Annotated in this window: 46 protein-coding genes; 36 read left to right on the forward strand and 10 right to left on the reverse strand. The window is 41.5% G+C overall.

What is annotated here, in order from left to right:
- Positions 1-222: 222 nt before the first annotated feature.
- A complete protein-coding gene (locus BKL49_RS01525; protein WP_077422878.1) occupies positions 223-1,122 on the reverse strand; it encodes a LysR family transcriptional regulator in 900 nt (299 codons plus the stop codon).
- Between the two features lie 316 nt (positions 1,123-1,438).
- On the opposite strand from BKL49_RS01525, the gene atoD reads away from it, so the two are divergent.
- From atoD to rplA, 8 genes are all read left to right on the forward strand, one after another.
- Positions 1,439-2,089 carry an acetate CoA-transferase subunit alpha gene (gene atoD, locus BKL49_RS01530; protein ID WP_077422879.1) on the forward strand — a complete coding sequence of 217 codons (651 nt, stop codon included), beginning with the start codon at positions 1,439-1,441 and terminating at the stop codon, positions 2,087-2,089.
- Positions 2,090-2,097: 8 nt separating this feature from the next.
- On the forward strand, positions 2,098-2,769 hold the full coding sequence (locus BKL49_RS01535; protein ID WP_077422880.1) for a 3-oxoacid CoA-transferase subunit B: 672 nt from the start codon (positions 2,098-2,100) through the stop codon (positions 2,767-2,769).
- The gene (locus BKL49_RS01540) at positions 2,766-4,109 is read left to right on the forward strand and encodes a TIGR00366 family protein (protein ID WP_077422881.1); all 1,344 of its coding nucleotides are present in this window, start codon (positions 2,766-2,768) and stop codon (positions 4,107-4,109) included. Before BKL49_RS01535 ends, BKL49_RS01540 begins: the two co-directional genes overlap by 4 nt.
- Before the next feature lie 19 nt (positions 4,110-4,128).
- Positions 4,129-5,310 (forward strand): acetyl-CoA C-acetyltransferase, encoded by a 1,182-nt coding sequence (locus BKL49_RS01545; protein ID WP_077422882.1) that lies wholly within the window; start codon positions 4,129-4,131, stop codon positions 5,308-5,310.
- A 24-nt stretch (positions 5,311-5,334) separates the two neighbouring features.
- Positions 5,335-6,096 (forward strand): 3-hydroxybutyrate dehydrogenase, encoded by a 762-nt coding sequence (locus tag BKL49_RS01550; RefSeq protein WP_077422883.1) that lies wholly within the window; start codon positions 5,335-5,337, stop codon positions 6,094-6,096.
- 80 nt (positions 6,097-6,176) lie between these two features.
- On the forward strand, positions 6,177-7,505 hold the full coding sequence (locus BKL49_RS01555) for a GntP family permease (RefSeq protein ID WP_077422884.1): 1,329 nt from the start codon (positions 6,177-6,179) through the stop codon (positions 7,503-7,505).
- 202 nt (positions 7,506-7,707) lie between these two features.
- Positions 7,708-8,136, forward strand: a complete 429-nt coding sequence (gene rplK, locus BKL49_RS01560; RefSeq protein WP_005542594.1) for a 50S ribosomal protein L11 — start codon at positions 7,708-7,710, stop codon at positions 8,134-8,136.
- A gap of 4 nt (positions 8,137-8,140) precedes the next feature.
- Positions 8,141-8,830, forward strand: a complete 690-nt coding sequence (rplA, locus tag BKL49_RS01565) for a 50S ribosomal protein L1 (protein WP_005599212.1) — start codon at positions 8,141-8,143, stop codon at positions 8,828-8,830.
- 134 nt (positions 8,831-8,964) lie between these two features.
- On the opposite strand, the gene aspA is transcribed toward rplA, so the two are convergent.
- Positions 8,965-10,383, reverse strand: a complete 1,419-nt coding sequence (gene aspA / locus BKL49_RS01570) for an aspartate ammonia-lyase (protein WP_077422885.1) — start codon at positions 10,381-10,383, stop codon at positions 8,965-8,967.
- 217 nt (positions 10,384-10,600) lie between these two features.
- Here aspA and BKL49_RS01575 point away from each other — a divergent pair, with 217 nt between their 5' ends.
- From BKL49_RS01575 to galU, 8 genes are all read left to right on the forward strand, one after another.
- The gene (locus BKL49_RS01575; RefSeq protein WP_077422886.1) at positions 10,601-10,891 is read left to right on the forward strand and encodes a co-chaperone GroES; all 291 of its coding nucleotides are present in this window, start codon (positions 10,601-10,603) and stop codon (positions 10,889-10,891) included.
- A gap of 85 nt (positions 10,892-10,976) precedes the next feature.
- Positions 10,977-12,620: a chaperonin GroEL gene (gene groL, locus BKL49_RS01580; RefSeq protein WP_077422887.1), complete on the forward strand. Its 1,644-nt coding sequence runs from the start codon at positions 10,977-10,979 to the stop codon at positions 12,618-12,620.
- A 115-nt stretch (positions 12,621-12,735) separates the two neighbouring features.
- Entirely contained in the window at positions 12,736-13,281 is a 546-nt protein-coding gene (locus tag BKL49_RS01585) for a YecA/YgfB family protein (protein WP_143530790.1), read from the forward strand.
- A gap of 17 nt (positions 13,282-13,298) precedes the next feature.
- Entirely contained in the window at positions 13,299-14,597 is a 1,299-nt protein-coding gene (gene pepP / locus BKL49_RS01590; protein ID WP_077422889.1) for a Xaa-Pro aminopeptidase, read from the forward strand.
- 97 nt (positions 14,598-14,694) lie between these two features.
- Positions 14,695-15,120 (forward strand): universal stress protein UspA, encoded by a 426-nt coding sequence (gene uspA, locus BKL49_RS01595; RefSeq protein WP_077422890.1) that lies wholly within the window; start codon positions 14,695-14,697, stop codon positions 15,118-15,120.
- A 248-nt stretch (positions 15,121-15,368) separates the two neighbouring features.
- Positions 15,369-17,993: an alanine--tRNA ligase gene (gene alaS / locus BKL49_RS01600; RefSeq protein WP_077422891.1), complete on the forward strand. Its 2,625-nt coding sequence runs from the start codon at positions 15,369-15,371 to the stop codon at positions 17,991-17,993.
- A 79-nt stretch (positions 17,994-18,072) separates the two neighbouring features.
- Complete coding sequence (gene csrA / locus BKL49_RS01605) at positions 18,073-18,264, forward strand: carbon storage regulator CsrA (RefSeq protein WP_077422892.1); 192 nt, start codon at positions 18,073-18,075, stop codon at positions 18,262-18,264.
- A gap of 27 nt (positions 18,265-18,291) precedes the next feature.
- Positions 18,292-19,179, forward strand: coding sequence for a UTP--glucose-1-phosphate uridylyltransferase GalU (gene galU / locus BKL49_RS01610; RefSeq protein ID WP_077422893.1), 888 nt, complete (start codon positions 18,292-18,294; stop codon positions 19,177-19,179).
- A gap of 80 nt (positions 19,180-19,259) precedes the next feature.
- Here the strand turns inward: galU and fis are convergent, their stop codons facing one another.
- From fis to efp, 7 genes are all read right to left on the reverse strand, one after another.
- Positions 19,260-19,559 carry a DNA-binding transcriptional regulator Fis gene (fis, locus tag BKL49_RS01615; protein WP_077422894.1) on the reverse strand — a complete coding sequence of 100 codons (300 nt, stop codon included), beginning with the start codon at positions 19,557-19,559 and terminating at the stop codon, positions 19,260-19,262.
- A complete protein-coding gene (gene dusB / locus BKL49_RS01620; RefSeq protein ID WP_167367104.1) occupies positions 19,553-20,533 on the reverse strand; it encodes a tRNA dihydrouridine synthase DusB in 981 nt (326 codons plus the stop codon). Before dusB ends, fis begins: the two co-directional genes overlap by 7 nt.
- A 147-nt stretch (positions 20,534-20,680) precedes the next feature.
- A complete protein-coding gene (gene prmA, locus BKL49_RS01625) occupies positions 20,681-21,568 on the reverse strand; it encodes a 50S ribosomal protein L11 methyltransferase (protein WP_077422895.1) in 888 nt (295 codons plus the stop codon).
- A 33-nt stretch (positions 21,569-21,601) separates the two neighbouring features.
- On the reverse strand, positions 21,602-22,474 hold the full coding sequence (locus BKL49_RS01630; RefSeq protein WP_077422896.1) for a DMT family transporter: 873 nt from the start codon (positions 22,472-22,474) through the stop codon (positions 21,602-21,604).
- A 310-nt stretch (positions 22,475-22,784) separates the two neighbouring features.
- Positions 22,785-24,227: a sodium/pantothenate symporter gene (gene panF, locus BKL49_RS01635; RefSeq protein WP_077422897.1), complete on the reverse strand. Its 1,443-nt coding sequence runs from the start codon at positions 24,225-24,227 to the stop codon at positions 22,785-22,787.
- Positions 24,224-24,481 carry a YhdT family protein gene (locus BKL49_RS01640; protein ID WP_077422898.1) on the reverse strand — a complete coding sequence of 86 codons (258 nt, stop codon included), beginning with the start codon at positions 24,479-24,481 and terminating at the stop codon, positions 24,224-24,226. Before BKL49_RS01640 ends, panF begins: the two co-directional genes overlap by 4 nt.
- A 98-nt stretch (positions 24,482-24,579) precedes the next feature.
- A complete protein-coding gene (gene efp, locus BKL49_RS01645) occupies positions 24,580-25,146 on the reverse strand; it encodes an elongation factor P (protein WP_077422899.1) in 567 nt (188 codons plus the stop codon).
- A 37-nt stretch (positions 25,147-25,183) separates the two neighbouring features.
- Here efp and epmB point away from each other — a divergent pair, with 37 nt between their 5' ends.
- The 7 genes from epmB (at position 25,184) to BKL49_RS01680 (ending at position 32,857) form a co-directional block, all read left to right on the forward strand.
- Positions 25,184-26,200 (forward strand): EF-P beta-lysylation protein EpmB, encoded by a 1,017-nt coding sequence (epmB, locus tag BKL49_RS01650; RefSeq protein WP_077422900.1) that lies wholly within the window; start codon positions 25,184-25,186, stop codon positions 26,198-26,200.
- Positions 26,201-26,301: 101 nt separating this feature from the next.
- Entirely contained in the window at positions 26,302-27,705 is a 1,404-nt protein-coding gene (gene oapA, locus BKL49_RS01655) for an opacity-associated protein OapA (protein WP_077422920.1), read from the forward strand.
- A 39-nt stretch (positions 27,706-27,744) separates the two neighbouring features.
- Complete coding sequence (locus BKL49_RS01660) at positions 27,745-28,146, forward strand: MliC family protein (RefSeq protein WP_077422901.1); 402 nt, start codon at positions 27,745-27,747, stop codon at positions 28,144-28,146.
- 3 nt (positions 28,147-28,149) lie between these two features.
- Positions 28,150-28,860, forward strand: coding sequence for a DNA repair protein RecO (recO, locus tag BKL49_RS01665; RefSeq protein ID WP_077422902.1), 711 nt, complete (start codon positions 28,150-28,152; stop codon positions 28,858-28,860).
- On the forward strand, positions 28,860-30,176 hold the full coding sequence (rlmD, locus tag BKL49_RS01670; protein ID WP_077422903.1) for a 23S rRNA (uracil(1939)-C(5))-methyltransferase RlmD: 1,317 nt from the start codon (positions 28,860-28,862) through the stop codon (positions 30,174-30,176). Before recO ends, rlmD begins: the two co-directional genes overlap by 1 nt.
- Positions 30,177-30,252: 76 nt before the next feature.
- On the forward strand, positions 30,253-32,487 hold the full coding sequence (gene relA, locus BKL49_RS01675) for a GTP diphosphokinase (RefSeq protein WP_077422904.1): 2,235 nt from the start codon (positions 30,253-30,255) through the stop codon (positions 32,485-32,487).
- 13 nt (positions 32,488-32,500) lie between these two features.
- Positions 32,501-32,857 carry a diacylglycerol kinase gene (locus BKL49_RS01680; RefSeq protein WP_077422905.1) on the forward strand — a complete coding sequence of 119 codons (357 nt, stop codon included), beginning with the start codon at positions 32,501-32,503 and terminating at the stop codon, positions 32,855-32,857.
- A gap of 58 nt (positions 32,858-32,915) precedes the next feature.
- Here BKL49_RS01680 and BKL49_RS01685 read toward each other — a convergent pair whose 3' ends face one another.
- Complete coding sequence (locus BKL49_RS01685; RefSeq protein WP_077422906.1) at positions 32,916-33,674, reverse strand: DeoR/GlpR family DNA-binding transcription regulator; 759 nt, start codon at positions 33,672-33,674, stop codon at positions 32,916-32,918.
- A gap of 178 nt (positions 33,675-33,852) precedes the next feature.
- Here BKL49_RS01685 and ltnD point away from each other — a divergent pair, with 178 nt between their 5' ends.
- The 13 genes from ltnD to BKL49_RS01750 all read left to right on the forward strand — a co-directional run bounded on the left by ltnD (position 33,853) and on the right by BKL49_RS01750 (position 49,361).
- A complete protein-coding gene (gene ltnD / locus BKL49_RS01690; protein ID WP_077422907.1) occupies positions 33,853-34,761 on the forward strand; it encodes an L-threonate dehydrogenase in 909 nt (302 codons plus the stop codon).
- On the forward strand, positions 34,761-36,005 hold the full coding sequence (otnK, locus tag BKL49_RS01695) for a 3-oxo-tetronate kinase (RefSeq protein WP_077422908.1): 1,245 nt from the start codon (positions 34,761-34,763) through the stop codon (positions 36,003-36,005). Before ltnD ends, otnK begins: the two co-directional genes overlap by 1 nt.
- Positions 36,002-36,634, forward strand: a complete 633-nt coding sequence (gene otnC, locus BKL49_RS01700) for a 3-oxo-tetronate 4-phosphate decarboxylase (protein ID WP_077422909.1) — start codon at positions 36,002-36,004, stop codon at positions 36,632-36,634. Before otnK ends, otnC begins: the two co-directional genes overlap by 4 nt.
- A 2-nt stretch (positions 36,635-36,636) precedes the next feature.
- Positions 36,637-37,413 (forward strand): 2-oxo-tetronate isomerase, encoded by a 777-nt coding sequence (gene otnI, locus BKL49_RS01705; RefSeq protein ID WP_077422910.1) that lies wholly within the window; start codon positions 36,637-36,639, stop codon positions 37,411-37,413.
- 86 nt (positions 37,414-37,499) lie between these two features.
- A complete protein-coding gene (locus BKL49_RS01710; protein ID WP_077422911.1) occupies positions 37,500-38,852 on the forward strand; it encodes a GntT/GntP/DsdX family permease in 1,353 nt (450 codons plus the stop codon).
- A gap of 44 nt (positions 38,853-38,896) precedes the next feature.
- Entirely contained in the window at positions 38,897-40,243 is a 1,347-nt protein-coding gene (locus BKL49_RS01715) for an alpha/beta hydrolase-fold protein (protein ID WP_077422912.1), read from the forward strand.
- Between the two features lie 381 nt (positions 40,244-40,624).
- Positions 40,625-41,572, forward strand: a complete 948-nt coding sequence (denD, locus tag BKL49_RS01720; RefSeq protein WP_077422913.1) for a D-erythronate dehydrogenase — start codon at positions 40,625-40,627, stop codon at positions 41,570-41,572.
- Between the two features lie 37 nt (positions 41,573-41,609).
- A complete protein-coding gene (locus BKL49_RS01725) occupies positions 41,610-43,076 on the forward strand; it encodes a GntT/GntP/DsdX family permease (protein WP_077422914.1) in 1,467 nt (488 codons plus the stop codon).
- Between the two features lie 51 nt (positions 43,077-43,127).
- The gene (locus tag BKL49_RS01730; protein ID WP_077422915.1) at positions 43,128-43,820 is read left to right on the forward strand and encodes a cyclase family protein; all 693 of its coding nucleotides are present in this window, start codon (positions 43,128-43,130) and stop codon (positions 43,818-43,820) included.
- 44 nt (positions 43,821-43,864) lie between these two features.
- The gene (locus BKL49_RS01735; protein WP_077422916.1) at positions 43,865-45,661 is read left to right on the forward strand and encodes an alpha/beta hydrolase; all 1,797 of its coding nucleotides are present in this window, start codon (positions 43,865-43,867) and stop codon (positions 45,659-45,661) included.
- 66 nt (positions 45,662-45,727) lie between these two features.
- The gene (locus BKL49_RS01740; protein WP_077422917.1) at positions 45,728-46,834 is read left to right on the forward strand and encodes a PucR family transcriptional regulator; all 1,107 of its coding nucleotides are present in this window, start codon (positions 45,728-45,730) and stop codon (positions 46,832-46,834) included.
- 119 nt (positions 46,835-46,953) lie between these two features.
- Positions 46,954-48,216, forward strand: a complete 1,263-nt coding sequence (locus BKL49_RS01745; RefSeq protein ID WP_077422918.1) for a GntP family permease — start codon at positions 46,954-46,956, stop codon at positions 48,214-48,216.
- A 14-nt stretch (positions 48,217-48,230) separates the two neighbouring features.
- A complete protein-coding gene (locus tag BKL49_RS01750; RefSeq protein WP_077422919.1) occupies positions 48,231-49,361 on the forward strand; it encodes a glycerate kinase in 1,131 nt (376 codons plus the stop codon).
- Positions 49,362-49,600: the final 239 nt, after the last annotated feature.

The raw sequence follows: 49,600 nt of genomic DNA on the forward strand, positions 1-49,600 counted from the left end.
GTAAGGGCTTTTGTTATGTATTAAAAAATACTTGTCTCCTTAATTGAACAGACAGAATGCTTATCCATTTTAAGAGGATTGATAATCTCCGAGAGGATTGATAATCTCCGAAAGGATTTGGCTATTTAACATAAGCGTTTAATTCAGTTATCTCTCTTCATACTGAAAGAATCTGAACCATAATGTAGCAAGAATAGCAAGAATTTTTCCAAAGCTTGTATGTCATTTCACATTAAACCACTTTAACAATGAATCGAAGACATAATTCTCTACGCAGGAATAATTCTTTTTCTTTAAGCGACAAAGCGTTACCCGCCATAAAATAGGATTGTTCATCTTCCGATAGACAAGATCTGTTGAAGGGTACTGCTCAGCCATTGGATAAGGAAGAATGGTGAGCAATTCCGGATTTAATTTCACTGAATTAAGCATAAAGTCCCAAGAACTGGATTCAATAATGATATTCGGATGAATATTATGTCGTTCAAAATTTTCTTTTAGTTGATGAGAAATCATAAAACTTTTATCAAAAATCGCCATTTTTTGTTTATTAAGATCTCGCCAGTCAATCCTTTCTTGCTGTGCTAACGGATGATTGGGTGAGAGAAAAACAGATAATTCGGAATGGTGAATTTCAAAGGAATCAATAATATTTTTGGAAATGCCTTCCGGATAAAGCAATACTGCCAAATCAACTTGTTCTAAAAGTAATGCACTTTTTAATGCGAATGCCCCCTGTTCTTGAGTAATAAAACGAATTGAAGGGTTAGCCAATATTATTTTAGGCATCGCTTCTGAAAAAACGACTGAAAGAATTAAAGGTGGAATACCGATTGAAATTTTCCCACTTATATCCTGATGTTCTTTATGCAAATTTTGGTACATTTTATTGTATTGCTTAATTACATTTTTGGCATCAAAGTAATATTTTTCACCAACGTAGGTTAATCCGACAATTTTGCTATTTGAACGTTTAAATAGCTGAATCCCTTCTTTATCTTCAAATTCGCTAATCATCATACTCAATGCAGGTTGAGAAATATAAATATTTTGAGCGGTTTTGCTCAAATTAAAGTGATTTTCAACAATAGCAATAAAGTAGCGTAAATGGCGGATATCCATTTTTCCCCTCCACAATTAAAGGTGGTTCATATCTATAAATAAAATTTATATATATCTAAAAAATCAATATTTCTTTTCTTTTTTCTCTCTTGCTATTCTTTTTAGAAATATGATGAATAAAACCGCACTTTGAGGTAAATCAATCAATTTACTATAAGAATACGAACAAATTATACAAGCTAATTCGTTAGTTTTATAGGGCTATAAACGCACTTCCTTAATAAATCATTGTTCGATTTTTCTCGATAAAATCGGATGTGTTGTGTTTTTGTTATAAAAAAAAATGATAGTTAATAATCTATATTTGGAGGACGCTATGTCAAAAATTATTTCGCTAAGCGAATTAAAAACACATTTCTTTGATGGAATGACAATAATGTCGGGCGGTTTTATGGGCGTTGGTACGCCAGAAAAAATTGTACAGGCAATTTTAGAGACGCCAGTTAAAGATATCACTTTAATCTCTAGTGATACTGCACAGGTTCACAATGGTGTAGGGCCGTTGATTGTCAACAATCAAGTCAAAAAAGTGTACGCCTCCCATATCGGTACGAACCCTGAAACCGGTAAAAAAATGATTTCGGGTGATATTGAAGTTGAACTGATTCCTCAAGGTACATTTGCCGAGCGTGTTCGTGCCGGTGGTGCAGGGTTAGGTGGTTTTTTAACGCCAACGGGGGTAGGCACTGTCGTTGAACACGGCAAGCAAAAAATAGCGTTGGACGGCGTTGAATACTTGTTGGAATTGCCCCTTAAAGCTGATTTAGCCATTCTTAAAGCCGCAATTGCCGATGAAGACGGCAACCTTATCTATGATGGCGCTGCCCGCAATTTCAATCCGTTAATGGCATTGGCAGCTAAAACCGTGATTGTGGAAGCGGACAAAATCGTCAAATCCGGCACTCTCGATCCTAATCAAATTATGACACCGGCAATGTTGGTGAACTACATTATTTCTAATTCGTAGGAGGAACTATGAACGCAAAAGAACTTATCGCACGTCGTATTGCAATGGAATTAAAGAATGGAGATGTGGTTAATTTAGGGATTGGTTTGCCGACTTTGGTTGCAAATTATTTGCCGGATGAGGTGGATATCACTTTACAGTCAGAGAATGGTTTTCTAGGTCTAACGGCGTTTGATCCGGAAAATGATAATCCGAATATTGTTAATGCCGGCGGGCAGTCTTGTGGCATTAAATCGGGCGGTGCTTTCTTTGATAGTGCGGTTTCTTTCGCTTTAATTCGTGGCGGGCACGTTGATGCTTGTGTACTGGGCGGTTTGGAAGTTGACCAACAAGGTAATCTGGCGAACTGGATGGTACCGGGCAAAATGGTACCGGGAATGGGCGGCGCAATGGATCTCGTTACCGGTGCCCAAAAAGTGATTATTGGTATGGAACATTGTGCGAAATCGGGTTCGTCCAAAATTCTAAAACAATGTACCTTACCGCTCACTGCTCGCAATAAAGTGAAATTGGTTGTGACGGAATTAGCGGTATTTAGCGTTGAAAATGGACAATTAATTCTAAAAGAACATGCCCCTAATGTGGATTTGGATACGATCAAAGCCAAAACGGAAGCAGATTTCATCATTGCTGAAGATTTTAAAGAAATGAAAATCAGCCAAAAAGGAATGCCGTTATGATTAGCCGAGTTTCCCGCTTTATGACGGCAGTTGTCAGCAAGTATTTACCTGACCCTCTCATTTTCGCCGTCTTACTGACTTTCATTACCTTTATTTGTGCGTGGGGATTAACCGATAGTACCCCTGTTGATCTAGTGAATATGTGGGGAAACGGTTTTTGGAATTTGCTTGGCTTTGGTATGCAAATGGCATTGATTGTGGTAACCGGTAATGCCTTAGCGACCTCGCCACAAATAAAAGCCTTTTTAAACCGTGCTGCCTCGATCGCTAAAACACCGGCACAGGGAGTAATGCTTGTCACCTTTATGGGCGGCTTAGCCTGTATTATTAACTGGGGTTTTGGCTTAGTCGTTGGTGCAATGTTTGCCAAAGAAGTTGCCCGCCGGATTAAAGGTACGGATTACGCCTTACTGATTGCCTGTGCCTATATCGGCTTTATGACCTGGGGCGGAGGATTTTCTGGCTCAATGCCGTTGTTAGCCGCCACACCGAATAACCCTGTCGCCCACTTTATGATGACCGCAGACAATCCGCAGGGGATCATTCCAACAAGCCAGACCATCTTCTCTAATTATAATCTCTTCATTACCTTAGCCCTGCTGTTTATCCTGCCGTTAATTACCTTGATGATGACACCGAAAGCCTCCGAAGCAAAAAGTGTTGATCCTGCCCTTCTTGCGCCCGATCCGTCTTTTACCAAGAAATTAGACGAAAAGGCGACTGTGGCAGAGAAAATGGAAGAAAGCCGTTTTATTGCCTACCTAATTGGTCTGCTAGGTTACAGCTATCTTGCAATGCACTTCTATAAACAGGGATTTAATCTCACCATCAACAACGTCAACCTTATTTTCTTACTCACGGGATTAGTACTACACGGTTCACCAATGGCATATATGCGGGCGATTATAAATGCTACACGTAGCACTGCCGGTATCTTAATCCAATTTCCGTTCTATGCTGGTGTTCAGTTGATGATGGAACATTCAGGGTTAGGCGGTATGTTGACCGAATTTTTCATCAATGTCTCTAACAAAGACACCTTTCCACTAATGACTTTCTTTAGTTCTGCATTTATTAATTTTGCTGTGCCAAGCGGTGGCGGACATTGGGTGATTCAGGGGCCTTTCGTTATCCCCGCAGCACAGGCTTTAGGGGCGGATTTAGGTAAATCGGCAATGGCGATAGCCTATGGTGAACAATGGATGAATATGGCACAACCATTTTGGGCATTGCCGGCATTGGGGATTGCAGGTTTAGGTGTGCGGGACATTATGGGCTACTGTATGACCGCCCTGATTTTCACTGCCCCGATTTTTATCATTGGTCTTTATTTCTTATAAATCAAACAAGGAGAGAAAAATGAAAAATATTGTGATTGTAAGTGCGGCTCGCACCGCTATCGGTACATTTGGCGGTGGATTATCCACAGTAAGTGCGGTTGATTTAGGGGCTGTTGTGATTCAAGAGGCTTTAAAGCGAGCCAATGTATCAACACAACAGGTTGATGAAGTCATTATGGGCAATGTGTTACAGGCGGGATTAGGGCAAAACCCTGCTCGTCAAGCTGCATTAAAAGCAGGGATTGGTGAAGAGGTTTCTTCTTTTACACTTAATAAAGTGTGCGGTTCAGGCCTCAAAGCCGTTGTGCTTGGTGCTCAAGCGATTGCCAGCGGTGATGCTGAGGTTGTGGTTGTCGGTGGAATGGAGAATATGAGCCAAGCACCTTATGTGCTTGATGGTAAAGTGCGTAGTGGCGCGAAAATGGGCAATTTAACCCTAAAAGATACAATGGTGGAAGATGGCTTAACCTGTGCGATCAATCATTACCATATGGGGATCACCGCAGAAAATATCGCTCAAAAACACGGTTTTAGCCGTGAAGAACAGGATCAGTTTGCCTTATCTTCCCAGCAAAAGGCAAAACAAGCGGTCGAATCCGGTGCATTTTTGGCAGAAATCGTACCGGTAGTGGTTAAAACCCGTCAAGGCGAAAGCCTTTTCCAACAAGACGAACACCCTAAATCCAACACTACCGAAGAAAGTCTCGCCAAACTACGCCCTGCCTTTATCAAAGATGGCACGGTTACTGCAGGCAATGCTTCCGGTTTAAATGACGGTGCGGCGGCTTTAGTGCTAATGAGCGAAAGCAAGGCAAACTCTCTCGGCTTAAAACCGCTTGCCCGTATTCGTAGTTATGCCGCGAGCGGTAATGATCCAAAAGTAATGGGATTAGGACCTGTGCCGGCAGTACAAAAAGCATTGGCAAAAGCGGATTTAACCCTTGAACAAATTGATCTAATTGAAGCTAATGAAGCCTTTGCCGCTCAAGCTCTCGGCGTGGCAAAAGAGTTACAACTGGATTTACGCAAAACCAATATCAATGGCGGCGCTATCGCACTTGGACACCCTATCGGTGCAAGCGGTGCGAGAATTTTGGTGACCCTACTTCACAGCTTACAAGCACAACATAAACAACTTGGGCTTGCGACGCTTTGCATTGGCGGCGGTCAGGGTATTGCGATGATTGTTGAGCGGATATAACCCCTTTATTACAGGAGAACTGCGATGTTAAATCAAAAAATTGCGATTGTAACAGGCGCCGCCAGTGGCATCGGATTAGCGATTAGTCAAAGTCTTACTCAAACCGGCGTGAAAGTCGTTATGGCAGATATTAATGAAACCTTATTGAAACAACGCGCCGAAGAACTACAGGCAAGTTATGTGGTGACTGATCTCTCTAAACAAGCGGATTGTAAAGCGTTGGTGGATTATGCGGTGGAACAATTTGGCTCGGTGGATATTCTTGTCAATGTCGCTGGTATTCAAACCGTCTCGCCGATTGAAGATTTTCCAGAAGATCGTTGGTATTTAATGATGAATTTAATGTTGAACTCCCCATTTTTATTAACAAAATATGTTTGGCCTTATATGAAGCAAAATGGTTGGGGGCGAATCGTCAACTTAAATTCCATTCACGGCTTGGTCGCTTCGGAATTTAAATCTGCCTATGTTTCCGCTAAACACGGCTTATCGGGATTAACCAAAACGGCGGCATTAGAGGGCGGTGCTTACGGTATTACGGTCAATTCCATTTGCCCTGCTTATGTGAGAACCCCCTTGGTGGATAAACAAATCGCGGATCAAGCCGTCCATCATCAAATTTCCGAACAAGATGTGATCAGTCAAATTATGCTGCAAAAAGCCGCAGTTAAACGCTTGATTGAGCCGAACGAAATTGGTGAATTGGTTAAATTTCTCTGTTCCGATGCGGCAGCATCCATCTCAGGGGCTTGTTTATCAATGGACGGCGGTTGGACTGCCGGTTAGTCACCTAAAATGCATCGTTGATTAATTCGGCGATGCATTTTTTTATGCAACAAATTTAAAAGCCTATCAAGGAGAAACTTATGTTAAGTTTAGTCGGTATTTTTATCGGGCTAACGTTACTGATGTTTTTAGCATTTAGGGGATATTCGATTGTTTGGATTGCCCCCCTATGTGCATCAATTGTGGCACTAACGGGAGGATTAGATATTCTTGACGCCTATTTAGGTAGCTATATGAATGGATTAGTGGGCTTCGTTAAAGCTTGGTTCCCTGCCTTCTTATTGAGTGCGATTTTTGGTAATTTGATGGATGTCAGCGGCGGTGCAAAATCCATCGCCGTTTGGCTTACTAAAATGGTGGGAGCAAAAAGTGCGATTGCTTCCATTGTGTTAGGCTGTGCGTTATTAACCTATGGTGGTGTGAGTTTATTCGTTGTGGTTTTTGCGGTTTACCCAATTGCGTTGGCAGTCTTTAAACAAGCCAATATTACCCGCCGATTAATTCCCGGTACGATTGCCTGTGGTGCCTTTACGTTCACGATGACTGCCTTACCCGGTTCGCCACAAATCCAAAATTTAATTCCAACGCAATATTTTGGCACAGATGCGATGGCTGCCCCTATTATGGGACTCACTGCCTCTGCAGTGCTTTTTTTCGGTGGTGTGGCTTATTTAGAAATGCGACGGAAAAAATATGCGAAAAACGGCGAGTTCTTTATTGAACCAGAAACATCTATAGCCACGGGCAACAATGATAGCCGCTTACCTCATCCGCTCTTCGCTCTTTTACCGTTAATTACGGTGATTATCGTGTTAAATTTTATCCCTGAATTAATCGGTTTGAAAAACGGCGATCCCAAAAATATTGTATTGGCTTTGCTGGCTGGTATTGCCTTAGTCATCTTGCTCAATTTGGATAAAAAATCTACCTTTATTCCCGCAATCGGAAAAGGGGCAAACGGTGCAGTAGGGGCGATTATTAACACTGCGGCGGCGGTGGGGTTTGGTAGCGTAGTCAGAATGGCGCCGGGGTTTGAGCATTTAACCGCAATGATTTTAAATATTCCGGGAAGTCCTTTGATTTCCTTATCAGTTGCTGTGAATATTTTAGCGGGAGCGACGGGTTCAGCTTCAGGCGGAATGGGGATCGCATTAGAAGCCCTTGGCGAGAAATATCTCACGCTTGCCAAACAGATGAGCATACCTCCGGAAGCCTTTCATCGTGTCGCATCGTTATCTTCAGGTGGGTTAGATACGATGCCGCATAATGGTGCAGTATTGACCTTATTGAGCAATACCGGAATGACGCACAAAGAATCCTATTGGGAAATTGCGGTAACGTCTTTCATTATGCCGATTATTGCCACGATGGTTGTGATTCTATTATCTGGTTTATTTGGTATTTATTAAAATTGGTGGTGGATGATAAAACGGTAAGTGCGGTAGATTTTTGATGATTTTTATTAAGTTAAAGTAGTGAAAACCGCTTGAAATTTATCCGCACTTTTTGTAAAATTCACGCTCTATTTACGAACGCAATTTTGCGTTCGTATTTTTGTGTAAATCGGGGAGCTAGTAATAGCGTTATCACCCACTTAGAGGAAACTTAAAAATGGCAAAAAAAGTCCAAGCATACGTTAAGTTGCAAGTTGCAGCTGGTATGGCTAACCCGTCACCACCGGTTGGTCCTGCATTAGGTCAACAAGGTGTTAACATCATGGAATTCTGTAAAGCGTTCAACGCTCGTACTGAGAGCTTAGAAAAAGGTTTACCAATCCCTGTTGTTATTACAGTTTATGCAGATCGTTCATTCACTTTTGTAACTAAAACCCCTCCGGCTGCAGTTTTATTGAAAAAAGCGGCAGGTATCAAATCAGGTTCAGGTAAACCGAATAAAGATAAAGTGGGTAAAGTGACCTTAGATCAAATCCGTCAAATTGCTGAAACTAAAGCAGCAGATATGACTGGCGCGACTATCGAAACGAAAATGAAATCAATCGCCGGTACTGCTCGTTCAATGGGCTTAGTGGTGGAGGAATAATACGATGGCTAAATTGACTAAAAAAATGAAAGCAATCAAAGCTGGCGTAGATTCTACTAAAGCTTACGAAATCAACGAAGCGATCGCAGTTTTAAAACAATTCGCAACAGCTAAATTCGTTGAAAGCGTAGACGTAGCGGTGAACTTAGGTATCGACCCTCGTAAATCAGACCAAAACGTACGTGGTGCAACCGTATTACCACATGGTACAGGTCGTACAGCTCGCGTAGCAGTATTTACACAAGGCGCAAACGCAGAAGCAGCTAAAGCAGCAGGTGCTGATTTAGTAGGTATGGAAGATTTAGCAGAGCAAATTAAGAAAGGCGAAATGAACTTTGACGTTGTTATCGCTTCTCCGGATGCAATGCGTGTTGTAGGTCAATTAGGTCAAGTATTAGGTCCACGTGGCTTAATGCCAAACCCGAAAGTTGGTACTGTAACGCCAAACGTTGCTGAAGCAGTGAAAAATGCAAAATCAGGTCAGATCCGTTACCGTAACGACAAAAATGGTATTATCCATACAACGATCGGTAAAGCAGATTTCGCACCTGAACAATTAAAAGACAACTTAGTTGCATTGTTAGCGGCGTTAAACAAAGCTAAACCAACAACCGCTAAAGGTATTTTCATCAAAAAAGTAAGCATCTCTACCACAATGGGGGCTGGTGTTGCTGTTGATCAAGCATCTTTATAATTTAAAGCATCACTAAAATTTAAACCGCACTTTGTTATGGCAAAGTGCGGTTTTTTCTTATTTTATGAATCAAAAAAGTGCGGTCAAAATTTACAGAGAATTTTGACCGCACTTGTACGTTCTGATTGGGCGAATTATTTATTTAATTTCGCTTTGTAAGTCGGGTTCATTAAGTTTTCAACAGAAAGAATATCGTCTAATTGTTCTTCTGTTAATAAGCCTTTTTCTAACACCACTTCACGTACGCCTTTACCGGTTTCGGCACAGATTTTACCCACTAAGTCGCCGTTATGGTGACCAATGAATGGATTTAAATAAGTCACAATACCGATTGAATTGAAGACGTAGTTTTCACAAATTTCTTTGTTTACGGTAATGCCGTCTACACATTTATCGCGTAAGTTTACGCAGGCATTGGTTAAAATGTCGATAGATTCAAACATTGCTTGACCAATCACCGGTTCCATTACGTTTAATTGTAATTGACCCGCTTCTGACGCAAAGGTCACTGCCGTGTCATTACCGATCACTTTAAAGCAAACTTGGTTCACTACTTCAGGCACAACTGGATTGACTTTTGCCGGCATAATGGAAGAACCTGCTTGTAATTCAGGTAGATTAATTTCTTTTAAGCCTGCCCGAGGACCTGAGGAAAGCAAACGTAAGTCATTACATACTTTAGAAAGTTTTACGGCGGTACGTTTTAATGCACCGTGAACCATTACATAGGCACCACAGTCTGATGTGGCTTCAATTAAGTTTTCTGCAGGCACGCAAGGCAAGCCTGTTACTTCGGCAAGATGTTTTACCACTAATTGCGTGTAACCTTGTGGTGTGTTTAATCCGGTACCGATTGCGGTTGCCCCTAAGTTTACTTCAAGGAGTAATTCTGCAGTACGTTTTAAATTACGTACTTCTTCTTCCAGTAATACGGCGAATGCTTTAAATTCCTGACCAACCGTCATTGGCACTGCATCTTGTAATTGGGTGCGACCCATTTTTAAAATATTGGCAAATTCGGTTGCTTTGGCATCAAAACCATCACGCAGGTATTGGATTTTATCGATTAATTTTAAGATGCTGTTATAAACCGCGATACGGAAACCGGTCGGATAAGCATCGTTAGTGGATTGGCTGGCGTTTACGTGATCCATCGGATTAATCACATTATATTCACCTTTTTTATGACCGATTTTTTCAAGAGCAAGGTTTGCCACTACCTCATTAGTATTCATATTTACAGAAGTACCTGCACCGCCTTGATATACATCGGAAGGGAATTGATCCAAGCATTTACCGGTGGTTAAGATTTCATCGCAAGCAGCAACGATTGCTTTGGCAATATCAGCCGGAATTGCACCCAATTCACCATTGGCAAGTGCAGTGGCTTTTTTTACCATTACCATACCACGTACAAATTCGGGTACATCCGAAATGGTGACGTTAGAAATATTGAAATTTTCAACTGCTCTTAATGTATGGATACCCCAGTAAGCATCAGTCGGTACATCACGTTCACCAAGTAAATCTACTTCTTTTCTAAATTGAGTCATCTTAGTCACCTATTGGGTTAAATTAACTTGTCGCCATTATAGAAATTTTCCGAACAAAAAAATTGATAGAGATCACATTTTCAGAACCGCTTTCAAGACATATTTTCATTTTTCGGATTAGTTTTTTTAGGGGAAATTTTTTTGATTTTTCTCTTGAAAGCAAAATTTTCTGCCCTATATAGGGAAAGCATTTTAATTTTTAGAAGGAAACTAACAAATGAATATTCGTCCATTACATGATCGTGTGATCATTAAACGTGAAGAAGTGGAAACGCTTTCTGCCGGTGGTATCGTATTAACCGGTTCAGCCGCCACTAAATCAACCCGTGCAAAAGTGTTGGCAGTGGGAAAAGGTCGCATTTTAGAAAATGGCACGGTTCAACCTTTAGATGTGAAAGTGGGCGATACCGTGATTTTTAATGACGGTTATGGCGTGAAAAGCGAAAAAATTGACGGTGAAGAAGTATTAATTATTTCTGAATCCGATATTTTGGCGATTGTAGAATAGTGATAATAAGGCTTGTTTGCCTCAATCAGTTTGCCTCAATCCGTAAGGGGCGAAGAATAAATCAAAAACATTAAGGAAATTTAAAATGGCAGCAAAAGACGTAAAATTTGGTAATGACGCGCGTGTAAAAATGTTAAACGGTGTGAACGTATTGGCAGATGCGGTAAAAGTCACCCTTGGGCCAAAAGGTCGTAACGTGATTTTAGATAAATCATTCGGTGCGCCAACTATTACTAAAGACGGGGTATCCGTTGCACGTGAAATTGAATTGGAAGATAAATTTGAAAATATGGGCGCACAAATGGTGAAAGAGGTTGCCTCTAAAGCCAATGATGCGGCAGGTGATGGTACGACTACCGCAACCGTTTTGGCACAAGCCATTGTGAATGAAGGTTTGAAAGCCGTTGCCGCAGGTATGAACCCAATGGATTTAAAACGTGGTATCGATAAAGCGGTAAGTGCGGTCGTTTCCGAGCTTAAAAATTTATCCAAACCTTGTGAAACCTCAAAAGAAATCGAACAGGTTGGTACTATTTCTGCTAATTCCGACAGCGTTGTGGGTCAATTAATTGCCCAAGCAATGGAAAAAGTGGGTAAAGAAGGTGTGATTACCGTAGAAGACGGCACAGGCTTAGAAGATGAGTTAGCGGTGGTGGAAGGTATGCAATTCGATCGCGGTTATCTTTCCCCTTATTTCATCAACAAACCTGAAGCGGCAACCGTTGAGTTAGACAATCCCTATATTTTGTTAGTGGATAAAAAAATCTCTAACATTCGTGAATTATTGCCTGTGTTAGAAGGTGTGGCGAAAGCCGGTAAACCGTTGTTAATCATTGCTGAAGATGTGGAAGGCGAAGCCTTAGCAACATTAGTGGTGAACACAATGCGTGGCATTGTGAAGGTGGCGGCAGTGAAAGCGCCGGGCTTTGGCGATCGCCGTAAAGCAATGTTGCAAGATATTGCGATTTTAACGGCAGGTACGGTGATTTCTGAAGAAATCGGAATGGAACTTGAAAAAGCAACCCTTGAAGATTTAGGTCAGGCAAAACGTGTGGTGATCAATAAAGACAATACCACCATCATTGACGGTATTGGTGATCAAGCACAAATCAATGCACGTGTGGCACAAATTCGTCAACAAATTGAAGAATCCACTTCCGATTATGACAAAGAAAAACTTCAAGAACGTGTGGCAAAATTAGCCGGTGGTGTGGCGGTTATTAAAGTTGGTGCGGCAACCGAAGTTGAAATGAAAGAGAAAAAAGACCGTGTGGATGATGCATTGCACGCCACCCGCGCGGCAGTGGAAGAAGGGATTGTTGCCGGTGGTGGTGTCGCCTTAGTGCGTGCAGCATCAAAAGTCGCCGCAAGCGTGAAGGGTGATAACGAAGAGCAAAATGTAGGGATCAAACTTGCATTACGTGCAATGGAAGCGCCATTACGCCAAATCGTGACCAATGCAGGCGAAGAAGCCTCTGTGGTGGCAAGTGCGGTGAAAGCCGGTGAAGGCAACTTTGGTTACAATGCAAGCACCGAACAATACGGCGATATGTTAGAAATGGGGATCTTAGATCCAACTAAAGTAACCCGTTCTGCATTACAATTTGCCGCCTCCGTAGCCGGTTTAATGATTACCACAGAATGTATGGTTACCGAACTTCCAAAAGATGAAAAAGCAGATCTCGGTGCCGGAATGGGCGGTATGGGAGGAATGGGCGGAATGATGTAATTCCCTCTCTGCGATGTGATAAAAGTGCGGTCGTTTTTCCGAATGGAAAAGCGATCGCTTTTTTATTTCCAAAGGGGTACACTGCAAACGAATTTTATTATGGAAACCAATCACAATGCATTTTCAAACAGAATTAAACCCACAACTTAAAACTGCCGGTATCGGCATAAATGCCACGGAACTGCACGGCTTTTTAAGCGGCTTAATTTGCGGCGGTGTGAACGATCAAAGCTGGCAACCGTTACTTTATCAATTCACCAACGATAATCACGACTATCCGACCGCACTTTTAGCCAAAGTAACCGAACTTCATCAAGCCATTTCTACCACATTAGCCGATGTTGAAAGTTTTTCTTTTGAGTTGGGATTGGTGGAAGACGAGGATGTTTTTGTGCGGGCAGACAGTCTTTCGGAATGGGCGAATCATTTCTTGTTAGGTTTAGGATTAGCACAACCGCATTTAGACAAAGAAAAAGGCGAAATTGGCGAAGCGGTGGAGGATTTACACGACATTTGCCAACTGGGTTATGATGAAGAAGATGATAAAGAAGAAATGAGCGAAGCCCTTGAAGAAATCATCGAATACGTGCGAACGATTGCAACCTTGTTTTACACGCATTTTAATCACGCACCGACCGCCGAAAAACCGGTATTACATTAATTGACGGAGGGATAAAAATGGATCTTGCGTATATGGCAGAATTGCCAAAAGAAGAATTTGCTCAACGCCGTCAGCGGGTTTTGGCACAAATGCAACCAAATTCTGCTTTATTACTTTTTTCAGAAATTGAAAAACGCCGTAATAATGATTGCGAATTTCCTTTCCGACAAGACAGTTATTTTTGGTATTTAACCGGTTTTAATGAACCCAATGCCGCATTGCTTTTAGTGAAAACGGAGCAGGCGGAAAAAGCGATCATTTTTCTTCGTGATCGTGATCCATTATTAGAAACCTGGAACGGTCGCCGTTTAGGTGTGGAACGCGCACCGCAAAAATTGAATGTGGATGAGGCTTATTCCATTCATTCTTTGACAGAGATGTTGCCAAAAATTACCCAAAATTTAACCGCACTTTATTACGTGCCGGAATGGCATTTGTGGGCGGATAAATTGCTGGCGGAAAGTGCGGTCAATTTTGATGATGTTTTAGATTGGCGTCCGATCCTCAGTGAAATGCGTTTGATTAAATCACCCAATGAAATTCGTCTAATGCAACAAGCAGGGCAAATCTCGGCTTTAGCCCACATTAAAGCAATGCAAGAAACCCGCCCAAATCGTTTTGAGTATGAAATTGAAAGTGAAATTTTGCACGAATTTAATCGCCACGGTGCGCGTTTTGCTTCCTATAATTCCATCATTGCCGGTGGGGATAATGCCTGTATTTTGCATTACACGGAAAATGATCGGCCATTGAAAGAGGGCGATCTTGTTCTCATCGATGCAGGCTGTGAATTTGCAATGTATGCAGGCGATATTACCCGCACTTTTCCCGTCAATGGAAGATTTACCCAAGCACAACGCGAAATTTATGAATTGGTTTTGAAAGCACAAAAACGGGCGATTGAATTATTAGTGCCGGGAAGCTCCATTAAAAAAGCGAATGATGAAGTGATCCGCATTAAAGTGCAAGGATTGGTGGAACTTGGCATTTTACAAGGGGATGTGGATCAACTGATTGAACAAAAAGCCTATCGCCAATTTTATATGCACGGTTTGGGGCATTGGCTCGGGCTTGATGTACACGATGTGGGCGAATATGGCGAAGAACGTGATCGCACCTTAGAAATTGGAATGGTGATCACGGTTGAACCGGGATTGTATATTTCGGAAGAGGCAGATGTGCCGGCACAATATAAAAGCATTGGCGTGCGTATTGAAGATAATTTATTAATGACGGAATATGGTAATAAAAATCTCACCGCTGCCGTGCCAAAAGAAATTGATGAAATCGAAAATTTAATGGGAAAAATTAAGTGATTTATCAAAATGTGATCTACTGCAAGTTTTTTTAAATTTTGCGGTGTTACTATATTTTTAAGAAAAAGATAAAACCAATCAGAATAAGGAGTCGATTATGTATAAACATATTTTAGTCGCAGTGGATCTTTCCGATGAAAGTGAATTCTTGGTAAAAAAAGCCGTTGCGGTGGCAAAACGCCACGAAGCGAAACTTTCCATTATCCACGTAGATGTAAATTTTTCGGATCTTTATACCGGATTGATTGATGTGAATATGTCCTCGATGCAGGATCGCATTTCAAGTGAAACCCAAAAAGCATTGTTGGATTTAGCCGAAAGAGCCGATTATCCGATTCAGGAAAAATTAAGCGGTAGCGGTGATTTAGGTCAAGTGCTTACGGACGCCATTGAACAATATGATGTGGATTTATTAGTCACCGGACATCACCAAGATTTTTGGAGTAAATTAATGTCTTCAACACGCCAAGTGATGAACACGATTAAAATTGATATGTTGGTTGTTCCGTTACGTGATGAATAAATTCGATTATTGACGTTCATAAAAAATGAAGGAATTTTAACCGCACTTTGAAAACTTGATTCAAGTGCGGTTTTTTTCATCGCCGGTCTTCTTTAATAAAGAAAGATTTTATAAGAAAAGAACGTTTAAATAATAAACAAAGATAGGCATTTATTCGGAAAAAGGTTTTTTCTAATTTAGAAAAATATGCAAAAATAGTGCGATTTTTTCGTTTTAATTTTTAGTTAATTTTAATAAACAGGTTTATGATGAAAACAACAGCGGAAATTAGACAATCATTCCTTGATTTCTTTCATAGCAAAGGTCATCAGGTGGTCGCAAGTAGCTCACTTGTGCCGGAAAATGATCCAACGCTTCTTTTCACCAATGCAGGGATGAATCAATTTAAAGATGTCTTCCTCGGCTTGGATAAACGCCCTTATTCACGTGCCACGACCGCACAACGTTGCGTGCGTGCTGGCGGTAAACACAATGACTTAGAAAATGTAGGCTATACGGCACGTCACCATACTTTCTTTGAAATGCTGGGTAACTTCAGTTTTGGCGATTATTTCAAACAGGACGCGATCAATTTTGCGTGGGAATATTTAACTTCGCCACAATGGCTTGGTCTGCCAAAAGAAAAATTATGGGTTACCGTATATGAGACGGATAACGAAGCCTACGATATTTGGCATAAAGAAGTGGGTGTACCGGCTGAACGTATTATTCGCATTGGTGACAACAAAGGCGCGCCTTATGCTTCAGATAATTTCTGGGCGATGGGAGATACCGGCCCTTGCGGCCCCTGTACCGAAATTTTCTACGATCACGGCGATCACATTTGGGGCGGCCCACCGGGATCACCGGAAGAAGACGGCGACCGCTATATTGAAATTTGGAATGTCGTCTTTATGCAATATAACCGCTTGGCAGACGGCACAATGGAAAAACTCCCTCGCCCGTCTGTGGATACCGGTATGGGCTTAGAACGTATTTCAGCCGTCTTGCAACACGTGAATTCAAATTACGATATTGATATTTTTAAAACACTTATTGCAAAAACCGCAGAAATTGTCGGTACAACGGATTTAAACAATAAATCATTACGTGTAATCGCCGATCATATTCGTTCTTGCGCTTATTTGATCGCAGACGGCGTGATTCCGTCAAACGAAGGCAGAGGCTATGTATTACGCCGTATTATTCGTCGTGCAGTGCGCCACGGGCATTTATTAGGTGCGAAAGAAACCTTCTTCTACAAATTAGTACCAACCTTAATTGAAGTCATGGCAGAAGCCGGTAAAGATGTAAAAGCGAAACAAGCCAATGTTGAAAAACTTTTACGTTTGGAAGAAGAACAATTTGCCCGCACACTAGAACGTGGATTAACCCTGTTAGATGAAGCCTTGTCTGACGTGAAAGACGGCGTACTTTCCGGTGAAGTCGCATTTAAACTTTATGATACTTACGGTTTCCCATTGGATTTAACCGCCGATGTATGTCGTGAACGCAATATTACCATTGATGAAGAAGGCTTTGAGCGTGAAATGGAAGCGCAACGTTTGCGCGCGCAGGCAGCAAGCCAATTCGGCCTAGATTATAACAACGTGATTCGTGTTGAAGGTGAAACCAAATTTGAAGGCTATACCGAATCAGAATCTTTGGCAAAAATAACCGCACTTTTCTATGACGGCAAGCCGGTTGAACAAATTTCGGCAGGTCAAAGTGCGGTGGTGGTATTAGAAAATACCCCATTCTATGCAGAATCGGGCGGTCAAATTGGTGATAGCGGTCATCTCGCCGCACAGGGCGTCACCTTTAGCGTGAAAGATACACAAAAATATGGTCAAGTGTTTGGTCATATTGGTGAATTAGAGCAAGGCACACTTTCTGTCGGACAAACCGTGAATGCCGTGGTGGATGTCGAACGCCGCCAACAAACCTCATTGAATCACTCTGCAACCCACTTATTACACGCAGCATTACGTCAATTATTGGGAACGCACGTTGTACAAAAAGGTTCATTGGTTTCAGATAGTGCATTGCGTTTTGACTTTGCACATCCTGAAGCGATTAGCAAAGCCCAACTTGAAGATATTGAACGCCTTGTCAACCAAAAAGTGCGTGCCAATTTCCCCATTCAAACAGAAATTATGGACATTGAAGCGGCGAAAGCAAAAGGTGCAATGGCACTTTTTGGTGAAAAATACGGCGATCAGGTTCGTGTTTTAACAATGGGTGATTTTTCTATTGAACTTTGTGGTGGTATTCACGCCAAACGTACCGGTGATATTGGTCTATTTAAAATTACCACAGAAACGGCTGTTGCTGCCGGTGTTCGCCGTATTGAAGCGGTAACCGGTGAAACGGCAATGAATTGGATCATCAACCAACAGCGTATTTTGAACCAAAGTGCAGAACTCTTAAAATCGGATGCGAACACGGTTGCGGATAAAATTCAGCAACTTCAAGAAAAAGCGAAGAAAGCAGAAAAAGAGCTACAAGGCTTAAAAGAAAAAGCGGCAATGCAAGCCGGTTCTGATCTGGTGAAAAGTGCGGTCAAAATTAAAGGTATTTCAGTGATTGCACATCAACTGGACGGGATTGAAATAAAATCCTTGAGAGTAATGGTTGATGATTTGAAAAATCAGCTTGGCTCGGGTGTTATCGTATTTGCATCGGTTTTAGGCGAAAAAGTGAATCTCGTTGTTGGTGTAACAAATGATTTAACGACAAAAATCAAAGCTGGTGAACTTGTGAATTTAATGGCACAACAAGTTGGTGGTAAAGGCGGTGGCCGTCCCGATATGGCAATGGCGGGCGGTTCTCAGCCGGAAAATGTTGCACAGGCAGTGAGTGCGGCACAAAATTGGTTAAATGATCATCTATAGTACAAGCCTTGGTTGATAGGAGGTCAGCCATTCCTTGGTTAATAGATATCTAATAGAATGTAAACTAAGGATATAGAGAATGCTAATCTTAACTCGTAAAGCTGGCGAAAGTGTACTTATTGGGGGGGATATTTCTATCACGGTTTTGAGTGTACGTGGAAACCAAATCAAACTCGGTGTGGAAGCACCTAAAGAAGTTTCTGTTTACCGAGAAGAAGTTTACCAACGAATTAAACAACTACAGGATGAATCTTCAAACGGTTCAGTCTAATTAACTAAATAAACGGATATTTAAAATATGAAAGCAATTATCCCTGTTGCAGGTTTAGGCACCCGAATGTTGCCTGCCACAAAAGCAATTCCAAAAGAAATGCTAACTTTGGTTGATAAGCCATTAATTCAATATGTGGTAAACGAATGTGTTGCTGCTGGCATTAAAGAAATTGTGCTAGTGACCCATTCTTCAAAAAATGCTATCGAAAACCATTTTGATACTTCTTTTGAGCTTGAAACAATGTTGGAAAAACGGGTAAAACGCCAGCTTTTAGAAGAAGTGCGTTCTATCTGCCCGAAAGATGTCACGCTTATTCACGTTCGTCAAGGTAACGCAAAAGGCTTAGGACACGCAGTATTGTGTGGTCGTCCGGCTGTTGGTAACGAACCTTTTGTGGTGGTATTGCCGGATGTATTGTTGGCTGATTTTAGTGCCGATCAGAAAAAAGAAAATCTATCGGCAATGATCAAACGTTTTAACGAAACCCAAGCCAGCCAAATTATGGTTGCCCCAGTGGCAAAAGAAGAAGTGAGCAGCTACGGTATTGCCGATTGTGCAGGTGTTGCCCTAAAAGGTGGTGAAAGTGCAAAAATTGAAAGCATTGTTGAAAAACCTGCAGTAGAGCAAGCACCTTCTAATCTTGCTGTTGTCGGTCGTTATGTTTTCTCTGCGGCAATTTGGGATTTATTGGAAAAAACACCGGTTGGCGTTGGTGACGAAATTCAATTAACCGATGCAATTGATATGCTAATTGAAAAGGAAACAGTGGAAGCATTTCATATGACAGGTAAATCATTCGACTGCGGCGATAAAATCGGTTATATGGAAGCCTTTGTTGAATATGGTATTCGCCACGAAAAATTAGGGAAAACCTTTAAAGCGTTTATTAAAGACCTTGCTAAAACTTTATAAGTAAATAAAAAGAGCGGTTGAGTAAGAAAAAAGGCGGACATTTATGTGTCCGCCTTTTTATTTATTGTGCTAATCAGGGATTAACCCATGCCATATTTTTTCAATTTTTTACGCAATGTACCACGGTTGATACCAAGCATATTTGCCGCACGGGTTTGATTACCGCGGGTATATTGCATAACCATATCTAACATTGGGTGTTCAACTTCCGCTAATACTAATTCGTAAAGATCATTCACATCTTGACCATCCAATTGCGATAAATAATTGCGTAACGCTTGTTTTACCGAATCGCGTAATGGTTTGTTGGTTACTTGTGATTGAGAGTTTAAAACCGAAACGGTTAATGCCTCGGCCGGACTACGTTGTTGTTCTAACATTTTTCTTTATCCAAAATTGAATTTAAAAAATTTTCCAACACAATAAGTTGTTCCTGCGGATCACTAATTGCGTTAAAAGTCTGTCTAAAAACGGAATCGGGTTGAATTCCCTGTAAATACCAAGCCACGTGTTTACGGGCAATGCGATAACCTTTTTGCTCGCCATAGAATTGGTGTAATTCTTGAATATGACGCAAAATTTGACCGCACTTTTCACTTAAACTTGGCGTTTGAGTTATCGAATCACGCTCAATTAAGCCTTCCACCGATTGAAATAACCAAGGATTACCTAATGCGGCACGACCGATCATTATTGCATCGGCACCTGTGTAATCAAGCACCGTTTTTGCTTTCGCGGCGGAATCAATATCGCCATTTGCAATTACCGGAATTGAAATAGCCTGTTTGACTGCGCGAATGTTGTCGTATTCCGCTTCCCCTTCAAAAAGACATTCTCTCGTCCGTCCGTGAATGGTCAAAGCCTGAATACCGGATTGTTCTGCAATTTTGCCGATTTGCACACAATTTCGATTGGATTTATCCCAGCCGGTACGGATTTTTAAGGTTACCGGCACATCAACAGCATTGACCACTTCCCGTAGAATTTTCTCTACCAGATCAGGGAATTGTAACAAGGCAGATCCTGCCAATTTACGATTCACTTTTTTTGCGGGGCAACCCATATTAATGTCGATAATTTCCGCACCATAGGCGACATTTACCGCAGCAGCCTGCGCCATTTCCAAAGGATCGGAACCGGCAATTTGTACCGCATTAATACCTAAATCTTCACTATGTGCTAAACGTAGTTTGGATTTTTCTGTGTGCCAAACTTGGGGATTGGTTGACATCATTTCTGAAAAAGTCAAACCTGCACCATAATGCACACAAAGACGGCGAAAGGGTTTATCGGTAATGCCTGCCATGGGTGCAAGTAAAATACGATTTTTTAATTGGTACGAACCGATTCGCATTTTACTTTAACCACCTTACACAAGCCTAAATCCAACTATTGTCGAACAGGGCGACAATCGACAAGGCGTGCTATGATACGCATTTTGGCTTGCTTTGCAAGGTGATTTTTGTTCAAAAAATACACTTTTTTGATTGACAAAAAGAAATTAAAGCGTTTTTAATTGACCCGTAATTCTGCACCATTCTTCACGAACGGCGACAGGTGCGAGGTTAAACGTTTGCGCATAAGCATCGCATACCGATTTCGCTTGGTTTTCTAAAATACCGGATAATCCCAACTCACCATTTTCTTTTACCAACCGACTAATTACCGGATAAAGTTCTTTCAACGGGCCGGCAAGAATATTGGCCACCACGACATCCGCTTTGAGATCGGCAGGTTTTTCATCGGAAAGGAATAACTGTAAACGATCGGCAACGCCGTTTTGCTCTGCATTGTTGCGACTGGCAAGAATTGCTTGCGGATCAATATCAATGCCAATGGCACTTTTCGCACCTAATTTTAAAGCGGCAATGGCTAAAATACCGGAACCACAACCGAAATCAATCACGGTTTTACCGGTCAAATCCAATCCATCCAACCATTCCAAACAAAGTGCGGTTGTCGGATGAGTGCCTGTTCCGAAAGCCAAACCGGGATCGAGCATTACATTTACCGCATTTTCATCCGGCACTTCACGCCAACTTGGGCAAATCCACAAGCGTTTACCGAATTGCATTGGATGAAAATTATCCATCCATTCACGCTCCCAATCCTTATCTTCAATTTGTTCGATTTTATAAGCCGTGTTCTCATCTAAATGCCCGGCTTGTTTGAGCAACGCCACGATTTCCGCCATATCCGTTTCCGCATCAAATAAGGCGATAACGTCCGTATTTCCCCAAAGGCGGGTCTCCCCCGGTAGGGGTTCAAAAATTGGGGTGTCTTGGCTGTCCATAAATGTTACGGAAACCGAGCCGATTTCCTCTAAAAAATCACTGATATTTTCTGCTTTTTCATTGGTGCTATTTAAGCGAATTTGAATCCAAGCCATATGTTTTCCTTCATTTCATAAAAGTGGTGAATATTATACTGACTTTTTTAAAAATTTTGGCAGTAATGTCGAGCCTAATGTCGCAAGCATAATGATGGTGATGCCAAGTGCGGTAGAAAATGAGAGCATTTCGCCAAGCAATAGTACAGCGAATAAAATCCCAAATAGCGGTTCAAGTGAAACCAGAATGCCGGAAAGATTTGCATCGACACTATTTAAACCTTTATTCCAGAGCCAATAAGCCAGCCAGCTACATCCGATAGCAAGATAAAATAGCCCGGTAATGCCATAGCCATTTAAATCAATATTCCAGTTTTCGGTTAGAAGTAATGTGAAAGGAAGTGTGGTTATTGAACCTAATACAATGGTAGTTGCGGTATAGGCTTCGGTGGAAACGTTGGCGATCACCGATTGTGTCCAACGCAATACACAGGCAAATATCACACCGGCAGCCAGTACCAACAGGCAACCGAGTAGGCTGATTTCATTAATGCCTTCGTGGTGTTGTCCGCCATTAATCATTACCGCAACCCCCAAAAATGCCATTGCGCCGAACAACCAGTGAAACCATTTCGCCCTATCTTTGAAAAAGAAATGACCAATAAATACGACGAGCAATGGTTCAAGCCCTATCATCGTTACTGCACTAGAGGCGGAGGTGTATTTTAACCCAATGAATTGCAATAAAAACACGGCTGTGTAATTGAAAAAGGCAAGCCACCACAGTTGTTTACGCATTGGTTTATTAATTTTTTTCCAACGGCGTAAAAATAATGGCATTACCAATATCATTGCAATGAATAACCGTGCCTGAACCACCAGAACAGGATCCATCATTGAATAGGTAAATTTGGCAGCGATTAATGAGCTACTCCAAAGAAGAAGGGCAATAACTTGGTAGATCATAGTAATTCCATTATTGTGTTCATCTTACTTCCCGTCATCCATAAATAAGGGAATATACTAAAAGTGAAATTGTCGAAACGACATACCGGTGTTGGCAATATTAACTCATAAGAATTGTTTATTTGGGTTGCATTATTAAAAAATACGCCAAATTTTGACCGCACTTTTTTGTAAAATCCAAAATATAGAGACACTACACCGGCGTCTTTATATTAACTATTGAACTTTTGATACAGATGCAAAGCATCACATTCTTACTGATAGCGATGTTGGTTTTGTGTGTTTACGGCATAATACCTTAAAAGTGCGGTCATTTTTTCTCAATTTTTTCGAGTCGGCGTTCGCCCCATTTATTACCGATTAAAAACGCCATTAAGCCGAATACCAATGCCGGTACGATCTGGTGAAATCCGAGTAATTTCACACCCAATTGAGTGAGTAAAATATAGCTCCCTAACCCGATAATCATTGAACTTAACGCACCATAGGCATTGGCTTTGTCCCAATAAATGCCCAATACAATCACCCAAAGAAAGGCGGCTTCCAATCCACCAAAAGCAAACAGGTTTAACCAAATGATCATCTCGGGCGGATTGAGGGCAGCGATGATTAACAGAGCAGTCAAAATCAAGGTGATGAGGGAAGAAATATAGCTGATTTTTTTCTCGTTTTTTGCTGCATCCGGTTTGGCGGAAAGGTATAAGTCTTTCACGAAAATGGAGGAAGATTGAATGAGTTGCGCATCAATGGTGGACATAATGGCAGACATCGGTGCGGCTAAGAAAATCCCTGCAACAATTGGTGGAAGTACCTGTAACATTAATGTTGGGATCACCTGATCGGCAATGGTTAAATCAGGAATAATGGCACGTCCTAATGCGCCGGAGAGGTGCATTCCGAACATAATCAGCGAAAGTACGATAGTCCCGATTAACATCCCCCGATGAAGGGCTTTGCTGTCTTTAAATGCCATACAACGCACCGCTGTATGCGGTAAACCCACCACACCGAAACACACCAGCACCCAAAATGAAGCCATAAATTGAAAACCAAGCATATCGTTCGGGCCGTAAGGACTGACTAACGCAGGATCAATTTCAGTTAATTTATTGACCGCACTTTCCACACCGCCAAGGGCATAAATGGTGCCACCAAGTAAAATCAACGTGCCGAAAATCATTACGGTGCCTTGAATGGTATCCGTCAATACCACCGCACGAAAACCGCCGATAAAGGTATAAATTCCCACGGTTAGGGCAAAAAGCAAGAGGGCTTGTGTATAGGAAATACCGATTGTGGTTTCCAGTAAACGCGCGCCACCGATAAATTGCACCGTCATCGCTGCAAAAAAGGCGAGCAATAAGGCAAGACTTGCGATCCAAACCAAGTATTTGTTTTTGTAACGATAAAGAAAGAGATCGTTAATCGTAAGTGCATTGGTTTCACGGGATAGTAAGGCGAATTTTTTACCGAGTGCGCCTAGGGCAAGCCATACCGCCGGTACTTGAATCATCGCTAGCAATACCCAGCCCAATCCATATTTATAAGCCGCTCCCGGCCCTCCCACAAATGAGCTAGCACTGGCGTAAGTAGAAGCAGTTGTCATCGCAAGGACAAAACCGGTCATTGAGCGATTACCCATATAGTATTCGGTTAAAAAATCACCTTTTGTGCGTTTAATATAAGCATAAATTGCCGCGCCAAAAACAAAGGTGAGATAGATAATTAAGGGCAGAATAATACCGAGATTCATTGGTTATCCTCCCGATCTTTTACTTCAAGAGAAATATCTTGATATACGATTTTGATTATCCAATACCCAATGACAATAAATAAAATCGGCAGATAAATGCAGGAAAGCTCAAACCAAAGTGGAAAACCGATCGGGCCCACAGTCTCTTTTGGTAAATAAGCACATAAGCACCAACCAATGACATATAGGACGGTTAAACCCAATGCCCATCGTGCTTCTTTGGCGGCTTGTTTGTATCGTTGTGTTAACGTCATAATGTTCCTAGAATATTTTGTTTGTTTTCTTACAAAAATGCGGTCAAAAATTCATAAGATTTTTTGACCGCACTTTGTCGCTTTGTTCCTTAACGAAATTATTTTACACGAGCCACATATTCACCGGAGCGGGTATCAACACGGATCACTTCACCAATTTGAACGAAGAGTGGTACTTTCACCACGGCACCGGTACTTAAAGTTGCCGGTTTTCCGCCGGTACCTGCCGTATCCCCTTTTAAGCCCGGATCGGTATCCACGATTTCTAATTCTACAAAGTTTGGTGGTGTGACGGTGATTGGTGCGCCATTCCATAAGGTGACGATACAATCTGCTTGGTCTAATAACCATTTTTCTGCATCACCCACGGCTTTGGCATCTGCCGAATATTGCTCGAAGGTTTCAGGGTGCATAAAGTACCAGAACGCATCGTCTTTGTATGAATAGGTTAAGTTAAGATCCATTACATCCGCCGCTTCAACGGAAGTACCGGATTTGAAGTTTACATCTAATACTTTGCCTGAAATTAATTTACGAATACGGGTGCGGGTGAATGCTTGACCTTTCCCCGGTTTAACAAATTCGTTTTCAACGATGACGCAAGGTTCACCGTCTTGCATAAATTTTAGACCCGGTTTGAAATCACTGGTAGTATATGTAGCCATATTTAAAATATCCTAAAAAATAGAGATGGTTTGAAAAGTGCGTATTTTAACCCAAGATCCCGCCGTTAGAGAAGAACAAAATTGGCTTGATATTCTGAAAAATGCGATTTCTGATCCGAAATTGTTGCTAAAAACCTTAAATTTACCGGAACAAGATTTTAAACAGGCATTAAATGCCCGCAAACTGTTTGCCCTTCGTGTGCCGCAGCCTTTTGTGGCGAAAATGGAAAAAGGTAATCCCAATGATCCGCTTTTTTTGCAAGTGATGTGTTCTGAACAGGAATTTGTGCAAACGGAAGGGTTTACCACCGATCCTTTGCAGGAACAAAATGCCAATACCGTTCCCAATATTTTGCATAAATATCAAAACCGTCTGCTTTTTATGCTGAAAGGTGGCTGTGCGGTGAATTGTCGCTACTGTTTCCGCCGCCATTTCCCTTACGATGAAAATCCGGGGAACAAAAAAAGTTGGCAGCTGGCGTTGGATTATATTGCCGCACATCCTGAAATCGAAGAAGTGATTTTTTCCGGCGGCGATCCCTTAATGGCGAAAGATGAGGAATTGGAATGGCTGATAAAACGCCTTGAAAATCTACCGCACTTGCAACGTTTACGCATTCACACCCGTTTACCGGTGGTGATCCCTCAACGCATTACCGATAAATTTTGCAGGCTATTGGCAGAAAGTCGTTTCAATACGGTGTTGGTGAGCCACATTAATCATCCGAATGAAATAGATGAAAACTTTGCACAGGCAATGCAAAAACTTAAAACCGCAAATGTGACGCTACTTAATCAATCTGTCCTGTTGAAAGGCGTGAATAATAATGCAAGGGTGCTGAAAACCTTGAGCGATAAATTATTTCAAATTGGCATTTTGCCTTATTACCTGCATTTGTTTGATAAAGTGCAGGGCGCGAGCCATTTCTTTATTGATGATAAACAGGCATTGATTTTGTATAAAGAACTGCAATCGATCACCTCCGGTTATTTAGTGCCAAAACTGGCACGGGAAATCGCCGGTGAACCAAATAAGACTTTATACGCCGAATAAGATCCGATAAAATACGCGCGATTTTTTCACCGCACTTTTGTGCTTGGCGATAAGAACAAAAACTGCCAATTATTATTAACTGAGGTAATTCTGTGAATTCTATGAATAACAATCAATCAAACGAAAATAAATCTCAAAATGAGCTGGATCTTGGTCTTAACCAAACGGATTCGGTCATTCCTCGAAAAGTGGTTCAGCACAGCGAATCTTTCTTGGATAAAGCAAAAGGCTTGACCGGTTTATTCGGCCGTAAAACGCAACCCGAAACCCAATTCCACGTACGTAAAGAGCCGACTTTTGGCGAAAATACGGTGGCACAAGAACCACTTCAACCAACCCAGCAACCGACTTTTATTAGCGAACCAAAATCAACGGTAGAAAACATTGCACAAGAAGTGGAAGAAGCCGTTGTTTCCACTGCCGAAAGCGTGGAAAACAAAGTAGAAGAAAACGTAGAACAAGTGGCAGAAACTGCCTCTTCCGTGACTGAACAGGCAAAAGAAACCTTGGCGGCAGGCGCAACGGCAGCGACTGCGTCATTAAAACGACCTGAAAAATGGAAAATTCTCCAAATTTTACCGGAAAAACATCGCCGCTTATTTATTGCCATTTTGGCATTGGTGTTGTTATTAATTATTTTCTTTGCGTTAAAACCAAACTCCGATACAGTGGAATCCTTTGAGTTGCAAAACAGCAATGAAATTCCGGTGCAATTCCAATCGTTAGATCAATCACAACCGGTTGAAACCACCGTGTTGGATAATATTGCGGCACAACAGGATAGCCCACCGGTTGCCGAGCAACCTGTTCAAACGGAATCTGTATCCTCCGAGCCGGCTAAAATGGAATATTTAGGTGACGGGCAAAAAGATGAGGCGAAAGCCCCTGAAATGCCTGCCGCACCGGTTCAAACCGTACAACAAGAAGCTGCCCCGCAACCAATGCCGGTTGCACCTGCGCCGGTTCGTCAAGAATCCGTGAGAAAGGCTGCAGTTACACAAGAAACGGTAAAACCTGCGCCACCTGTGGTTGAACGCCGTCAGGATAAAGTGAAAACCGTAAGCCAAGAACACAAAGTGCAAAAAGTGGTGCAAAAAACAGCCCCTGTTGCGAAAACAACCAAAGCGGAAGCTGCACCAAAAGTATCTGCCCAAGAAGCAAAAGCGGTCGCGAAAAATGAACGTAAAGTTCAAATTGTGGAAGCCAAACCGGCAGGAAGTAGCAAAGCGGTAACCTCTTCTACTTCATCAGCAGGGACAAGTAAAACTTTAACTGTGCCGCAAGGTGTGTCTTTAATGCAGGTGTTCCGTGATAATCAGTTAAATATTTCGGATGTAAATGCAATGACAAAAGCAAATGGTGCAGGAAATACCTTGAGCAATTTCAAACCGGGTGATAAAGTTCAGGTTTCTGTGAATGCACAAGGACGTGTAAGCGAACTCCGTCTGTCAAACGGTGCAAAATTTGTCCGTCAGGCTGATGGTTCGTATCAATTCAGAAAATAATTTAAGGGCGATTTTTCGCCCTTTTTATCATTTAAAACTATGCTAAAAAAAACATTGCTTATTTCAACCGCACTTTTGATAGGCGGTTGTTCGCAAAATGCCTTATTAGAAAAGCCACAACCGCAAAAAATGACGGTAGAAAAAGTGGATAAAGCCTCGCAAAAAGGGGCGGCGAAGTTGTATCTCTGCAAAGACGATAAAAAAGTTAGCGTGGTACATAGTACACAAAAGAAAAATAAGAAAACCCTCAAACGTGTTACCGTTACTTTTAATGAAGTGACGGAACGACTAACTATGGTGATTTCCGAACGGGGGAATAACTATGGCAATATCCGTTGGACGTGGCAGGAACGTGAGGATCTCAGCACCTTAAAAACCAGTGTGGGCGTGATTTTAGCGGAACAGTGCGTGCTGAAAGAGTCCGAGTTATTGGAAAAATAATCCGTGCAAACCGAACTGCAACGTGGCTTTGTGTTACATCGCCGTCCTTACAGCGAAACCAGTCTATTAGTGGATTTGTTCACTGAAGAAAGCGGTCGTTTGACTGTGATTGCCAAGGGGGCGCGTGCTAAACGCTCGGCGTGGAAATCGGTATTGCAACCTTTCACTCCCCTCTTATTGCGTTGGAGCGGTAAAAGCAGCCTAAAAACCCTCACGAAAGCCGAACCTGCCGCCATCACCTTGCCTTTGCAACAAATTGCCCTTTACAGCGGTTTTTATGTGAATGAATTGATTACAAGGGTGATTGAACCGGAAACCACAAACCCGCAATTATTTCAACATTATTTAAAATGTTTAACCGGACTGGCGACCGAACCCAATGTAGAACCTAGCTTGCGTTTGTTTGAATTTAATTTGCTGCAAATATTGGGCTATGGGGTGGATTTTTTACATTGTGCCGGCTCAGGCGAACCGGTGGATGCGGCAATGACTTATCGTTATCGCGAAGAAAAAGGCTTTATCGCCTCATTGGTGAAAGATAACTTCACCTTTTATGGGCGTGATCTGATCGCCTTTGAAGCCCTCGATTTTTCCGATGAAGCCGTCCGTCAGGCGGCAAAGCGTTTTACCCGTATTGCATTAAAACCCTATCTTGGCGATAAACCGCTGAAAAGTCGGGAATTATTTACTCAAAATATCTTATTTCTTAAATAATGGCACTTCTTTACACTCAACAGAAAAAAACAAAAGCCCCACAAAAAATAATAGCCGACATTCAAGCATTGGATTATCAAGGGCTGGGTGTGGCGAAAATAAAGGGCAAAACTTGGTTTATCGAAAACGCCTTGCCACAAGAAACGGTGGAATGTTCCGTCATTGAAGACAAAAGCCGATATGGCAGGGCGATTGCTAAAAAATGGTTAAACCGAAGCGAACAACGTGTTGAACCGCATTGTATTTATTATGCTCAGTGTGGCGGTTGTCAGGCACAGCACATCCCAATTGAAATGCAACGGGAAGCCAAGCAAACCGCCTTGTTTAAACGGCTAAGCAAACTTCAAACCGAAGCGATTGATTTTCAGCCGATGATTTGTGGTGAACCTTGGGGCTATCGCCGCCGAGTGCGATTGAGCTTAGGGTTTAATCTGAAAACCAAAGAGCTTGAAATGGGCTTTCGGCGGAAAAATTCTAACGAGCTTATTGCCATTCAATCTTGTGACGTGGCAGAACCCGTCATCAATCATTTGTTGCCAAAATTGACCACACTTTTGCGTGATTATTCCACCCCAAAACAACTGGGGCATATTGAATTGGTTATGGCTGATAATGGCGTGGCGATGTTGTTACGTTATAAAGGAAATTTGAGCGAAACCGACCGCACTTTGTTGCTCAATTTTGCCGAACAGGAAGAGATAATGCTCTTTTTGCAAAGTGATGAGGAAATTGAACAATGTTCTGCACAAACGCCTTATTATCAATTCAAGAATGGCATAAGGCTACATTTTGATATTCGGGATTTTATTCAGGTTAATCGCCGGCTTAACGAAAAAATGGTGGAAACCGCATTAGATTGGCTGGATTTGCAACCAACGGATCACATATTAGATCTTTTCTGTGGAATGGGGAATTTTACCTTACCGCTCGCCAAACGGGTAAAAAGTGCGGTCGGCATTGAAGGTGTTTTTGAAATGGTGCAAAAAGCCAAGCAAAATGCCGAAGGAAATTGCCTCAATAATATTGAATTTTTCCAAGCAAATCTTGACCAATCTTTTGTCGATCAAGTTTGGGCGAAACAGTCTTTCAACAAAATCTTACTCGACCCACCACGCAGTGGAGCGGCTTTCGCGCTGAACGCCTTGTGCGCATTAAAAGCGGAAAAGATTTTGTATATTTCCTGTAATCCGGCAACCTTAGCGCGTGATGCGGAAATTTTACGGGACTTTGGTTACCGCATTGAAAAGACTGCCGCGATTGATATGTTTCCTCATACAGGGCATTTAGAATCGATCACCTTATTTTCTGCAAAATAAATCGGCTATTCTGTTACAATAGCGGGTCTAAAGAGCGACCGGATGTCGCTCTTATTTTCATTAACCGGGAGGTATTATGGTTGCTGTTCGTGGTTCTCATTTGTTAAATCCGCAAGATTTTGTGATTGAACAATGGTGCGAGGGATTAAAACTGGCGGAACAGACGGAGAAAAGTCTGATTAATGCTTGGTATTATGCCCGTAAACAGATTGAAGCCCATCCCGAAGTGATGAAAAACGCCACCTTAACCCTGCAATCCGGTGTGGAAATGGTGGAAATTCTCCACGACTTGAATATGGATGCGGAAAGCCTGATTACGGCAATGCTGTTCCCTATTGTGGCGAATCATTTGGTAGATTGGGAAGCGTTAAAAGAAGAATTTGGTGGCAAAATTACCAAATTGCTGAAAGGCGTGGAAGAAATGGACAATATTCGTCAGCTCAACGCCAGCCATTCTGCCAATGCCCTGCAAGTGGATAATGTCCGCCGTATGTTGCTTGCAATGGTGGATGATTTCCGCTGTGTCATTATTAAACTAGCCGAACGTATTACCTTTCTACGAGATGCGGAAAATCGCTGTTCTGAAGAAGAAAAAGTGCTTGCTGCCAAAGAATGTTCCAACATTTATGCCCCCCTTGCCAACCGTTTAGGAATTGGTCAGCTCAAATGGGAGCTGGAAGATTACTGTTTCCGCTATTTGCACCCTGAACAATACCGTGCCATCGCCAAACTTTTACAAGAACGCCGTCTTGATCGTGAACAATACATCGCCGATTTTGTGGCAGAATTGAGCGGTTATTTGCGTGAAAATATTGAACAGGTTGAAGTGTATGGTCGTCCAAAACACATTTACAGCATTTGGCGTAAAATGCAGAAAAAGCATTTGGAATTTAGTGGTTTGTACGATGTAAGAGCGGTCAGAATTATTGTACAAAAATTGCAGGATTGTTATACCGCACTGGGGATTGTGCATACCCATTTTAAACATCTACCAAAAGAATTTGACGATTATGTTGCCAATCCAAAACCGAATGGGTATCAATCGATTCACACGGTGGTATTAGGGAAAGGCGGCAAGCCGATTGAAGTACAAATCCGCACCCAACAAATGCACGATGATGCCGAATTAGGGGTTGCCGCACATTGGAAATACAAAGAAGGCAATACCGGCAGCCTTTCCGCTTATGAAGAAAAAATTGCGTGGTTGCGTAAATTGTTAGCGTGGCAGGATGATATTACCGATTCCGGCGAAGTGATGGCGGAATTACGTAGTCAAGTATTTGATGATCGAGTGTATGTCTTCACGCCAAAAGGCGAAGTGGTGGATTTACCCACCGGCTCGACCCCCCTTGATTTCGCCTATGCTATTCATAGTGAAATTGGACATCGTTGCATTGGGGCGAAAGTTGGCGGGCGAATTGTTCCTTTCACTTATCAATTACAAATGGGCGATCAAATTGACATCATCACCCAGAAAAATCCCAACCCGAGCCGTGATTGGCTTAACCCGAATTTAGGTTTTACCCACACGGCAAAATCCCGTGCCAAAATTCAGGCGTGGTTCAAAAAACAGGATCGCGATAAAAACGTGCCGGCAGGTAAAGAACTGCTGGATAACGAACTGGCACGTTTAAATTTGAGTTTAAAACAGGTTGAGCAACACGCACTGCCCCGTTATAACCTAAAAAATATGGAAGATCTCTATGCTGGGATCGGAAGTGGAGATATTCGCCTGAATCAGCTTGTCAATTTCTTGCAAAATAAATTGATTAAAATCACCGCAGAAGAAGCGGATCAAGAAATTTTACGCCACGTGGCGAATAAGAGTGCCAACAATAATGCCCAACAAAAAGCGGCGGCGAAAAACGGTTATGTGATTGTGGAAGGGGTGGGGAATTTAATGCACCATATGGCACGTTGCTGCCAGCCCATTCCGGGTGATGCGATTGTGGGTTACATCACAATGGGGCGGGGGATTTCCATTCATCGTAGCGATTGCGAACAATTTTTAGATTTACAAGCCGCTCATCCGGAGCGGGTGGTGGAATCCATTTGGGGCGAAAATTATACCAGTGGTTTCCGCATTAATATTCGTGTTGTGGCAAGCGATCGTAACGGTTTGTTGCGCGACATCACGACTGTGTTGGCGAATGAAAAAATCAGTGTGTTGGGCGTTGCAAGCCGTACCGATACTAAAAAACAACTGGCAACCATTGATATGGAAATTGAACTGCATAACGTGGAAAGCCTGAGTAAAATTTTGGCACGATTGGCAAAATTAGATGATGTGATTGAAGCAAAACGTTTATAAAAGTAGGTATTTTATGTATAAAACCACGGGGCTTACCCATTTAATCAATTCAACAAAATATTCCCTTCAAGGCTTAAAAAGTGCATTCAAAAATGAAACCGCTTTCCGCCACGAATGTTTCTTAGCCTGTATTTTGATTCCACTGGCGGTTTGGTTGGGGGAAACCAAAATTGAAATTGCGTTAATGATTGCTTCCGTGTTACTTGTGATGGCGGTGGAATTGTTAAACAGTGCCGTTGAGGCGGTGGTGGATCGCATTGGCACTGAACACCACGAGCTTTCGGGGAGGGCAAAAGATCAAGGCTCCGCCGCCGTTTTTATTGCCCTTTGTATTGTTGTGGTTGTTTGGGGAAGTATTTTATTCTTCTAAAGTGCGGTCAATTTGAAGCAAGATTTTGGCTTATGTTTTAGCATAAGCCATTTCTATTTTACACCGCAGTGAAATCAATATTCAGTTCTTTAATGGCATTTTGTGCGGATTCAACCAAATTTTTATCGCAAATGATGTGATCAAACCGGGTGAGGGAGCAAATATGGAAGGTGGCAACTTTGCCGTATTTTGAAGAATCGGAAACCAAAATACGTTGATTGCTTGAATCCAACAAGGCTTTTTTCACAGGCAGTTTGGTTTCATCGGGGGTGGTTAAGCCTTTTAACGTCCACGATGAAGTGGAAACAAATGCCATATCAATGGAGAGTTGACGCAAGAATTGCCCGGCAAGTTCCCCAACAGAAGAATGATTCAATTTATTTACCGTGCCACCGATATGAATTAACTCGCATTGTCCGTTTGTCATCAAAAAATGCGCGATAGAAAAATCATTCGTAATCACTAATAAATCATCCCGTTCAATTAAACGATAAGCCATTTCCAATGTGGTTGTTCCCGCATCAAGATAGATTGTCGTATTGGTTGGAATAAGTTGAACGGCTGTCTCACCAATTTGTTCTTTTTGAGGGTGAAAAAGTAAGGATTTATCTTGGTGGGTTGGCTCAAAAGAAAGATGTTCTTGTATGGTTACGCCACCGGAAACAGAAAGCACTTTTCCCATTTCTTCTAATTTCTGAATATCACGGCGAATTGTCATATGTGAAACATTCAGCGAATCAACTAATTGTGCAATGCTAACAATGCCTTTTTGGCTAATTAAATTGAGTAATAGTTTTTGTCGTTCTGCCGGAATCATAAGCACTCCCTAAAAATTGTCGCATTATATCTTTTTTTCTTTATCCTATCTATTTTTCACACTTAATAACAAAATATAACATCAATGTTAAATTTTGTGATCTCTATCACGTTTTTTTACATTGCTCTATGGCAGAATGCATTTCATCAATTAATGAACTTACTGTTTGGAGGATGTAATGTCGAAGGAATCATATTCAGTTGCCGTTGTGGGTTTAGGTGCAATGGGAATGGGGGCGGCTCAATCTTGTATAAAAGCGGGATTGACCACTTATGGCGTAGATCTTAACCCACAAGCGCTGGCAAAACTAAAAGCAGACGGAGCCTATGCGGTGGGGCAAAGTGCGGTCGATTTTGCCGATAAATTAGATGCCGTAGTATTGCTTGTGGTGAATGCAGCACAAGTCAATGCCGTGCTATTTAGTGAAAATGGCTTGGCAGAAAAGCTGAAGAAAGGCACGGCGGTGATGGTGTCTTCCACCATTTCTGCACAAGATGCCAAAGAGATTTCACAAAAATTAACAAATTTAGGCTTGGTGATGTTAGATGCGCCGGTGTCAGGTGGCGCAGCGAAGGCGGCATTAGGGCAAATGACCGTGATGGCATCGGGTTCGACACAAGCCTTTGAAAAATTACAACCGGTGCTTAATGCGGTTGCCGGCAAGGTTTATAACATTGGCGAAGAAATCGGTTTGGGCGCAACGGTAAAAATTATTCACCAGTTACTTGCCGGCGTGCATATCGCAGCCGGTGCAGAAGCAATGGCACTTGCCGCCAAAGCAGGCATTCCCCTTGATTTAATGTATGACGTGGTGACGAACGCCGCCGGTAATTCTTGGATGTTTGAAAATCGTATGAAACACGTGGTGGAAGGTGATTATTCACCACTTTCTATGGTGGATATTTTTGTGAAAGATCTAGGGTTGGTGAATGATACGGCGAAATCCTTGCATTTTCCACTTCACCTTGCGAGTACGGCATATTCTATGTTTACCGAGGCAAGCAATGCCGGTTATGGCAAAGAAGATGACAGTGCCGTGATCAAAATTTTTAGCGGAATCGAATTACCGAAAAAAGGAGTGCAATGATGTTAGGTGTTATAGCAGATGATTTTACCGGTGCAAGCGATATTGCCAGTTTCTTAGTGGAGAATGGTTTGCATACGGTACAAATGAATGGCGTACCTAATGCCCCTTTGAGTGAAAAAGTGGATGCCATTGTGATTAGCTTAAAATCCCGTTCCAATCCGGTGAATGAAGCCATTGAGCAATCATTGAATGCGCTTGAATGGTTGCAAAAGTGCGGTTGTTCTCAGTTCTATTTTAAATATTGTTCCACCTTTGACAGCACAGAGAAAGGCAATATAGGGCCGGTGACTGATGCTTTATTAGATGCTCTTAATGACGATTTCACTGTGATCACCCCAGCTTTACCGGTGAATGGTAGAACCATTTTTAACGGCTATTTATTTGTCGGTGATGTACTGCTCAACGAATCCGGTATGCGCGATCACCCGATTACGCCAATGAAAGAGGCGAATCTTATGCGTTTAATGGATGCCCAAGCCAGAGGGAAAACCGGTTTAGTGAGTTATGCCGATGTGATGCAAGGGGCAGAATACGTGAAATCTTGTTTTGTTAAGTTGAAGCAAAATGGTTTCCGTTATGCCGTGGTGGATGCGGTGGATAATCGCCAACTTGCTGTGCTTGCGGAAGCGGTCAGTGATTTGAAATTGGTAACCGGTGGCTCCGGTTTAGGCGCATATATGGCGGCAAGATTAAGCGGCGACAAAAAAGCAACAGATGCTTTCACGCCGAAAAAAGGCAGAAGCGTGATTCTTTCCGGTTCTTGCTCTGTGATGACAAATAAACAAGTGAATGCTTACAAAGAAAAAGCGACAGGTATTTATCTCGATGTCGAGAAAGCCATTGCAGACAACAATTATGCACAAACCTTGTTTGAACAAGTTTTACCACATCTTGATGAACCTCTCGCTCCAATGGTTTATGCCACTGTACCACCGGATCAACTGAAACAAATTCAACATCAATTTGGAGGCGATCAAGCAAGTCACGCCATTGAGCAAACTTTTGCACAATTAGCACAGTTATTAAAAAGCAATGCTCATGTTGAAAACTTTATTACCGCAGGTGGCGAAACCTCTAGCATTGTAGTGCAACAACTTGGTTTTACCGGCTTCCAAATCGGTAAACAAATTGCCCCGGGTGTGCCGTGGTTAAAAGTATTAGGCGAATCGACCGCACTTGCTTTGAAATCGGGCAATTTTGGCAAAGAAAGTTTCTTTACTGATGCGCAAGGAATGATGTTATGACAGAAGCAGAACTAAAGACATTAATGGTACAGCTTGGACGTTCCTTTTATGAACGTGGTTATACTGTCGGTGGTGCTGGAAATCTTTCCGTACGCTTGGATAAAAATCGAATTTTAGTTACCCCTACCGGAAGTTCTCTTGGGCGATTGCAAGAAGCACGTCTTTCCGTATTAGATATGGAAGGCAATGTGTTGGAAGGTGATAAACCCTCAAAAGAATCGGTATTTCATTTGGCAATGTATCGGAAAAATCCGGAATGTGGGGCAATTGTGCATTTGCATTCCAGTTACTTAACCGCGCTTTCTTGCTTAGAAAATCTCGATCCGCAAAATGCCATGAAAGCCTTCACGCCTTATTATGTTATGCGAGTTGGACGTTTGCCGGTTATTCCTTATTACCGCCCGGGTTCACCGAAAATTGCAGAGGAACTTGAAGCCCGAGCTTTATCTGGAAAGGCGTTTTTGCTTGCCAATCACGGTGTGGTTGTGACAGGGAAAGATTTGCTGGATGCCGCCGATAATACAGAAGAACTGGAAGAAACCGCGAAACTGTTCTTCCTATTACAAGGGCAAAAAGTTCGTTATCTCACTGATGATGAAGTCAATGATTTAAAAAACAGAGGAAAGTAACTATGCCAAAATTTGCTGCGAATTTAACAATGATGTTTAACGAGGTGCCATTTATTGAACGCTTTGAAGCGGCTGCAAGGGCCGGTTTTAAATATGTTGAATTTCTCTGGCCTTATGATTATTCCGTTGAAACGATCAAACAAGAATTAAATAAACATGGTCTACAAGTAGTGTTATTTAACACACCAGCAGGCGATGTCACCCAAGGTGAATGGGGCGTTTCTGCCATTCCGGGACGTGAAGCCCAAAGCCATCAACATATTGATCTTGCCTTGGAATATGCCGTTGGATTGGGTTGCCCGAATGTGCATATTATGGCGGCAGTCGTACCGGAAGGGATGAACAAAGTCGAATACCAAGAAACGTTCATTCGTAATATTCGCTATGCGGCAGAGAAATTTAAACCTCACGGTGTGAATATTTTACTTGAAGCACTAAGTCCGGAAGTTAAACCGAACTATTTGCTCAAAAGCCAATATGACACCTTAGATATCGTAGAACGGGTGGCACGCGATAATGTATTTGTGCAGTTGGATTATTTCCATGCTCAAAATGTGGACGGCAATTTAGCCCGTTTAACCGATAAATTAAACGGCAAATTTGCCCATGTACAAATCGCTTCTGTGCCGGATCGGCATGAACCGGATGAGGGCGAAATTAACTATGAATATATTTTCAACAAGCTCGATGAAATTGGTTATCAAGGCTTTGTCGGTTGCGAATATAAACCACGGGGCGAAACCACAAGTGGCTTAGGCTGGTTTGTGAAATATAAATAGGTAAGAAAGTGCGGTTGTTTTTTGAGTAGTTTTAAAACGTCATAAAAAATGACCGCTCTTTTTATATCCGTGACTAAGGAGTATTTATGTCTAATGAAATGCTGATTCTGATTGGTTTAGCGAGTGTTGCAGCATTGTTAACCATTATGATTAAAGGGAAAGTTCATCCTTTTATTGCCCTCGGGCTTGTGAGTATTGCCGTTGCACTGAGTGCAGGTATTCCAATGAACAAAGTCATTCCAACATTGGTAAGTGGAATGGGCGGTACATTAGGAAGCGTTGCTTTAATCGTTGGGTTAGGGGCAATGCTTGGAAAAATTATTGAAAAATCCAATGGGGCGGATGTGTTGGCAGCTTGGCTACTGGATAAATTCGGAGAAAAACGTGCTGCTTTTGCTTTAGGGGCAACAGGATTTATTTTTGGAATTCCTGTATTTGTAGATGTGGGCTTTATCGTATTACTACCGATTATTTTTAGTGTGGCGCGAAGACTAGGCGGTAATATGCTCGTTTATGCGTTACCTATTGGTCTCTCAATGCTCATGGTACATGTAATGTTACCACCACATCCGGGCGTTGTTGCCGGGGCGCAAGTTTTAAGTGCTGATATTGGCTTTGTTTTAGGAATTGGTTTATGTGCAGCATTGCCGGCTTATTTACTTGGTCAGTTATTTATCCCATTTTTTACGAACCGCACATTTATTCATGTGCCTACTTCAACCGATTTAATTGAATATCAAAAACAATTGGCACATGATGTTTCAGGGTTACCTAAATTTGGCACGGTGTTAAGTATGATTGCTTTCCCATTGATATTAATCATGCTAGGGACAATCACTGCCGTTACCTTACCAAAAGAACATATTGTTCGTGAAATCTTCAGTATGGTAGGAAGTTCACCATTTGCCTTATTACTTGCTGTTTGTGTGTCATCTTATGTATTAGGTTTACGCCGTGGCTGGAATAAAGAGAAATTAGAAGAAATTCTTAATTCATCTTTGGCACCTATTGCCGGCATTATTTTAATTACAGGTGCCGGAGGAATGTTTGGTAAAGTTTTAGATGCGAGCGGGGTTGGTAAAGCATTGGCTGATGTATTGTCCGGTACCGGATTGCATATTCTTGCATTGGGATTTGTTCTTGCCGCTTTGTTGCGTGCTGCACAAGGTTCGGCAACGGTGGCGATTATTACCACCGCAACAATTTTATCGCCTGTTATTACCACGGCGGGATATAGTGGCGTTCAAATCGCATTGATTACTGCGGCTATGGGGGCAGGCTCAATGACATTATCTCACGTGAATGACAGCTTATTCTGGGTGTGGACTAAATTCTTCGGTATCTCGGTTGCCGATGGATTAAAAACTTGGAGCATTCTTACCACAATCTACGGAACGATTGCGTTCATAATAATCGGTTTAATGTGGTTCTTTGTGTAACGATAAAAAGGTTCGCGACAGGTTGCTTTATGTAAGGGGGAACTATGTTTAAAAAAATGTTTATTGCGACTTCTCTATTTTTTCTATCAAACGGGATCTTGGCTCAAGATGACATTCCCAAATTGGGAAAAACGATTCGGGCTACATTGCTTGCAGAGGTGACGCCATTGGGTCAAAAGATAACGGCTTTAGCGTTAGAGTATGAGGATAATGTTCTGGCAAATAGTGATTTGCGATCTGCATACAAAGTATTTACACAATTGGAGGAAAAAGAAAAATTACCCCGCTCTATCATTCGTGCCTATGTCAATGATTTACCTGAGCGGGCTGTGCAAGCAAAGTCCGGAAGGTTTGTAATTCTTGAATTAGATGAGCGGGATCCTAATGCTGCGTTCTATTCTTTAAGATTGGATAATCAACAACCGATGAAGTTTCGTGCAAAGGATAACTCAGGTCATATTATTGAAATTGAAAAGGTACAAAGCATAAAGATCCCACAATATTACGGTAGTAAATTAGCTTATCAAATTCAACAAAGCGGATATATAAAACTTTCTAATGGAAAAACGATTGAAAGAAATGAAATAGTTCAATATGCAGAAAAAAGTCATGTTAAAACGTTGTTCATTGATGATTTTACCGAACACCAGGTCTCACTGAGTGAAAATAATAGTTTGAAGTACCGTTTTTATCGCCCTGATGTGGTTAAAGACAAGAAATATCCTCTTACGATTTTTTTACATGGTTCAGGTCAAGTCGGTTCGGATAATATTGCACATATTGTTTCAAATAAAGGGGCTATATCAACATTGCAATATGAGCAAGGATTTGTGCTTGCTCCTCAATATGAGTCGGTATTTGATCCTTTTGATAATCAAGAAAAAGGACAAAAAGGGGGCATCCATTGGCAAACTCAAAATCGAGCTAATTTGGTACTAAAAATGATAGACAATGTTGTAAAAGAAAATCCGGCTATTGATAGAAATCGTATTTACTTGGTTGGTTTGTCTCGTGGTGCTGAGGGTGCAATGAATCTTTTGTTAACTCGCCCAAACTTTTTTGCGGGGGCTTTATTGGCTAGTGGTAGAGAGGCTTATACAACAGAATGGGTTGATGGCAATGCCAATAAAAATAATTTAACCCCAATTAAAGATATGCCTATATGGTTTTTCCATAGCAAGGAAGATAAGGTTTCTCCGGTAAAAGGCTCTAGAATCAATTATCAAATTCTTGTTAATGAGCTAGGCGCAAAGCACGTTAGATATACTGAATTTAGCATGGAAAAGGAAGGAGATAATGGAATTTTAAATAATAGTGCACATAACACTTGGGATGTTGTATTTAATAGCCCGGAGGTGTTGGGGTGGTTATTACAACAAAAACGTAAGTAAATTTAAGGAGAATATCTATAAATCTATTCCCCCCTTATCAATCTCAAAGATTTGGTTGAAGGAGCATTAAACAAGTTATCGGGAGTAGGTGAACTAAATACATATATTACAATAGCGATGGTATCTGAAGGAGAGGATAAAGTGGAATATCAACAAATCTTTATCCGTAGTATTTTCTACATTTCAGGAAAATTTAAACCCTGCGACATAAAGTAGTAATGTCCTAAGTAAAACTGAATTCTCACTTCTAGGATAGTTTGAGCAGTGTAAATAAGTGACGAAGTGCGGTTGTTTTTTTGAGTAGTTTTAAAACGTCATAAAAAATGATCGCTCTTTTTATACCCTAAATTTGTCTTTTTAAAGATTGAAGGAGCGTTTTTTATGAAAATTGTTATTACTGGTGGACAAGGGTTTTTAGGCCAACGTCTTGCTAAAACATTACTTAATCAAAATCAAATTATGGTCGATGAGTTGACACTAATCGATGTTGTTAAACCAAGTGCACCAAATAATGATCCTCGTGTGAAATGTTTTGAAATGGATCTACGTTATCCTCAAGGCTTGGAAAATATTATTACATCGGAAACTGATGCCGTTTTCCACCTTGCGGCGATCGTGAGTAGCCATGCCGAGCAAGAGCCGGATCTTGGATATGAAATTAATTTTTTAGCTACAAGAAACTTACTTGAAGTTTGTCGCCATAATAATCCTAAAGTCCGTTTTGTTTTTTCCAGTTCACTTGCGGTGTTTGGCGGAGAGTTACCGACGGTTATTCAAAATAATACTGCGGTTACCCCACAATCTACTTATGGAACTCAAAAGGCAATGAGTGAATTACTCATCAACGACTATACAAGAAAAGGTTTTGTTGATGGTTTATGTGTTCGTCTCCCTACAATTTGTATTCGTCCGGGAAAACCAAATAAAGCCGCTTCTTCTTTTGTAAGTAGCATTATTCGTGAACCATTGTATGGTGAAAAAGCCATTTGTCCGGTTTCACAAGATTTATTACTTTGGTTATCCAGTCCGAATACGATTATAGAAAACTTTATCCATACACTAACCTTGCCATCTTTACCGTTGCGTAGTTGGCATGTCATTAATCTCCCGGGGTTTACAGTCAGCGTGAAACAAATGCTTTCAGATTTAGCTGAAGTAAAAGGTGAGCAAATTTTACAAAATGTGAAGTTTGAATTTGATGAAGGGATTAATAACATCGTGGCAAGTTGGCCGGCTGAAATAAATTGTTCACAAGCATTAAATTTAGGTTTTATGGTGGATAGTAATTTCAAAGAGGTCATTCAGCAATTTATTCAATTTGATATGTAAAGTAATAACAATTCCGGTGTGGAATTAAGGAACATTTATGTTTGGACTACCTATGCCAATTATTGGCTTAATTATTGCTGTATTTATTCTTATTGTTTTAGTGTTAAGAACACGTGTTCACGCGTTTATTGCAATGCTTATTGCAGCATCTGTAGCCGGTCTGGTTGGTGGGATGAGTGTTAATGATACTTTAGGTGCAATCACTAAAGGCTTTGGCGGTACGCTCGGTGGAATCGGTATTGTTATCGGTTTAGGGGTTATGATGGGAAGCGTCTTGGAGGTTTCGGGTGCTGCAGAGAAAATGGCATTTAGTTTCATTAAATTCCTTGGTAAAAAGAAGGAAGAGTGGGCATTAGCCATTACTGGTTATGTTGTTAGTATCCCTATTTTTGTAGATTCAGCTTTTGTGATTTTATATCCGGTTGCAAAAGCACTTGCAAAAAATGGTAAACGTTCATTACTTACCCTCGGCGTTGCGCTTGCAGGCGGTTTAGTTGTAACGCACCACACAGTTCCCCCAACACCGGGACCATTAGGCGTTGCGGGCTTGTTTGGTGTTGATATTGGGGCAATGCTACTTGTTGGTATGTCATTTGCAGTACTTCCTGTAGTAGGTATCGTTCTCTATGCTAAATGGTTAGATAAAAAGTATCCGACATTTAATCAAGAGGCATTTTCTACTGAGGAATTAAAACAAAAATATGATGATTATATTGAAAAACACGAGAAGAAAGATCTTCCAAGTTTAGGGCTATCTTTACTTCCTATCGTACTACCGATCCTACTTATCTTTATTAAAGCAATTCTTGATTTGGCGATTAAAAGTGATCCTACTATTGCAGAGATGAAAATCTATCATTTATTTGCTTTTATAGGGCATCCAATGATTGCACTTGCCTTAAGCGTGATAATTTCTGTTTACACACTTTTGCCAAAAGTAGATAAAAATTCGACCGCACTTCATTTGGAAGAAGGAGTAAAAACCGCAGGGATTATTCTTCTTGTGACAGGTGCCGGCGGTGCGTTAGGGGCTGTATTAAGAGATAGTGGAGCCGGTATGGTATTGGCTGAACAGATAGCAAAACTTCCAATTTCACCGATCTTAGTTCCGTTTATCATTGCAACCTTAGTGAGATTTATTCAAGGTTCCGGCACGGTAGCAATGATTACTGCAGCTTCAATCTCCGCTCCAATTTTAGCACAAATGCCAAATGTTAATATGTTGCTAGCGGCACAGGCTGCCACTATGGGATCGCTATTCTTTGGGTATTTTAATGATAGCTTGTTCTGGGTTGTAAATCGAATGATGGGCATTAATGATGTAAAAAAACAGATGATTGTTTGGTCTGTACCGACAACAATTGCATGGGCTATTGGGGGAAGCTTAGTCATTATTGCAAACTTGATTTGGGGCAATGATGGTTCTGTAACCGATTTGATTTTCCCATTAGGTATCTTGGCGTTAATTATGGGATATGTTCAAGTTCAGAATAAAAAATTATAGCGTTGAGTTAATTATCAGTAACTTATGGAATAATTAACAAGGAGAATAATTATGTTTATGTATCTATCACATCCTCTCGATCCTAAAGACTTGGTTTGGCCGGGAGAGCCAACAGTGAAAGTAACCCGTTGTACAGATGTCGTTAGTGATGATGCGCCGTTTAGTAGTTTTATGACGGAATTACCGAATCATTGCGGAACGCACATGGATGCCCCACGCCACTTTGTAAAAGATGGGCTAAGTATTAATGAATTACCGATTGGATATTTCTGCCATAAAAAAGCCGCTTTACTTGAAATTCCAAAAAGTGATGCAGAAGGTATTACGCAGGAGGACTTAGAACCTTATGCTGATATTTTAAAAAATGTTTCCTTTGCTTTTCTAAGAACCGGATTTGAAAGATATCGTAAGGAAGATCCTATTCGTTATCAAAATGAAGGTCCTTATATCGCAACAAGTGCGGGCAGATATTTGTCTGAAAATTTTCCTAATTTAAAAGGGGTTGGTATTGATTTTTTAGCGTTAGGATCGCCTTCGACAAAAGTACCGGAAGAAGAAAATCCTAGAAATTGTCATCGAGCAATTTTAGGTTATTACACGGGGAAATTTACCACGGTGATTGAAGATATGCATTTATCAGAATTGCCACAAAATGCCAACATTAAACAATTCTTTAATGCTCCATTAAGAATTGTCGGTTTGGATTCAAGCCAAGTAACTTGTATTGTTGAATTTTCCGAATAAAAGTATCAGAAATTTATTCGATATTAGATTAAGAGGTTAATAATATGACGAGAAAGAATTTTGCTTGGGGTGGTTTGTTTTTAGTTCTCACTCTTATCTGCACTTACATCGCATCTTTAATCGAACGAGATTTTGGTCGACTTGAGGTTTCTACCGTAACGTTTATGACAGAAGAAAAACAACCGATGGTTGCAAAATTGTATCGGCCATATTCCGCTACGGATAAAACGCCCAAACCCGGATTGTTAGCATTACATGGTTATCAGAGCGATAAAGAAGCAACAAATACTTTTGGGGCGCTGGAGCTAGCGAAACGTGGTTTCGTTGTTCTTGCGATTGATCATTTTGGGCATGGCTATTCAACGAAGTTACCGGCATCAAATAAAAATATGAGCGGTGCTAATAACGGTTATCAATATTTAAAATCTTTATCTTTTGTAGATAGTCAGCGGTTAGGTATTTTTGGTCATTCTACAGGCGCTTTAAATGCGATTCGTGTCGCTAAATTGAATCCAGATCACAAAGCGGTAAATGGTCAAAGTAGTAATGGTGGAGATCCTAGCCTACATAATTATTTACTTACGCAAGGATTGTATGAAGAAATAGGAGGATATCGTGAAAAATCTTTCCCTGTTAAAGACTTGGTTAAAAATGGTAATCGGTTGGAGGCGTTCTCATTAGCGGGAAATGATCGTTTACAATGGGATCATACGTATGGGAGTTTTACTGATGGTTCGGCAAGACGGGCCGCTTTAGTGGATGGAACGCATTTAGGCGTGATGATTTCGTCACATACCAATAAAGAAGCAATTTTATGGTTTAATCAAGCTTTACAACAGGGACAAAGAGACGCTGATTGGATTGCTCCTGAACAGCAGACATACTGGTATAAAGAATTCGCGGGATTGTTTGCATTATCTTTTGCTTTCATTTCTTCACTCTTTCTTGCTGCAGGATTATTACATCATCCTTATTTCTCTATAGTAACGCAATTGCCTTCAAGAAAAATTGAATTATCTTCAAGTAAATGGTTTAATTTTGCTCTATGCAATATCATAACAACCGTAATATTGTATCCACTATTTACTCAATGGGGCGGTGCTAATGAACCTATTGCATCGATAATTTCTTTTATGCCATTGGAAATGGGAAACGGGATCATATTATGGTTAACTATGAGTGCCGTTGTTAATTACATATTCTTCTTTATATGGTCTCGTAAAAAACATATTTCTTGGCAGAAATTAGGTATTTTAACTAACACATCTCGTATAACGACATCTCAATTAATTATACGTTATTGGATTTTAGCGGTTATATTAGTCGGTTATTTGTACTGTATTGCCTATCTCGCTCACTTTTGTTGGCAAGTCGAATTACGTTTTTTATGGCCGATATTTAAACCGCTTACGCAAGAGCGCTTTGTTTTATTCCCTATTTATTGGTTAATAATCCTATGCTTTTTCTATTCATTTAATGGATTGATTATAAATGTACAAATGCGTATGAAACATGCAAAAAATTTTACAATGAGCTTGATAAATTGGACGATAAAAACGAGCTTTTTCGCTGTCGGTGGATTGGTCATTTTATGGTTATTTCATTTTATACCTGATTTTATGCAATTCGGACCGGGATTTGATCTTGTTGGGCTTCCTCAATTTGGTGGCCGTTGGATGATGATGTTGTCTGTTATTATTCCACAATTTGTAGTATTAATTTTAATTAATCATTGGTGTTATTTAAAAACAGGATATGTGTATCTAGGTATCTTTTTTACCTCAATGTTAATGGCATGGATTATGGTTGGGGGGCAAGTTATAGGTCGTTTCCTTGCTTAAAGAAATATTGACGAATATCACCCCCCAATGTTCTCATATAACATTCATATGATTAGGTTACTTTTTATGCAACTTGATACCCTTATCGCGCAAAAGATTGTTCAACGTGCTATGAAAATTATCCATTATTCTGTGAATGTAATGGATCACGATGGGGTGATTATTGCCTCCGGCAATGTACAACGTTTAGGGCAGCGGCATACAGGGGCAGTGCTTGCCTTGCGGGAAAATCGGGTGGTGGAAGTGGATGAAACGCTGGCGAAAAAATGGAATTTTGAGGCACAGCCGGGGATTAATTTACCGATTCGCTATCTTGGCAAAAATCTTGGTGTGGTGGGGATTTCAGGCGAACCTTGCTTGGTGAAGCAATATGCGGAATTGGTGAAGATGACGGCGGAATTGATTGTAGAACAGCACGCATTATTAGAACAAGAACGCTGGCATCGGCGTTATAAAGAGGAATTTATTTTACAGTTGTTACGTGGCACTTTAAGTTGGAAAGAAATGGAACAGCAGGCGAAATTTTTCTCTTTTGATTTGAATAAATCGCGTGTGGCGATCTTGATTAAACTGTTACAGCCAACCCCTGAGAGTTTGCAACATTTGATTAATTATTTGGAACAGCCCGAATTTGATCAAGAAGTAGCAATTCTATCCCTCGATCAAGTGGTGGTATTAAAATCTTGTCAAATTTCGACCGCACTTTTGTCGCAGGTGAAAGCCTTACTGCCCTCTGATTATATCAAGCAAAATTATAAAATTGCCGTGGGCGCGACTTTAAATATCCCCCTGTCAGAACAACTCCCCCTTTCTTTTGAAAGTGCGCAAAGCACCTTGGCTTACGGATTAAAACATCATCCACGAAAAAACATCTATTGTTTTGATGAATATCGTTTACCCGTGTTATTAAGCGGTTTATCCGCTTCTTGGCAGGGTCGGGAATTGTTAAAACCCATTTCATCACTTTTTACGGAACAAAACGGCACACTCTATAAAACATTACAACAATATTTTTTATCAAATTGTGATCTACATCTCGCTGCCGAAAAATTGTTTATTCATCCCAATACACTACGTTATCGGCTTTCTAAAATCGAGCAATTAACCGGCTTATCTTTCAATAAGATAGAAGATGAATTGAATCTATATCTCGGCACATTACTTGAACATTAATTTGTATTTTTAAACAAAGTGCGGTCATTTTTGAACGCATTTTTTGTTTATTTCAATAAAGCTATTTTTTCTTTGTCGCGGAATAATCACTTTGTTTTTTATTTTAGAGGAGAGAAAAAATGACGACAGTATCGGCTTTGGGCGCATTGGTGGCGTTAATCGTAGCCATCTTCCTGATTTTAAAGAAAGTGTCGCCCGCTTACGGAATGTTGTTGGGGGCATTAATAGGCGGGTTGATCGGCGGTGCGGATTTATCGCAAACGGTCAGTTTAATGATTGGCGGTGCGCAGGGGATTACCACCGCCGTAATGCGTATTTTAGCCGCCGGTGTGTTGGCGGGCGTGTTGATTGAATCCGGTGCGGCAAATTCCATTGCGGAAACTATTACCAACAAACTGGGTGAAGCCCGTGCATTGCTTGCTTTAGCCTTGGCAACAATGATTTTAACGGCGGTAGGCGTGTTTGTGGACGTGGCGGTGATCACCGTATCGCCGATTGCCCTTGCTTTGGCACGCCGTACGGATTTATCCAAACCGGCGATTTTATTGGCAATGATTGGCGGTGGTAAAGCCGGCAACATTATGTCGCCCAATCCAAATGCGATTGCCGCAGCCGATACCTTTCATTTGCCGCTTACTTCGGTGATGATGGCAGGCGTGATTCCGGCAATTTTCGGATTAATACTAACCTATATTTTAGCCAAACGCTTAATCAATAAAGGTTCAAAAGTGACGGATAAAGAAGTGGTGGCGGTAGAAAGCCAACATTTACCGACATTTTCGACCGCACTTGTTGCGCCACTAGTGGCGATTTTGTTACTTGCCCTTCGCCCGTTGTTTGACATTAAAGTTGATCCACTGATCGCCTTGCCGTTAGGCGGTTTAATCGGTGCGCTTTGTATGGGGAAATTACGCCAAGCGAATACCTATGCGATAAGTGGTTTAGGCAAAATGGCACCGGTTGCGATTATGTTGCTCGGTACGGGAGCATTAGCAGGCATTATTGCCAATTCGGGCTTAAAAGATGTGTTGATTCAAGGTTTGGAACATTCCGGTTTGCCTTCTTACATTCTTGCCCCGATTTCCGGTGCGTTGATGTCCTTGGCGACTGCGTCCACCACGGCAGGCACAGCGGTGGCTTCTAATGTATTTAGCAGCACATTGCTTGAACTTGGCGTGAGCGGTTTAGCCGGCGCGGCAATGATTCACGCAGGGGCGACCGTGTTTGACCATATGCCACACGGTTCATTTTTCCACGCCACAGGCGGTAGCGTGAATATGGAAATGAAAGAACGTTTAAAACTTATTCCTTACGAAAGTGCGGTCGGTTTGATTATGACGATAGTATCCACCCTCATTTTCGGCGTATTTAACTTATTCTAATCAAGGAGTTCAAAATGAAAATTGTGATTGCCCCCGATTCTTTTAAAGAAAGTTTGACCGCACTTGAAGTGGCAACGGCGATTGAAACAGGCTTTAAACGTGTTTTCCCTGAGGCGGAATATGTAAAATTACCGATGGCGGACGGCGGCGAAGGCACGGTTCAATCTTTGGTGGACGCCACCCAAGGCAAACTCATTGAATGTGAAGTTACCGCCCCTTTAGGCAATAAAGTAAAAAGTTTTTTGGGTTTATCGGGGGACGGCAAAACCGCGATGATTGAAATGGCGGCGGCTTCAGGGCTGCATTTAGTGCCACCTGAAAAACGCAATCCATTGCTGACCACCAGTTATGGCACAGGTGAGTTGATTAAACAGGCACTCGATCTCGGTGTGGAAAAAATCATTCTCGGCATTGGCGGCAGTGCGACCAATGATGGCGGCGTAGGAATGTTACAAGCCTTGGGCTTACAATGTTTGGATAGTCAGGGAAATCAGATTCCTTTTGGCGGTGCTTTCCTTGCGGATATTGCCCAAATTGATGTTCGACAGTTGGATTCCCGCCTGCACAAGGTGCATATTGAAGTGGCGTGCGATGTGAATAACCCTCTTTGTGGGGAACGGGGGGCGTCTGCCGTCTTCGGGCCGCAAAAAGGTGCAACGCCGGAAATGGTCAACCAACTTGATGCCGCCTTGGCACATTTCGCCAACATTGCCGAACGTGATTGTGGCAAACAAATTCAACACAAGGCTGGTGCGGGGGCGGCAGGCGGTATGGGCGGCGGATTGCTCCTCTTACCGAACGTACAACTCAAAGCAGGCGTGCAAATTGTGTTGGATACCTTACACCTTGCCGATTATGTGAAAGATGCCGACTATGTGATTACCGGTGAAGGCAGAATGGACGCACAAAGCATTATGGGGAAAACCCCCATCGGCGTTGCCCGCACCGCAAAACGGTTCAACAAACCGGTTATCGCTATCGTGGGTTGTTTGCGTGAAGATTATAACGTGGTTTTCGACCACGGCATTGACGCGGTTTTCCCGATTATTCGTCAATTAGGCGACTTACCCGATATTCTTAAACAAGGCGAACAAAACCTGATTTCCGCCGCACAAAATGTGGCGAGAGTATTGGCGTTGAAGTGAGCGTTTAGATAAAAGTTAGGTTGAAATTTGGGGTGAACACAGTTGCTCCCAAAAGAATATAGATTTTGCTTTATGCATTTATTACTATCCATAAAAGGCACAAAGTGCGGTCATTTTTGACTGTACTTTATATTCGATTTGAGTCAGGTAAACGCTACCCATCTGAAACCGAATTAAACGCAATGGGTAAAACGATGTCAAAACGGCGTCATCTTTAAGCAATGAATTATCAACTTGAT

The sequence above is a fragment of the Rodentibacter myodis genome (genome assembly GCF_001999305.1).
Taxonomy (GTDB): Bacteria; Pseudomonadota; Gammaproteobacteria; order Enterobacterales; family Pasteurellaceae; genus Rodentibacter; species Rodentibacter myodis.

Excerpts from the sequence above, each read along its gene's own strand:
- BKL49_RS01525 (WP_077422878.1), bottom strand. The coding sequence starts at position 1,122 with ATGGATATCCGCCATTTACGCTACTTTATTGCTATTGTTGAAAATCAC.
- atoD (WP_077422879.1), top strand. The coding sequence starts at position 1,439 with ATGTCAAAAATTATTTCGCTAAGCGAATTAAAAACACATTTCTTTGAT.
- BKL49_RS01535 (WP_077422880.1), top strand. The coding sequence starts at position 2,098 with ATGAACGCAAAAGAACTTATCGCACGTCGTATTGCAATGGAATTAAAG.
- BKL49_RS01540 (WP_077422881.1), top strand. The coding sequence starts at position 2,766 with ATGATTAGCCGAGTTTCCCGCTTTATGACGGCAGTTGTCAGCAAGTAT.
- BKL49_RS01545 (WP_077422882.1), top strand. The coding sequence starts at position 4,129 with ATGAAAAATATTGTGATTGTAAGTGCGGCTCGCACCGCTATCGGTACA.
- BKL49_RS01550 (WP_077422883.1), top strand. The coding sequence starts at position 5,335 with ATGTTAAATCAAAAAATTGCGATTGTAACAGGCGCCGCCAGTGGCATC.
- BKL49_RS01555 (WP_077422884.1), top strand. The coding sequence starts at position 6,177 with ATGTTAAGTTTAGTCGGTATTTTTATCGGGCTAACGTTACTGATGTTT.
- rplK (WP_005542594.1), top strand. The coding sequence starts at position 7,708 with ATGGCAAAAAAAGTCCAAGCATACGTTAAGTTGCAAGTTGCAGCTGGT.
- rplA (WP_005599212.1), top strand. The coding sequence starts at position 8,141 with ATGGCTAAATTGACTAAAAAAATGAAAGCAATCAAAGCTGGCGTAGAT.
- aspA (WP_077422885.1), bottom strand. The coding sequence starts at position 10,383 with ATGACTCAATTTAGAAAAGAAGTAGATTTACTTGGTGAACGTGATGTA.
- BKL49_RS01575 (WP_077422886.1), top strand. The coding sequence starts at position 10,601 with ATGAATATTCGTCCATTACATGATCGTGTGATCATTAAACGTGAAGAA.
- groL (WP_077422887.1), top strand. The coding sequence starts at position 10,977 with ATGGCAGCAAAAGACGTAAAATTTGGTAATGACGCGCGTGTAAAAATG.
- BKL49_RS01585 (WP_143530790.1), top strand. The coding sequence starts at position 12,736 with ATGCATTTTCAAACAGAATTAAACCCACAACTTAAAACTGCCGGTATC.
- pepP (WP_077422889.1), top strand. The coding sequence starts at position 13,299 with ATGGATCTTGCGTATATGGCAGAATTGCCAAAAGAAGAATTTGCTCAA.
- uspA (WP_077422890.1), top strand. The coding sequence starts at position 14,695 with ATGTATAAACATATTTTAGTCGCAGTGGATCTTTCCGATGAAAGTGAA.
- alaS (WP_077422891.1), top strand. The coding sequence starts at position 15,369 with ATGAAAACAACAGCGGAAATTAGACAATCATTCCTTGATTTCTTTCAT.
- csrA (WP_077422892.1), top strand. The coding sequence starts at position 18,073 with ATGCTAATCTTAACTCGTAAAGCTGGCGAAAGTGTACTTATTGGGGGG.
- galU (WP_077422893.1), top strand. The coding sequence starts at position 18,292 with ATGAAAGCAATTATCCCTGTTGCAGGTTTAGGCACCCGAATGTTGCCT.
- fis (WP_077422894.1), bottom strand. The coding sequence starts at position 19,559 with ATGTTAGAACAACAACGTAGTCCGGCCGAGGCATTAACCGTTTCGGTT.
- dusB (WP_167367104.1), bottom strand. The coding sequence starts at position 20,533 with ATGCGAATCGGTTCGTACCAATTAAAAAATCGTATTTTACTTGCACCC.
- prmA (WP_077422895.1), bottom strand. The coding sequence starts at position 21,568 with ATGGCTTGGATTCAAATTCGCTTAAATAGCACCAATGAAAAAGCAGAA.
- BKL49_RS01630 (WP_077422896.1), bottom strand. The coding sequence starts at position 22,474 with ATGATCTACCAAGTTATTGCCCTTCTTCTTTGGAGTAGCTCATTAATC.
- panF (WP_077422897.1), bottom strand. The coding sequence starts at position 24,227 with ATGAATCTCGGTATTATTCTGCCCTTAATTATCTATCTCACCTTTGTT.
- BKL49_RS01640 (WP_077422898.1), bottom strand. The coding sequence starts at position 24,481 with ATGACGTTAACACAACGATACAAACAAGCCGCCAAAGAAGCACGATGG.
- efp (WP_077422899.1), bottom strand. The coding sequence starts at position 25,146 with ATGGCTACATATACTACCAGTGATTTCAAACCGGGTCTAAAATTTATG.
- oapA (WP_077422920.1), top strand. The coding sequence starts at position 26,302 with ATGAATAACAATCAATCAAACGAAAATAAATCTCAAAATGAGCTGGAT.
- BKL49_RS01660 (WP_077422901.1), top strand. The coding sequence starts at position 27,745 with ATGCTAAAAAAAACATTGCTTATTTCAACCGCACTTTTGATAGGCGGT.
- rlmD (WP_077422903.1), top strand. The coding sequence starts at position 28,860 with ATGGCACTTCTTTACACTCAACAGAAAAAAACAAAAGCCCCACAAAAA.
- relA (WP_077422904.1), top strand. The coding sequence starts at position 30,253 with ATGGTTGCTGTTCGTGGTTCTCATTTGTTAAATCCGCAAGATTTTGTG.
- BKL49_RS01680 (WP_077422905.1), top strand. The coding sequence starts at position 32,501 with ATGTATAAAACCACGGGGCTTACCCATTTAATCAATTCAACAAAATAT.
- BKL49_RS01685 (WP_077422906.1), bottom strand. The coding sequence starts at position 33,674 with ATGATTCCGGCAGAACGACAAAAACTATTACTCAATTTAATTAGCCAA.
- ltnD (WP_077422907.1), top strand. The coding sequence starts at position 33,853 with ATGTCGAAGGAATCATATTCAGTTGCCGTTGTGGGTTTAGGTGCAATG.
- otnK (WP_077422908.1), top strand. The coding sequence starts at position 34,761 with ATGTTAGGTGTTATAGCAGATGATTTTACCGGTGCAAGCGATATTGCC.
- otnC (WP_077422909.1), top strand. The coding sequence starts at position 36,002 with ATGACAGAAGCAGAACTAAAGACATTAATGGTACAGCTTGGACGTTCC.
- otnI (WP_077422910.1), top strand. The coding sequence starts at position 36,637 with ATGCCAAAATTTGCTGCGAATTTAACAATGATGTTTAACGAGGTGCCA.
- BKL49_RS01710 (WP_077422911.1), top strand. The coding sequence starts at position 37,500 with ATGTCTAATGAAATGCTGATTCTGATTGGTTTAGCGAGTGTTGCAGCA.
- BKL49_RS01715 (WP_077422912.1), top strand. The coding sequence starts at position 38,897 with ATGTTTAAAAAAATGTTTATTGCGACTTCTCTATTTTTTCTATCAAAC.
- denD (WP_077422913.1), top strand. The coding sequence starts at position 40,625 with ATGAAAATTGTTATTACTGGTGGACAAGGGTTTTTAGGCCAACGTCTT.
- BKL49_RS01725 (WP_077422914.1), top strand. The coding sequence starts at position 41,610 with ATGTTTGGACTACCTATGCCAATTATTGGCTTAATTATTGCTGTATTT.
- BKL49_RS01730 (WP_077422915.1), top strand. The coding sequence starts at position 43,128 with ATGTTTATGTATCTATCACATCCTCTCGATCCTAAAGACTTGGTTTGG.
- BKL49_RS01735 (WP_077422916.1), top strand. The coding sequence starts at position 43,865 with ATGACGAGAAAGAATTTTGCTTGGGGTGGTTTGTTTTTAGTTCTCACT.
- BKL49_RS01740 (WP_077422917.1), top strand. The coding sequence starts at position 45,728 with ATGCAACTTGATACCCTTATCGCGCAAAAGATTGTTCAACGTGCTATG.
- BKL49_RS01745 (WP_077422918.1), top strand. The coding sequence starts at position 46,954 with ATGACGACAGTATCGGCTTTGGGCGCATTGGTGGCGTTAATCGTAGCC.
- BKL49_RS01750 (WP_077422919.1), top strand. The coding sequence starts at position 48,231 with ATGAAAATTGTGATTGCCCCCGATTCTTTTAAAGAAAGTTTGACCGCA.